The organism is Paenibacillus sp. JMULE4 (genome assembly GCF_013337105.1).
Taxonomy (GTDB): Bacteria; Bacillota; Bacilli; order Paenibacillales; family NBRC-103111; genus Paenibacillus_G; species Paenibacillus_G naphthalenovorans.
Genome location: NZ_SGWF01000014.1, coordinates 230,686 through 288,356, shown reverse-complemented (window position 1 = coordinate 288,356; position 57,671 = coordinate 230,686). Strand labels below are relative to the sequence as shown.

The following is a 57,671-nucleotide window of genomic DNA, read 5'->3' as shown; positions in this document are numbered from 1 at the left end:
CGGGACAGCGTCTGCATGCTGAAAAGCGGGTAAGGGCCTTTGCCGTATTCGATCAAACGGTATGTATCCTGTCCGGAGGCTTGAACGACCAGATAGCCGGCTTCCTGCCCGTCCACCGTAATCATGACAATCCATCCGTGTGTTCCCGGTCCGAGCGGATAGGTTGTCCAAGCGCCTTGTTTCCATTGCTCGAACCCTTGTTGGGACGCCAGCTCCCGGATGATACGGTCCACCGCGTTCTGAAGGGATGGGGCTGAAAGATCACGCTGTATGGCCGGCTGCACCTGCAGCGTCTGAACGGCCGGCTCCTGCGGCGCTGCCTGCACGGCGTCAGCGGGCCATGAATCCAATGTTGCCGCAGCAAGCAGGCTTGTACTAAGGAGCAGTGACGTCAGATAGTAAAGAAGCTTATTCATCTTATCCATACACCTGCTTCACTTGAGAGTCGGTTCATTGGGCACTATGCGCTCGCTTGGCGAATATGCCTTATACTTTAAAGCATATGCGCTGAAAAGTTTGTTAGAACCTGTAGCCTTGGCCTGAAAAAGTTTCCCGTAAATTTGTTTTAGTTCGGGGAAGTTCGTCACCGGTTTGGTTCCTGCATGGAAAGAAAATGAAACAAACCGCAATTTATGGCGGATATTTGAATGCGCGGTCGGTACTGCCACTCCACTTCCTGAAGGCGGGCGGTAAACCGCGCTTCAATTTCGGCCTTGTCGTCCTGTCCGGCATCCTGAAGCAGAGGCTCGTAATAAGCACGTACCCGGTTCATTTCATCCTTGAGCCGAAGCTGCGCTTCCTGCGCCCATCGGTGATCGTATTCAGCCATCTTCTTTTCCAAGTAATCCTCGAGATAGATCACCGCCCGGGGGAGTGTGATCCGGTCCGGTGTGACATAGACATGGGCAGGCAGTCGCGGAGTCAGCTTTTTGCCGGCTAAACGGTCATGGAACTGCTCGATAATATCACCGGTCTGCAGCTGAATGCCCAACGAATGGATTTCACTGCGCTTCATGTCGCAGGCGAATTCCACTTTGTAGTTGACGCCAAGCCATGTTTCGTAAGGGATCGTCGCTGCTTGCTTGGGCTGCTCCGGCGCGTACTGCTCGAACAGCCTCACGAACCGGCCTTTACCGCGGACGGCGGAGAAGATCTGTTCGAGCCGGCGGCTGCCGTAGGTCAACTCGTCGCGAGGAACGCGGGCAGTGAAGACCGTGGGCACGAAGCCGAAGTAGCGGCCCAGAATACTGTCGCCTTGAGGCTGCGGCGTACCGGGTTGAGCTGCAGGCTGTACCGCAGGAGCGGCCGGCACATTTTGCGATCCCTGCTGCGGATGAAGCTCCCGATAGGCTTCGGGATCGAAAATGAACGTGCAGGTCATGGTTTCCGGTACGGCCCCGGTCCGTTCCACAAAGCTCCAATAATACGGCCGCTGCGTTAAAGCTTTGTCGGCGGAAGGGGACAGCTTGACGGTGATGTAGGCGGGATGCTTTTCGAGAATGTCACACTGCTCGGCCTCCAAATAGCGCAAAACGTAGAACTGGATTTCCTGCGCATTCATGCTTATGGCTGCACCTCCCCGCTGCCGTATTGCTGGACTCTAACCGTGTGCAGGGAGGAATTCACCGGATTCGAAAGCCCTGCCGATTCGTTTAATTCTTGCTCCACCTGGGATTTCACCACCGTGAACGACCGCCCCAGATCATCGAGCTGCCGGCGGATTTCGTCCTTGCTGTTGGAGGTGAGGATCATTTTGGCCAGATGCGACTCTAAGGATGTTTTTTGCTCAAACCGTTCCAAAATCGTATCCAGCTGACCGATCACCAGCTCAAACATGTTAATTTTCTCATGCAGCAGGGAGAGAATATGCTCTTCGATCGTCCCGAGCGTCGACAAATTGTAGATTTTGACGTCTTCCTTCTGTCCGAGCCGGTGCACACGGCCGATCCGCTGCTCGACCCGCATGGGATTCCACGGCAAATCGAAATTGATCATGTGATGGCAAAATTGAAGGTTGATTCCTTCTCCCCCGGCCTCCGTGGCAATAAGCACTTGGGCGCGTCCCCGGAACAAGTCCATCATCCAATCCTTTTTGCCGCGGTTCATCCCCCCGCGGTAGGGAACGGCCGGAATTTTATGTTCCTTCAAATACTGCAGCAAATATTCCTGGGATGCGCGGTACTCTGTGAAAATAATCGTTTTATCGTTAATGGACTCGATGAGCTCCAATACCTTTTCGGCTTTCGTATTGGCTTTGACGCCGCGGATTTTCTCCACAAGCTCCCAAATCCGCTGCCGGAGGGGTGAGTTTTCATCGGTTTTTTTGAACATGTTGACCAGCGTAATAAAGACGGCATCCCGGCTGGAGCATACTTCACGCTGCAGCGTGACCAGGGAGAGCATGCTGCCGATATCGCCCCCGGACTCCTGATAGCGTGTTTTGACGAAATCGGTTACTCCATCGTACAGCGCCTGCTCCTCGTCCGATAACTGGAGCGGAATATTGCGCACAATCCGTTTGGTGAAGCTTACGTTGCCGTCGCTTCGGCGGTTGCGGATCATGACCTTGCTCAGCTCCTGCTGGAGCTGGTCCTCGTTCTTGGGGATGCGTTTGCCGACGACATAATTGGACTGGAAGCTGCCTTGTCCGCCAAGCTGACCCGGCTTTAGCAGCGTAATCAGGTTGTACAGCTCCTTGAGATCGTTCTGAACCGGCGTTGCCGTCAGCAGAAGGCAGTATTTTTTACGCAGCTCGTTGATAAAACGGTAGTTGGTTGTTTTTTTGTTTTTCAGCTTGTGCGCTTCGTCGACGATCAGCATATCGTATTCAATGCCAAGCACGATGTCCCGGTGCGGATCGCGCTTAGCGGTATCCATCGAGGCGACGACAATATCGTTTTGCACCCACATATATTCTTTCTTTTGCGCCACTGCGGGGATCCCGAACTTTTGATTCAGCTCCCGGACCCATTGCAGCACCAAAGAAGCGGGAACGAGAATGAGCACTTTTTGAACCAGGCCCCGGATCATGTACTCCTTGAGGATGAGTCCCGCCTCAATGGTTTTGCCAAGCCCTACTTCATCGGCAAGAATGGCCCGTCCCCGCATTTCGGTCAGCACTTTTTTGGCGGTTTCGATTTGATGCTCCATCGGAACGAGGCTCGGCAGATGGGTCAGGCATTGAAGCTCGTCGAAGCTGCGGATGAGTCCGGCCTGCTCGGCCTCGAGGGCGAGCCTGAACATGACGGGGTCATCCCAGGGGCCGTTGTGCAGCGCCCTCTCATGCAACTGCTCAAACCATTCTCTGTCGTAATGGAGCTCTACATGTTCATTCAGCTGCCGCACGTGCTCTTTTCGCTCGGTTGGTTGCATTCTCACGCGCTCCTTTTTTGGTGATTCAGAAAGTATAGACAAGGCCTAAAGTTAATTTTTAGTATGTACAAATTAGGGGCTTTCAAACCGTACGGTAATGTTTTATGATGGGGTAACAGCGTAATTGCGAGGCGATTTCTGCGCGTATGGCATTAAGACACGCTGTGAACATGGCGGGCTGACGTACAGTAAAGGAATGGTGATATAGATGAACAGAGAATGGCGGTTTATCCGTTCGGGCTTTGGCGCGCCGGATTACAATATGGCTGTGGATGAAGCGATTCTGACGGCACATAGCGAAGGCCTGGTTGCTCCAACCGTCAGGTTTTATGGATGGGATCCCGCAACGCTGTCGGTCGGTTTTTTTCAGAAAGCTTTAAGCGAGGTGAATTTCGACGCGCTGGAGCAGGAAGGCATCGGCTTTGTCCGGAGGGCGACCGGAGGGCGCGCCGTGCTTCACGATAAGGAGCTGACGTACAGCATGATCGTGTCGGAAAGCTATCCCGGCATTCCGCGGAGCGTCACCGAGGCGTACCGTGTGCTCAGCGAAGGGCTGCTGCTCGGGTTTCGCAAGCTTGGGTTGTCGGCGGAGATGGTCCAGCTGGAGAATGAAGAAGACAAGGAGAAGTACGCATCCATGGGTTCGGCTGCCTGCTTCGATTCTCCGTCCTGGTACGAGCTTGTCGTAGAGGGAAGGAAGGTGGCCGGGAGCGCGCAAACCCGGCAGAAAGGCGTTGTGCTTCAGCACGGCTCGATTCTTCTGGATCTCGATGCGGATCAGTTGTTCAGATTGCTGCGCTTCTCCAGCGAGCGCGTGATGGAGCGGATGAAGCAGCAGTTTTTAAAGAAGGCGGTTGCGATTAATGAAGTGCGCGGCGGAGCGGGTCTGCCGAGGGTGACATTGACCGAGGTGGAAGAGGCTTTCCTGGCAGGCATTGAAGAAGGGCTGGGGATTCGGCTGGTCCCGTCAGAACTGACGGCCTATGAACAGGAGCTCGTCGAACGGTTAAGGGTTGAGAAGTACGGCAATTCAGAGTGGAATCTCCGGAAATAGCGGTCTCCGGTTTTTTCGTTTTGGCCACAAAGCTGTGACAGACCATGATCACAAGACCAACATGCCGGCAGCATCAGGATTTGACGGTTCTCAGATTTAATACAATCACTCCCGCAATAATAAGCAAGACTCCAACCACTGTGTTTAAGCTCAATTTTTCTTTCCAAACCAGAAAGCCGATGAGCGCAGTGGCGGCCGTACCGACTCCGGACCAAATAGCATAAGCGATGCCCAAGGGGATTTGCTGCAGGGATAAAGAAAGTAAATAGAAGGCCGCCGAAAAACCGATGATGACGCCAATACTGGGAAGTAATTTGGTAAACCCCCCGGATGCTTTCAGCATGGAAGTGCCGAACAGTTCAAATCCAATCGCCAAGGCCAAGAATAAATAAGCTTTCAATGCCGTTCCTCCTTCGTTAAGCCTGCTGCGCCGCCAAATCTGATCCGGCTCCTGAAGCTTCTCTAGGAGCGTCTCCGGATGTAGAGTGACACCTGCAAGCAGACCGGAGCATCGTCCATAAAAAACACTGTACCGTCTGGACGGTTTATCTGTCAATCCCGCATTTTCGGCTGATCCGCCGGCCAACGGTCAAAAGCCGCACGGCAGGTACTGTGCGGCGGCGTAAGGCACTTTGGTATAGGGGATACTGTAATGTGATGGACTAGAACGAAATCGTCTTCTCAAACTCGTTTTGCAGCCTGCGGGTGATCTCTCCCGGACGGCCGTCGGCTACGGGGACGCCGTCGACGGAGATGACAGGAGTGACTTCCACGGTCGTACCCGTGATGAAAACTTCATCTGCGGCGCGAAGCTCTTTCAATGTAAATGGCGTTTCCCGAACGGAGAGGCCGAGTCCTTGAGCCAGCCGGAGCACAACCGCGCGGGTGATGCCGTGCAGGATCAGATGGTTGGCAGGATGCGTAATAACGGCGCCGTCTTTGACGATCATGATATTGGATGCGCTGCATTCCGTTACGGTGCCGTTGCGATGCAGAATGACATCGCCGGCTCCCTGATCCACCGCATGCTGCTTGGCCAGGACATTGGGCAGCAGATTTAATGTCTTCAAATCGCAGCGGAGCCAGCGGATGTCTTCCATCGTCACGGCCGAGATGCCTTCTTTCATGGTGTTCAGCGGACGGCGGGCTTCGGTGGTATACGCCATCAGGATCGGCTTGGTGTCCGCGGGAAACGGATGTGAACGCGGTGCGGCTCCACGGGTCACCTGCATGTACACGGTACCCTCGGACAAGCCGTTGATGCGGATCAGTTCTTCCAGTCGTCCCGTCAGCTCCCTGGAAGGAAGGGGAAGCGGAATTCTCAAAGCAGCTGCGCTTTTCTCCCAGCGCTCAAAATGAGCCGCGGCTTCATACAGCCTTCCATGATATACGCGAAATACTTCATAGACCCCATCGCCAAAATAATAACCGCGGTCTTCGGGAGAAATCTGGAGTTCTTCTTTTGAAACGAACCGGTCCTGATATAAATAAGTTAAGGACATCAAGAAACCCTCCTGTACAATAGAGATACGAACATATGTTTGCATAAATTCAGCGAACATGATACACTATTTCTAGACTAGCAATCCGCCGATCGATTGTCAAAACCGCCTGCGGATTGCCGCCCTGTCGGATTTCAATCGAATTTGTAACAGGGGCTTAAGACCCTTTTTTATGAAGAAAAATTGAATATTTTGTCGAAAATGGTGAAAATTTTAGAGATGAAAAAGAGAGCTATAGAGAGAAAAAGGAAGCTTTCCGCCAGCGTGCTTGGACTAAATCGCCAATTTCGTTTTTTTTGTATTAGAAACACTATATATTGTATTGTATAATGGATCCTACATACCATATATTGTGATTCATCTTTTGAATATATTCCGGGAGGTTATTGTTTTGAAGACCATGCAGGAGACCAAATTGGAAGGCTTAAGCGAGAAAATTTTTCTGGATCGCTACGCGATGAAGAATGCGGATACCAGTCAAACGAAGGTTGGAGATACAGTATTGGTGCTGACAAAGGACGACCCTAAATTTCCTGCCAAGGAAGTCGGCGAAGTCATCGAGCGTAACGGGAGACAGGTCAAAGTCAAGCTGCGCAGCGGTGAGGTTGTCGATTCCTCTGTAGAGAAGCTTACATTAACCTTGGAAAAAACGCCTCAGCAAATGTGGGACCGTTTGGCCGCTGCTATGGCTTCTGTGGAAGCGACTCCGGAGAAACAAGCCGAATGGACCGAAAAGTTCCGGTACATTCTGGACGACTGGAAGCTTGTACCCGGCGGACGGATTGCCGCAGGCGCCGATGCTAGCGATGAGCTGACGCTTTTCAATTGTTATGTAATTCCTTCTCCGCATGACAGCCGTGGAGGAATTATGGCCACGCTGTCCGAGATGACCGAAATTATGGCCCGGGGCGGCGGTGTAGGGATTAATTTATCCTCTCTCCGTCCGCGCCGTTCCATTGTCAGGGGAGTCAACGGGTCTTCAAGCGGCGCCGTTTCCTGGGGCGGACTGTTCAGCTATACAACGGGCTTGATCGAGCAGGGTGGCAGCCGCCGCGGCGCGCTGATGCTGATGATGAATGATTGGCACCCTGACGTATTGGATTTTATTACCGTCAAACAAACGATGGGGCAAATTACGAATGCCAATTTGTCCGTATGCGTCAGCAACGGCTTCATGAAAGCCGTGAAGGAAGATTTGGATTGGGAATTGGTGTACCCGGACACGACGGACCCTGAATATAACGAGATTTGGGACGGGGATCTGGAGAAGTGGAGAAAAGCGGGTAAGAACATTATTCATTACCGTACGGTGAAGGCCCGCGACGTGTGGCATACGATTATCGAATCCGCCTGGAAATCCGCGGAACCGGGCGTCGTATTCATGGAATACTACAACCAGATGTCCAACAGCTGGTATTTCAATCCGATCATATGTACAAATCCTTGCGGGGAGCAGGGGCTTCCGGCTTGGGGAGTCTGCAACCTGTCGGCAATCAACCTGTCCAAGTTTTACGACGAAGAAAAACATGATGTGGCTTGGGACGAGCTGGCGACGGTGGTCCGTTATTCGACACGGTTCTTGGATAATGTCATTGACAAAACGCCTTACCATTTTGAAGAGAATCGGATCAACCAACAGGGAGAACGCCGCATAGGCCTTGGCTCCATGGGTCTCGCCGAGCTGATGATCAAGCTGAACATCCGTTACGGCAGCACGGAATCGCTGATGTTTCTTGATAAGCTATATGGCTTTATTGCGAAGGAAGCATATCTCGCATCCGCAGATATTGCGGAAGAAAAGGGCTCCTTCAAGCATTTTGACACAGAACTGTTCCTGCAAAGCGGTTTTATGAAGACGATGACCTCTGTTTATCCGGAAGTCGGCGCAGCCATCAAGAAGAAGGGGATGCGTAATGTCACGGTCATTACGCAGGCGCCTACCGGAAGCACGGGTACGATGGTCGGCACATCGACCGGGATCGAGCCTTACTTTGCGTTTGAATATTACCGTCAAAGCCGTCTGGGCTTCGACAAGCAATATGTGCCGATTGCGCAGCAGTGGAAGGATCAGCACCCGAACGAGGAGCTGCCGGATTATTTCGTCACTGCGATGGACTTGTCCGCAGAAGATCATATTCGTGTACAAGCCGCCATTCAAAAATGGGTGGATAGCTCTATCTCCAAAACGGCCAACTGCCCTGCCGACTTTACGGTGGAAGAAACGAAGCGTCTGTACGAGCTCGCCTTTGATTTGGGTTGTAAAGGCGTAACCATCTACCGTGACGGAAGCCGCGACGTACAGGTGCTCAGCACAGACAAGAAGGACGATAAGGCTGAGGAAGCAAAGGGAACGGAAACGCAAGCAGCTCCTGCTGCAGATGCAGTCAATGCGAAGGAACAATCCTCCTTGACCGGCCTCACCCAATCGTTGGCTGTGAATATCGACGCGAAGACGGAGCAGGTGTTCGACAAGCAGTACAAACGCCGTCCGCAAGCTCTCCGCGGCGCAACCTACAAGTTCAATACGCCTTTCGGCATGGCTTATATCACGATTAACGATATGGATGGAAGCCCGAGCGAGATTTTCCTGAACGTAGGCAAGGCCGGTTCCGATGTATTCGCGATGTCCGAAGCGCTCGGCCGCGTCTGCTCATTGTTCCTTCGCTACGGCGACCACGGCAACAAGGTGCAGCTTTTAATCAAGCACCTGAAGGGCATCGGCGGCTCCGGCGCGATCGGGTTCGGCGCCAACCGCGTCGAATCGATTGCCGACGCCGTCGCCCAAGCGCTTGAAATGCACGTCAATTACTCCGACAGCGCGGAAAACTACGTTACCGCCACCCAGGAAGTCGTCCAGGAGACAACAGCTCAATATGCAGTAACCCGCAGCGCAGCCACATCCCTTGACTTGTGCCCGTCCTGCGGCTCCGCCTCACTGATCAACAGCGAGGGCTGCAAAAATTGCAGCAACTGCGGCTACAGCAAGTGTTAAACCGGGTATGAGTAATAACTGAAACTAATGAGCCCCTTTTTCTTGATATGACAATACAGGCGGCATATACACATGTATATGCCGCCTGTATTTATTTTGGGTGAGGAAAAATGTTGGAGGAAAATGCAGGGGATTGTTGATAATGCAGAATAATAATATATACACGTATATATACTGAAAGTCACTCCATTGACTCCGCCGCTTCCCTTATTTTCATTTATATTGTGTTATATTATATTACATATAATCCAGTTAAACCTCAATAATGTCATATAATATAACTCATTTTAACGTAACTTTCTTGATGGATATGCAAATTGTACAATGGAAAACGGAATATTTAACCATTTTGTATAGTGATTTCATTTATTTAATGTAATATATATAACATATAATAGTGGAAATTACTTGGGGGTGAAATGAAACATGACGACATCATCCGATATCGAAGCACTTTATTGGGATTTAGCCGCACTGTCGGACTCCATTAGGAATCAATACAATACCGCAAAGTTTTATTGTCACCAACTTAGGATCATGCGAGGTGAGTCTGATGTCAACCACTGAATACCAAGTTGCTATAAATCGTTCGAGGATTGAAAAGAGGATTACGGAGCTGGGACAGATTGGCCGGATAGGCGATACAGGAGTATGCCGTTTGGCTCTATCCCAAGAGTACCGCGAAGGAGTGGAATTAGTCAAAGCATGGATGGAAGAGGCGGGGATGGTCTCGCGAATCGATCATTTCGGCAATGTAATCGGACGTCTGGAGGGAAAGAATCCGCATGCTCCCATACTCATGATGGGGTCGCATATTGACTCTCAGCCCTATGGCGGCAGATTTGACGGAGTGGTCGGCGTATTAGGTGCGATTGAGGCGGTCCAGACGATGATGGAAAACGGGATTGTACCGGAAGTGCCCATTGAAGTCGCGGCTTTTTGCGATGAGGAGGGCTGCCGCTTTAATAACGGTTTTTTTGGTTCGAGAGGTATTTTGGGGCGATTGGAACCTGGAGAATTGGATAGGACAGATAAAAACGGGATCACAAGGAGGCAGGCTTTGATCGAATTTGGCGGCGATCCGGCTAAATTTGCAGAATCGGAATATGCCGCCGAGAACATCGGCGCCTATTTGGAATTGCACATTGAGCAAGGGCCCGTGTTGGAATCGCTGGATCGTCCTGTGGGGATTGTTACGGGAATTGCCGGTCTGCTGTGGTTGACGGTGGAAATGACGGGAACCGCCGGACACGCCGGATCGGTACCGATGCCGCTGAGAAAGGATGCTTTGGTAGGTGCGGCAAAAGTGATTGCTGCGCTGAACGATATTGTGAAGCCGAGCCCTGATTCTAAAGCCGTTGGGACGGTAGGGAATATACAGGTCTTTCCGGACTCGAGAAATATTATACCTGAAAAAGTCAAATTCACGATTGATTTGCGGGATATCGATCAGGGCAAGCGGGATGAGAACGAGAAGCGACTGAGAGAAAAGATCGAAGCCATTGCCCAAGAACACGGATTGACCTATTCGATCACCGAAGATAATAATAGCGAGCCAAGGTATTGTGCAGAGTGGATCAAATCGATCATAAATGAAGAAGGGAAACGAATGGGGCTGGATTGTCCCGAACTGATGAGCGGACCTGCTCACGATGCGTTGATCATGTCCTATGTCACCGATTACGCTATGATATTTGTCCGCTGTAAAGAAGGGATTAGCCATAATCCGAAAGAGTTCTCAAGCATAGAAGACATTTCATTGGGAACCGAACTCTTATATAGAACTGCTGTAAGGATAGCTACGGAAGCTTTCACAAAAAGGGGGGATTTGAGATGAAAAAATATTCGCGGTCCGTTCTGATTACGCTATTCATTTGTATGTTTGCTGTTACTGCCTGTACCGATTCACCGTCGTCCTCAAGTCCATCCGATGGTGCGCAGCAAGCCGGCGGCGGGACTTTGATCATCGGAACGGAATCGGAATACGACCAACTCGATCCGCATCGGGGTCAAGGCTGGGTAACGATGCGGGTCAATCATCAAATATATGAGTCCTTAGTCGAGGAAGATTTGTCTAAAGATTCGCAAGCGGCGCCTGTTCCGGCATTAAAACCGGCCCTGGCGACCAAGTGGGAAGTATCGCCGGACGGCAAAACCTACACGTTCACCTTGCGGGAAAATGTCAAATTCCATGACGGAACACCTTTTGATGCGGCTGCGGTCGAATTTAACGTCAGGCGTCTGACGGACGAAAGCTTCCAATACTATGATAAAATCGCCGCCAGTAAAACGTTTAGAACTTGGCGCTTTTACGATTCCGTGAAAGTGATCGATCCCCAAACGATCGACATTACGTTGAAGGAACCCTTTTCCACTTTCCCCCGAATGCTGGCCCAAATTAACTCTTTCCAGATTATCAGCCCGGAGGCCGTTAAAAAGTATGGCAATGATGGATTGGGTGAACATCCAAGCGGGACAGGGCCTTTCAAATTTTCCACTCGGGTACGCGGTGAAAAAGTCGAATTGGTTCGAAATGAGGAGTATTGGGGAGAAAAAGCAAAGTTGGACAAAGTTATTTTCCGCCCGCTGCCTGATCCGGCAGCAAGGGTAACAGCTTTGCAAAATGGAGAGGTTGACGTCATCGCCGTACCGCCCCCCGATTCTCTCGAAGGGCTGAAGAAGCAAGGATTTCAGGTGGTCTCCGGTCTGCCTCCGCATGTATGGTACATTGTCTTTAACTTTACCAACCCGATCATGCAGAAGAAAGAAGTCAGACAAGCGATTAACTATGCGATTAACAGGGAAGGCATTGCCAATGAACTGTTGAAGGGAACGGCAAAACCGGCTTACACAATACAGTCCCGAGGTCATGAAGCTTTTGATCCGAATAAAAAATGGTATGAATACGATCCGGAAAAAGCAAAACAATTGTTGGCGCAGGCCGGTTTGCCGGACGGTTTTGAAACGACCTTTATGACTTCCATCGATGGATCGGGACAATTGCTGCCTCTTCCGATGGCGGAATGGATTCAAAGAGATTTGGCTAAAGTGGGAATCAAACTGAAGATCCAGACTTCGGAATGGATTCAATATGTCAACAATTTCACGAACGGCATGCCTCCAGAGGTGGGGATGAATCAATTTTCGTCAGGCCGGACAGCGCCTTACTTCCTGGCCATGGTGGCGCACTCTGCGTTTAAAGCGCCCGGAGGTTTCAACTCCGGACAATATGTAAATAAAGAAGCCGATCAATTGATGGATATGGCCACACACGCCATCAATCCGGATGAAGCGATCAAATATTGGAAGCAGGCGGAGGAGATGATTATGGAGGATGCGGCTTTTGCCCCGATTGTAAATGATACCGCGCCTTATGTCGTTTCCCCGAATGTTAAAGGATTTATTTCCCCATCGGAAGAATGGTATGATCTGGTGCAAGTATCCATCCATAATTAAGTGATTAAGGGGACTCCGGGCTTGGAGCCCCCTTCCACGTAGAAAGGCGGAGAGAGGATGCTGCGTTATTTGGTTTTGCGAACCTTCATGACGATACCGATCCTTTTTGGAGTATCCATCGTTGTTTTTATTCTGATTCAACTGATTCCGGGCGATCCCGTAAGAACGATGCTGGGGACGGAAGCCACGCAGGAAGCTGTAGAGCAGCTCCGAAAAGACATGGGATTCGATCAGCCGCTTTATGTGCAGTATGTTCATTGGCTTCTTAAAGTGCTGCAAGGCGATTTCGGCAAGTCCATCGCTCTGCACGTACCGGTCGCCGACTTGTTACTGCCGAAGCTGGGCAACACGATCATACTAACCATCGGAAGTATGCTGGTGTGTACTTTGATCGGCGGCATGACAGGGATCATTGCCGGGCTGAAGAAGGATTCCTGGTTTGACCGTATCAGTTCGGGATGGGCATTAATCGGAGCAAGCATGCCCGTTTTTTGGCTGGCGCTGATGTTGATGTGGTTTTTCTCGATTTATTTAGGTATTTTGCCGGTAAGCGGAATGTACAATTTGCGCAACCCGGGCGGGATTCCGGATCTTCTGCTTCATCTGATCCTTCCGTCCGTGGCTACGGCCACCGTTTCTACGGCCGTCATTGCCCGGATCACGCGAAGTGTAATCATCGAGATTCAGCAAAAAGAATACGTGCGCTTTTTTCAATCCTTTGGATTATCCTCCTTTACCAATACGACACGGCATGTATTGCGCAACGCCTTCTCGCCCATTTTGAATATTACCGGGCTGCAGATCGGTTATATCATGGGAGGAGCATTATTCAGCGAAGTGGTATTTGCCTGGCCGGGTCTTGGCCAGCGGATCTATATCGCCATCACCGCCAAAGATTATCCCGTGATTCAGGCAGGCATTCTGATGATTGCAGTCGCCTTTGTGCTCGTTAATTTAATGATCGACATCATCAACATGGCGATAAATCCGAAGCTGCGGGATTCGATTTAACAACTATTCGCTTATCCAAGAAAGGAGCGATTTTATGCAAGTAATCCGTAAGGAGCGTCGATCGACATGGCACTTGGTTCTTACCCTGTTTTACCGGAATAAAGTGGCCATGACGGCCGCTGCGGTGATTTTGCTCATTACCGTTGCTTCCTTGCTGGCTCCCTGGATTGCTCCCTATCCCCCCAATGATGGAGATGGCAGCCTTCGGTTAGCTCCGCCGGGTACTCCGGGACACCTCTTGGGGCTGGATGATCAAGGGAGAGATATCCTGAGCAGGCTGCTTTGGGGTGGCCGGTTGTCCTTGATTTCGGCTGTCGTTCCCGTCGTTATTTCGGCTGTGATCAGTTTGCTGTTGGGGATAGTAGCGGGATATTATCGCGGTTTTATCGGAGAAACCATTATGCGGGTGCTGGATATCTTTTTTGCCTTTCCGGCTGTGCTTTTGTCTATTGCCATCACTGCGATTCTGGGGACGGGGTTGTTTAATGTCATGCTGGCCATGGTGATTGTGCGAATTCCTTATATGACGCGAGTGGTATATACCGATACGGTCATCGAGTGCCAAAAAGAGTATATCGAATCTGCGATAGCTCTGGGTGCCGGCGGTATGCACGTTCTTTTCCGCCAATTGCTGCCCAATGTCCTGACTTCTCTTGTTGTGTATGCCACAACGTTAACAGGGGTGACGATCATTACTATCGCAGGTCTGAGTTTTTTTGGTTTGGGCGTACAGCCCCCTGATGCAGACTGGGGTCGAATGACCAGTGACGGAAGGACGGTTCTTATGCAGGGGGCGCCCCATGTCACGTTATTTCCGGGATTGATGATTCTGATTGTATCTTTGGCATTCAGCCTGCTTGGAGATGGTCTTCGTGATGCCCTGGATCCTCAGCGCATTACGGCTGCGAGCGGCAAGAAACGGCGCATGGTGTCGACCGTGGAATAAATACGAGAGGAGGGTGCTGCATGGCCATTTCAAACATCTTGGAAGATCGGAAAAAGAACCGGCTTTTGGACGTTCAAAATTTATCTGCATATCTGACGACTGGGGACGGCACGGTGAAGGCGGTGGATCGCGTTTCATTTACGATCGACCAGGGAGAAATTATGGCTGTTGTCGGCGAATCCGGTTCGGGAAAGACGATGATGATTTCTTCCATAATGAATATGATCCCTTCTCACTTGCTGCAAAAATTGGAAGGCAGTGTCATGTTCCAGGGGGAAAAACTGTTTACGTTATCCGAAAAAAAATGAGAGAGATCCGAGGAAATGGTATGGCCATGGTTTTTCAAAACGCAATGACGGCCTTGGACCCTTCCTATACCATCGGATCGCAGTTGATGGAATTGCTTCGCGAGAAAAAAGGGCTGTCATCGCAAGCGGCGAAAAAGCGAAGCCTCGAATTATTGTCTCAGGTGGGAATGCCTGCTCCCGAAAAAATGTTTTCCTCGTATGCCCACCGTTTAAGCGGAGGATTGCGCCAAAGAGCGGTCATTGCCATGGCGCTGTCCTGCGAACCATCCCTTATCATTGCCGATGAACCGACAACAGCGCTTGATCCCACCGTGCAGCTGCAAATTATTGAACTGTTTGAAAAGATCAATAAGGAGACGGGGACTGCGATTTTATTGATCACGCATGATTTTGGCGTGGTGGCCAGATTGGCCCAAAAAGTGGCTGTCATGTATGCGGGACAGATTGTGGAGCAAGGTTCGCTTGAGGAATTGTTACAGTCTCCTGCCCATCCGTATACAAGAAGCTTGTTGGCTTGTATTCCCAGTACCCAGTGGATTTTTTCAGGTAAAGAAAAACAAAAGCTGGTTCAAATTGAGGGGGCGCCTCCTTCCTTGGCGCATTTGCCGCCAGGGTGCCATTTTGCCGATCGGTGTCCGGAAGTCGAAGCCATTTGCCGGAAAGAAAAGCCCGAAATGGTGAAGATCAGTCATACTGCAGAAGTGCGATGCTGGAAAAGGGGGTAACGTCATGCAGAATGTTCAGCAGTTGAGATATTTGCCCGTTCATGAAAAACCGCTTATCGAGGTGCAGGAGCTTTCCAAAACCTATTTCCAAGGAATGCTGAAGAAAAAAGCAACAAAGGCAGTGGATGGCGTCAGTTTCTCGATTCGCCGGGGAACTTCGTTCGGATTGATCGGAGAATCCGGGTCAGGCAAAAGTACAGTAGGACGAATGCTTCTGCGGCTTATCAAGCCTACCTCAGGCAAAATAGTTTATGACGGAATAGATTTAGTCGGCCTGTCCGGCAAAGAACTGACTCGTTTCCGGCAGAAAATACAAATCGTCTTTCAGGATTCGGCTTCGGCCTTTAATCCCCGGCAGATGATCGGTGAACAGTTGGCGATCCCCTTATGGCGTTTTAAAAAGGTGACAAGCCAACAACAATTGAACAGCCGAATCGGGGAATTGCTGGAATTGGTAGGTTTAAGCGCCAGTTATGCAAACCGGTTTCCCCATGAATTATCGGGTGGACAAAGACAACGGGCAGGAATCGCCAGAGCGTTGTCGGTAGAACCGGAATTTCTGGTGCTTGACGAACCGGTATCCGCCCTCGATGTTTCCGTAAAATCACAAATCATCAACTTGCTTAAGCATTTGCAGGAGCAGTTGGGACTAACTTACTTATTTATTACCCACAACCTGGATATCGTCTCTTATCTTTGCGATGACGTGGCTGTGCTTTATCAAGGAAGGATTGTGGAGATGGGGGATACGAAAACGTTATTTCGGAACCCCTGCCATCCGTTTACGAGAGAGCTCTTGGGATCGATTCTTACCTTGCAAGGGCCATTGGCCGATTACTACGGGTTCCCCAAAAAATCGGACGGAAGCGATCTGCTGGAAAGTGTGCTTGGCTGGTCGGGCGCATGTCCCTATATGGCCAAATGCCCGTACCATACAACGACATGCCGGACGGGAGTTCCGGAATTGACGATGGCTGGCGACAACCATTACGTTCGCTGCTTTCAGATGGATCAGATTGGAAGCGAAAAGGAAGAAGAGAGGCCATTGTTGATGAATACAAACGGATGAACTTCATCCGTTTCTCAGCGTACACAAAAAGGAGCGGACTCGAAACGTGAACTGCACCCCAATTGTTAGACACACATCTAACAATTGGAGGTGCTTTTCTTTTGGCTAAATTTACAGCAGCAGAAAAAATAAAAGCGGTCAAACGATATTTAGAAGGACATACAGGTTATCAAACAATCGCACAGGAAATCGGTGTACATGTTAGTAAACTACAATATTGGGTGAAAAAATATCAATATCATGGAGAAGGGGCCTTTATAAAAACCTATACAAAATACACTGCCCAATATAAACTAGACGTAATTAACTATATGAACGAACACGGGACGTCCATTATTGAAACGGCAGCGAGATTTAACTTGTCTTCCGAATCGATTCTTTGGAATTGGCAAAATACCTTAGACACACTAGGCTGGGCGGCCCTGGAATCAAAGAAAAAGGGGCGTCCAACGATGAAAAAAGATGGTCAGAAACCAACAAACAAAACTGCACCAGCAGAAGGTTCAGCAGAGGCTTTGCAAGCAGAATTAGAGCGTTTACGTATGGAGAATGCTTATTTAAAAAAGTTGAATGCCTTAGTTCAAAGCAAGGAAAAATCACCAAACAAGACAAAGCGCAAGTAGTCTTTGAATTAAGGCATGAATTTCCGGTGAAATCAGTACTCAAGCTAGCAGGGATTCCACGTAGTACATATTATTACTGGGTGAAAAACTTTGGGAAATCGGATCAAGATGTCGAGTTAAAAAAACAGATCCAATCCATCTTTGACGAACATGAAGGGCGTTATGGTTATCGTCGTATTCGGGATGAATTGGTGAACCGTGGTTATATAGTGAATCATAAAAAAGTACAGCGAATCATGAAAGAATTGAGCTTGAAGTGCGTTGTCCGCATGAAAAAATATCGTTCTTACAAAGGGACAATAGGTAAGATTGCCCCCAATCTCTTAGACCGTCAATTTACAGCGGAAAAACCAAATAAGAAGTGGGTAACGGACATCACAGAGTTCAAATTATTTGGCGAAAAACTTTACCTGTCACCTGTTTTAGACTTATTTAACGGAGAAATTATTGCGTATACAATCGCTTCAAGACCAACCTATTCCCTCGTCTCGAAGATGCTGGAGAAGGCATTTGAACGACTGTCAGAGAACGATGTACTCCTCCTGCATTCCGATCAAGGCTGGCATTATCAGATGAAGCAATACCGTCAAGCCTTACAAGAAAGGGAGATCACGCAAAGTATGTCCCGTAAAGGCAATTGTTACGACAATGCGGTAATTGAGAATTTCTTTGGTATATTGAAATCCGAATTCCTCTATCTAAAGGAATTTGAAAGTGTGGAACACTTTAAACAAGAATTAGCGAAATATATCGATTACTATAACCACAAACGAATGAAGGCAAAATTAAAAGGCATGAGTCCAGTTCAATACCGTACGCATGCCTTACAAGCTGCCTAATAACATAACCTTGTCTAACTTTTTGGGGTCACTTCAACGGAGCTGCTCCTTTTTTTAGAATGGATAGCAATGAAAGTGGCGCTTACGGATTCAAGCCTCAAGCACTTATCATTTTCTCGACTTCCGAAAACGGGTAACCAAGCGCTTCGGCGACGCCTTTGAACGTAATTTTGCCATCCAGCGTATTCACTCCACGGGCGATCGCTTTATTTTTGGCAATCGCCCCTTTAAAGCCGTCGTTGGCGATTTGCAGCGCATAGGGAGTCGTTGCGTTGGCCAGCGCCAATGTGGATGTGCGGGCAACAGCTCCAGGCATATTCGACACGGCGTAATGGATGACGCCATGCTTGGTATAAGTTGGCTCATCATGCGTGGTAGCGCGGTCAATCGTTTCAATCGATCCTCCCTGATCAATCGCAACATCGACGATGACCGAACCCGGTTCCATTTGCTTCACCATCTCTTCGGTTACGAGCCGGGGTGATCGCGCCCCCGGAATCAGAACGGCTCCGATCACTAGATCCGAATCTTTTACGGCTTGGGCGATGTTATAAGGATGGGACATCAATAACCGGATTCGGCCGTTAAAGATTTCGTCCAGATACCGGAGGCGGCTTGGGTTGATGTCGAGCAACGTGACCTGCGCGCCCATGCCTGCTGCTATTTTCGCGGCGTTGATCCCGACGATGCCGCCGCCGATAATCGTTACCCGGCCAGGAAGTACGCCCGGTACTCCGCCAAGGAGCACCCCTTTTCCCCCTGAAGCTTTTTCGAGATAATGCGCGCCGACCTGAACGGCCATGCGTCCGGCCACCTCGCTCATCGGCTGCAGCAGCGGCAGTTCTCCGTTATCCAGCTGAATGGTTTCATAAGCAATGCCGGTAACTGCGTTATCCAGCAGCGCTTTTGTCAAATCCGGCAGCGGGGCAAGATGCAGGTAGGTGAATAAAATCAAATGTTGGCGAAAATAACGGTATTCTTCCGGAAGCGGTTCTTTTACTTTCATAACCATGTCCGCTTCCCAAGCGTCTTCCGCCGTTTGTACGATCTTCGCTCCCGCTGCGGCATAATCTTCATCGGCAAATCCGCTTCCAATGCCGGCCCGTGTTTCGATTTTGACCTGATGCCCGGCTTGGACAAGCGTCGAAACCCCTGCAGGCGTAATCGCTACGCGGTTTTCGTTATTCTTTATTTCTCTCGGCACGCTGATAATCATACGGACTCCCCTTTGACAATCAATCTGTATTTGTCTTCCATCGGACGGATAACGGCTGACACATCAGAGGCGCCATACCCCGATTGCTGGGCGGCTGCAATAGCTTCCCGGGCCGTTTCCGCCACGCGCAGCACCATCCCTTCATTACGGGCAACCTCACAGGCGATGCGCATATCTTTCAGCAATAGATCAATGCTGAAGCGTGGAGCAAATTCACGGTTGACGATTAACGGAAAAACCCAGTTAAGAGCCGCGCTGTTCCCTGTGCTCGATTGGAGCACCGAGAACATTTTTTCTTTATGAATCCCCGTTTTTTCTGCAAGCACCAGAGCTTCGGCAAGAACGGATGTATGCGCCCCGAAAAGCATATTATTAATCAGTTTCGTAATGCTGCCGCTGCCGCTGTCCCCCATATGCATGATCTTTTGGCCCATCGCTTGAAACACGGGAAGGGCCCGGTTCAAGGCTTCCTGATCTCCGCCGCACATGATGGTCAGGGTGCCGGCCTCTGCGCCCGACGGACCTCCGCTTACAGGCGCGTCGATGAAGGAAACGGCTTTTTTCCTTGCTTCCGCATCGATTTTTCGGCTCAAATCCGGACCTACCGTGCTGTGATCGGCCAGGATCATCCCCGGTCGGATACCGGCCATGATGCCGTTTTCTCCGAAGTATACCTGTTCCACCGTATCCGGCATAGGCAAGCAGGTAAGCACGATATCGGTTTTCGCCGCCAAATCTGCCGGATTCAAGGCCTCCATAGCTCCGCGGGATACGGCCGTTTCGATCGGTCCGCGGCTGCGGCTGTATACATAGACTTCAAACCCCCTTTTTAACAGATTCGTCGTCATCCTTAACCCCATAGTACCCAGGCCGATAAATCCTACCTTCATCCGATCTGTCCCCCTATATTCACTTTATCCGCTGCGGCTAAACGTTCCAATGCTTGATCCAGCGTGTCCACGATAAAATCAATTTCTTTTTCGGAGGTGACAAACGGCGGAGACAATGTGATGATGTTGTTGAATCCCGGAACGGTATCGCTGTTTTTGCCTGCCAGCAGTCCTTGTTTTTGGCATTCCGACAGCACCTTCAACATGATATCGGTAGAGGCTGGCTCTTTGCTTTCTTTATCTTCCACCAATTCAATCCCGGCCAGAAAACCAAATACCCGGATATCCCCAACATGCGGATGAACGGTCAATCGGGCGAGTTTTTCCTCCAATAACTTGCCCATTTTGGCTGCTTGACCGACCAGATTTTCTTTTTCAAGAATTTCAATATTTTTTAAGGCGATGGCACAGGAAACCGGATTGCCTCCGAATGTATTAATGTGTCGGAAATGAGCGTCGGCCTCCGGTTGCTTGAACGCTTGATATATTTCGGCCCGGACCGCTGTTGCGGAAAGCGGCGAATAGGCGCTTGTGATGCCTTTGGCCATGGTGACGATGTCCGGCTTCACCGCAAAATTGAAGTGTCCGAATTTTGCTCCGGAACGCCCAAATCCGCAGATGACTTCATCGACAATCATCAATACACCATATTTGTCGCAAATTTTCCTAACCTCTTGCAAATACTCGGGAGGCGGCACAATAACCCCTCCGCCGGTAATGACAGGTTCAAGTATGACGCCGGCGACCGTTTCCGCGCCTTCCCAGTTCATGACCTCATCATAAATTTGCGCGCATTCCAGCTGGCAGCTTCCTTTCTCCTTGCCAAACGGGCAGCGGTAGCAATAGGGCGGCGGAACATGCAGGAAACCCGGCGTCAGCGGTTCATATTTGATTTTTCGGTGTGCTTGACCGGTCGCTGCTAATGCTCCCATCGAGTTGCCATGATACGCCCGATGCCTGGAGATAAATTTATGACGCGTAGGCTCGCCGTTTTGGTGATGATATTGGCGGGCAATTTTGAATGCTACTTCGTTGGCGTCCGAACCCGAATTCGAATAAAAAATCCGGTAATTTCCTTCCAGCCATTCGTTGATTTTCGCCGCCAGTTCAATGGCAGGCACATGACTTTGCACAAGGGACGCATAAGCAATCGTCTTGATCTGTTCTTTTGCCACTTCGGCGATTTCTTCACGCCCATGACCAATGTTTACGCACCACAGGCCGGACATCCCATCGAAAAACCGCTCTCCGTCAATGGTCGTAATCCAGCTTCCCTCTCCCGATACAACAATCATCGGATTTTCATTGTGCGGGGAAATTTGATGCCATAGATATTTGCTGTCTTTTTCCAACAGTTCCTGTTTGTTTAACATGGTTTTTTTCTCCCTCATTGACTTTAATGTAATATTAGCTTACATTAAAATTAACATCTTTTTAGCTGACAAAGTGTTTAGTGATCTTGTAAATAATTAGACATATTGTCAATCAAGTCATTAAGGGAGGCACGTCATGGATTATGATGACAAATTAACCGTCGAAGCCATTCTCGAACGTCCTCTTTTCCGCCATGCTCGCATCATTGCCGGTCACGAGGGAATACGCCGTAACGTACGCTGGGTGCATATTGTGGAAACTACCCATCTGAGCCCATTCGTCAATGAAGACGATTTGATCTTGACAACCGGTGTCGCTCTTAAAAGTATAAAAATCCGGCATATTTATATGAATCAATTAATTGAACAAAAAGCAGCCGGACTTTGCATTGAATTGGGAGAACATCTGACGACCATTCCCGGTGACATGATCAAATTGGCCGATAAACACCATTTCCCGCTCATTGCTTTCGAACAACCGGTCCGTTTCGTCGACATTACCCAGGATCTGCATGCATGGATTATTAATAAACACCATCATTTTTTGCAGGAATTGGAACAGTTGTCCCGGGAATTACAAAAATTGACGCTTCAATCTACCGAAATTAAACCGATTCTTCAATTGCTGCATGAACGGACCAAATATCCGGTACTTTTTTATTCTCTCGTCGGCAACTCCTATGCCATTCCTTCCAGCTATCACACGGAACTCGAAACTTATCAGCGGCTTGTAGATGGACGAGCGGATGTCGTCTCTTCCTTATGCGAATTGCCTTTTGACGCTTCCCGGAAAATTTTGATCCAGCCGGTCATTTGTTTTGGAAATACCCTTTCATATATAGCGCTGTTGCTGCCCGACCAGCCCGTATCCGACCATTTGCCGTTTATTCTTGATTATGCGATACAGGCGACAGCTCACGTGCTCCTCCGAAAATTGTTTCTCGAAGAAAAAGCGATGGAAACCCAACAGCAATTCATGGAAGATTTATTAATAGGCAATGTTCATCAGGAAGATGCGATGCGCGCGCGCATTGGTTTGCAGCCGACAGATAAGCAAGATTATTATTTTATGGCGGGAATCATGCAGATTGTTCACGACCTGAAGCATGAAAATGAGGAAGTAATAGAATCGGTCAAACAGGATTTGCTCGTATTATGCCGTACTTTATTGAGAAAGCAAGGATTTCACTGCTTGCTGCTGAATAAAAAAAATCAATTATATATCCTTTGTTTTAAGGAATCGTATTCTTTTTCAGCCTTTGATTTTAAAGAAAAGTTAACAAAAACCTTGCATGAGCTCCGGCAAAATCTATCCCATAATTTCCGTGGGAATCTCGATCTGTTCGTAGGGTTCAGCCAGCCGAAGACACGACTGATCGATATGCATTTCAGTTTTGACGAGGCGGACAAAACATTGAACATCGGCATTCTGCTGCCGGGAGCCAGCCCTTTTTATGATGAACTGGGAGTCTATCAAATTTTGACCCATATTTCGGATGCGCGTTTGTTAAAAAAATTTGTTCATGACCATATCGGACCTTTGCTCAAGTTTGAGGACGAAACCGATATTCCGCTTTTGGAAACACTTTCCGTCTATTTTAAAAACATGGGGAATAAACAGGAAACGGCGGAACAGTTGTTTATCCACAGACAAACGCTGTACCACCGTCTGGAAAAATGCAAAGAACTGCTCGGCCCCGATTTTTTAAAACCGCACAAACGAATTTGCCTCGAACTGGCGATCTACGCTTATCATCTTGTAGATCATCCGCTTCATAAGTGAAATCATCCGATTGACGCTGTCTAATTAGAAGCGGCTTGCGAAAGTAGTCGCTTTTACAAGACCTTCGTGAATAATTTCTTCTGCCTTGTCAGGGAATTGATTGTGCCCCTCTACAATGACGGTTGTGATGTCTTTTACTCCCCAAAAGTTTAAAATATTGGTTACATAGTTGACTGCCATCTCGGCAGATTGCGCAGGTCCGCTGGAATAGACGCCGCCCCTTGCATTTAACAAAACAACCTTCTTATTCTGAAGCAGCCCGACGGGGCCTTCTGGAGTATACCGGAAGGTCTTGCCTGCTTGACTCAGATAATCCAAGTACGTATGAAGTACGGAAGGAACAGTGAAGTTCCAGAGCGGGAAGGCGAATACGATCTTATCCATGGCAAGGAATTGGTCCAGATATTGATTTACCGTATGGGCAGCCGCTTGTTCCTCCGGAGTAAGTTCCAATCCTTTGGCTAATTTAAACATCCCGTTAATTTTATCCGCATCATAATACGGTAAATTTTCCTTAAACAGATCCAATTCAATGATCTCATCCTGGGGATGGGATTCTTTGTAGCTTTCGAGGAATGCCTGGTACAGCTTAACACTGACAGCTTGCTCAACCGGGCGGGGATTTGCTTTGACAAAAAGTACCTTAGCCATAATAACCTCCATCGATGCTGTTATTTTGTTGTTATAGCAACTATTAGACGGAGAAAAGCTCCTACTCCATATTGGAACTCATTTTAGTAAGGATTCGTCTTAACTCGGTTAGCTCTTCCTCGGTAATTCCTTTACATACCAAACGATTAAATTCCTCGGCTATGGGAATGACTTGCTCGCCTAATTTTTTTCCTTCATCCGTCAGGAAAACCCTTAGTGAACGCCGATCGTGTTCTCCGACCACTCTGTGAATAAAGCCTTTTTGCTCCAGATTATAGACCATACGGGCAATATTCGTTTTATCTTTTTTCAGCTTCTCGGCAATTTCATTTTGATTAAGGCCGTCTTTTTCCCAAAGAAGCATCATAACCAAATTCTGCTCCGGCGCGAGCTGAAAAGGAGCCAGCTTGGATTTAATATAATTGGTGAGGGTTAAATCGGTCTGATGAATAAAAATGCTGATATATTCTTGTAAAGGAAGCATCAAATCCAGCCCTCTCCTTAAAAAGTTGCTATAACAAATGTGATTATATTCATAAATAGCCCAGGTGTCAATTAGGATGAGGAATCGAACCGTTTTCCTTCAAAAAAGTGGAAGTGGCGCGCATTCATTTGCTCCTTGACATCCACTTACGAAATATTTATGATTAATTTTGCACATAATTGTATTACAAAATTGTTCAATAAAACTTTATCATAGGAGAAAAGATAATGAGTAATCAAACAGAGTATGCCTATAAATATATTCGTGAGCGAATATTGGACGGTACTTTCAAACCAACTCAAAAATTGATTGAAAGTCAGTTGTCGGAAATGATAAGCGTAAGCCGAAACACTGTGAAAAAAGCTTTGTTAAAGCTGGAGCGGGAAAATTTGGTTAGCATTGAAAACAATAAAGGAGCGACCATTAAATCGTTTACCTTGGAAGAAGTGAAAAATTATCTTGAAATAAGGGAAGCCTTGGAGGGGATCATTGCCAGATCGGCGGCACAGCATATAAAGGATACAGAAATTGATGAGCTGGAGCAGCTCTTATTAAGAATGGAACATTGTATGAAGCAAAATCAAATTGATGAATATTCCAAATTAAACAGGTTATTCCATAATATACTTTACAATGCATCCAGAAATATACAAGCGACGGAAATGGTGAGTATGATAAAAACGCAGTTAATGCGGTTCCACTTCAGAACACTGCTCATTCCCGGAAGAAACGAAAGTTCTCTCAATGAACATAAAATGATTTTTGCTTCTTTGAAAAACCATGATGCGGCAATGGCTGAGTTGGCCATTAAGCAGCACATCTCTAACGTCCGAAAAACAATAGAAAATAATTATCAATATTTGTTGTAACAGGCTCCAATTTTTCGACTTTTTTTGCTAAGTTATTGACACGAATTTGCAGATGCGTTATATTTTTTGTTGTAAACATAATTGTTGAACATTATTGTAGTCTATATGTTTCAACTTTCATGTATTTGATTGCTTACTGATAAAGGGAGGTTAGTACATTGAACCAACCGGGTATAGGCTTCATCGGATTCGGTGAAGCAGCATTTCATATGGCGAGCGGTTTAGTGTCCGAGGGAGTTTCATCTATCTTCGCATTCGACGTAATGGCAGCAGAGCCGGTGGCTGGGGCTATCATTAAAGAAAGGGCTGATTTGACTAATGTGACTTTAACTTCGTCTTTGAAGCAATTAATTGAAAGCAGCCGCATTGTTTTTTGTGCAACCAGTGCCAAGTATGCGCTTATGATCGCTCAAGAAGCCGCTGCTTTTTTGCGAAAAGAGCAAATTTATGTGGATATGAATTCGGCATCTCCAAAAGTAAAGCAAGAAATTTCTAAGCTTATGGATCAAGCAGGCGTATGGTTTGTAGATGCGGCAGTCATGGAAGCCGTTCCTCCTCACCGCCATAAAGTTCCGATTTCGGCCAGTGGTACAGGCGCACGTAAGTTTTCGGATGTCATGGGGAGATACGGAATGAACATTACCTATATCAACGAGGAGGCCGGAAGCGCTTCAGCAATGAAAATGATTCGAAGTATTTTATGAAAGGGTTTACAGCCTTGCTTCTGGAAACATTGACTGCAGCTTATAAATCAGGAATTGACCGAGAAATATTGACTTCCATCCGGGGGACCCTATCTAGCCATTCCACTGAGGAATTAGCCAATTTACTTCTTACACGTACTGCTATTCATGCGGAGAGAAGAGTAGCGGAGATGGAAGAAGTCATCGGCACATTGAAGGATCTGGATTTGGATTACTCCGTATCCTTGGCGACCAAGGGAAAGCTGCAGCAGATCGTTGACCTGGATTTAAAATCCCATTTCGATATGAAGGTTCCCGATCATTTTGTGCAGGTTCTTGAAGCATTAATGAATAAATCCGTACCACAATAAATCATTCATTATAGGCGAGAGATTGAAAGCGCTAACCGGGTAAAAATTGAAAGTCTTATAAGCAGGGGTTTGGCACGAGTGAAAACGGATAAAAGTTCATGCGAGAATGAATAAAGGATGTGCTTCATTTGAAAAACTTAGGCGTTTACATGGCTGTTTTCTTTCTCCTCTATAGCGGAATCATGTTTTGGGAATCATTATCGATGGATTATTACAGCGAATACGGCCCGGGTCCCGGGATGCTGCCACGGTGGGTGAGCGGACTCACTTTCGTTTTTTCCATAATCTATCTGGTCATTTCGCTAAAAAAAGATATCACATGACCTATGCAGTTCGTGGTAAGACCTGGTAAAGTTCTGGTCTGGGTGTAACCCAAAGAAGCATTAAATAATGCTCTGGCCAAAACAATTCAATTAGTCTTGCAAATTGCCGCACTTGTATGTCACAATCAATAGAGATTCGCTGAATGCCCTTGTGGTTTTTCACGCGAACCTGACAACGAGTGTGGAAGAGGCCACGAACCATTTCGCCGTGGGTGTAGCCTTCATCACTCGTTTTTTCTTTGTTCAGTTCGAAAAGCGCAACGGCTAATAATGTCTCAGCGGCGAACAATAGCTCGAAATGAGCATGGTGATGCGCTTCGGATTGGGCATGGCACTTTTCAAAAGCCAGTTCCTGCTTGGCTGCACGAAAGAACACTTCGATCCGCCAGCGTTTTACGTAGGTCTGCAATGCTTGCTCCGGCGCATCAAAGCGGTTACTGATGAGCAAGTACGCGCCTCTGTAAGTGGCAGGGGACTCTTCCTCTTCTGTCTGGACGGGATTCGAATCGGGTTGTTCATCTTCCTTTAATCGCATGGCGACAACAGCGGCGATCGGTACAAATCGTTGTTTGGTCACTTGCTTTCCTTTTCGATTTATAGTGGTGTAAGGGCGCTTCATGTAAATACCCGGAATGGAAATGGAACTCAATCCGGATGTCGCTTGACGAGTCAAATCCTTGAACACTTCGCGGATGAGCATGACCGGAGTCAGCGGCACGAAGCGTTCTCGACGGGTACCGGGTTCAATGACTTTACGGAATAAAGCGGTGTTGCGCTTGGCCTTGGTTACCCAATCAAAGTTGTTTTCTTCTAGGAATACGAAAAATTTCTTGCACAGATACCACCGGTCCATCGCCACCCACAGTCGGCATGTGACGGATTCACGCAGCATCAAAAGCATCTGTCTGGCCAGATCCAGCTTCGTAAGACCCTCACCCTTCGTTTCCGGCTTATGCCACACGCGGTAAAACAACGGATATTCCAATCCGCTTTTTAGGACAGCTTGCAGGACCACAAGATTCATCGCCCATGCATATGTTTTTGTGGAATGGTCGTAGAGCCAGCTGAGAAACGGAAGTTGTTTGGCGTAGGGATGCGCACTATGCGTATCATCGAGATTGACCACATCCCCATCGGAGAGTCGGGTCAGGGTATCTTGCTGCAATCGCTCGACACGCTTTTTTCCAAAGGTCATCCAGGCAAAGCTAGTCGTGAAGAAGCGGCTCAACGTATACTGAGTGAGCTTCCAGGGCTGGAACATGACTTTCAGCAAGGCATCCTTGTCGGCTAACTGTGCCATTTGAACAACGGATGAACAATTGGAAACGAGACCGACGACATAAAGGAAGCAAAGGAGCCAAGACGGTGTTCCACTACGCTTCATCATGCCGGATTGGGAGAGCAGCAGAGAGAAGTCAAAACGATCCCACAAACTTTTTAGGACGGGGGCTCCCGCGCATTCACTATGATTGAGCTCAGTAAATCTCAGTTTTTGTAACGCTGACATTGGCAAACCACCTATAATCTAGAAGATATACCCTGCAAATAGAGGTATCCTTCGCGATTATGGGGGTGTTTCCAAAATGTCAAGTGGTTTTTCGTCCTAATTTCGAGAAATTAGTGACATTTGTGCAGCAAAAACCACCGTTTACCAGTTAATGACACGAACTGCATAGATCATAGATATCATTCTTTTCTCCCGGATTTTGCCTAAAGGTGAAGGGCTTATCAATGTTTTGGTATGCGCGGGTTCTTTCATCCTATTTATCATTATCGCACCTTTATTGGGTTTTTTAATTGGCAGTACGATAACCTTATTTCTCTTGTTTATGCGGGGCTATAAATGGTATTGGAGTTTAGGGCTCTCCGCTTCGATATCTTTCATCGTATTTTGGGTTTTCGGAATCCTTTTACAGGTGCCGTTACCTGTAAATGACTTGGGATGGTAGGAGGGGAAATCGTGGAATCGTTAGGTTACTTACTGCTTGGATTCGAGACAGCGCTTACGTGGCAAAACCTGTTGTATTGTCTGTTGGGCGTTACATTCGGCATGTTCATCGGTGTTCTTCCCGGATTGGGTCCTACAGCAGGAACGGCGCTCCTTTTGCCTTTGACTTTTGCACTTGAGCCGGTATCTGCGATTATCATGCTGTCTGGCATTTACTATGGAAGCATGTACGGAGGGACCATCACATCCGTATTGATTAATACCCCAGGGGAGGCCTCCTCGTTAATTACATGTCTGGACGGCCACCCGTTAGCCAAGCAGGGTCGAGCGGGGGCAGCGCTTGGGATCGCGGGTATCGGTTCGTTCATCGGAGGCATTGTTTCCATTGTCGGGTTAGTTTTAATCGGCCCCTTTCTGGCGAAGCAGGCGCTTAATTTTGGTCCTCCTGAATTTTTTGCTTTGGTGATTTTAGGGCTCTCTTTGCTGCTTGGATTAATGGGAAAATCTTTATTAAAGGGGGTTATCGGAGCGCTTTTCGGTTTATCTATAGCGTTTATTGGCCAGGATCAAAGCTCCGGCATCATTCGATTTGCTTTCGGTCAAACGGAATTGATGAAAGGTATAGACTTTATAGCCATTGCGATGGGGATGTTCGGGCTTTCCGAACTATTTATCAATGCCGAAGAAAACTTGAAAGGGAAAGCTGCAGTACCTTCTAAGGTGAACGGTCTGCTTCCTAAAAAGGAGGAATGGGGACCTTCTATGAAAGCGATCGGCAGGGGAAGCATATTGGGCTTCCTGATCGGATTAATTCCGGGAACCAACTCGGTCATTCCTACGATTCTTAGCTATTCTATGGAAAAGAAGCTGTCTAAACATCCTTCCCGCTTTGGAAAAGGGGCTTTGGAAGGGGTGGCCGGGCCGGAAACGGCTAACAATTCCTACAGCGGTGGCGCATTAATTCCGCTGTTCACACTGGGGATTCCGAGCTCTCCTACCGTCGCGGTATTGTTAGGCGCTTTTATTATGCATGGTCTTACTCCGGGACCGACGCTGTTCCAGAAAAACCCGGACCTGGTATGGGGAATTATAGCGAGTATGTTTATCGGAAACGCCATTCTGTTAGTCATGAACCTGCCGATGGCCAATGTGTGGGCGAAAATTACGATGATTCCCTTTAAACTTCTCTTGCCGATCATTATCATGATCACAATTGTTGGAACGTACAGCCTGAATAACAGCATGTTTGATGTAGGGGCAATGCTGGTCTTTGGAATTCTAGGCTATTTATTTAAAAAGGCTGAAATTCCACTGGCTCCCATTATTTTAACTTATGTGTTGGGCGTTCTTTTAGAGAAAACGTTATTGCAGTCTTTAACTATTTTTCAGGGGGATGTTCTCGGGTTCTTCACGAGACCGCTTTCCGGGACGATCTTATCGATCGCCATTCTTACCATGCTCATCAGCATCGTTGCCTCGATAAAAAATAAACGGCCCGTTACAGAAGATGTGGAAATGTAAGATTTGGTGTCCATATGAGAATAGACGTTCGGATAAAATTTATATAAAAAAATGATAAAGGGTGGCTTGCTATGAAAAAAACGTTTGTTGCTTTAGCCATTATTGTATTAATCCTTGGAGCGCTTATTGGATGTACCCCGCGGTCCTCTAATGATTCTACGGATGCAGCCGGTAAGGGGGCGGCCGGCGCTCAGCAAATCGATTGGCCCAATAAGCCGATTAAGCTCATTGTACCCTTTGCCGCAAGCGGGGGAACTGACCTGGGTGCGCGTCTTTTAGCCTCTTATTTAGAGAAGGATTTGGGAGTTCCGGTCGTGGTTGAAAATAAGGTGGGGGCTGCAGGTTGGGTAGCTTACGCCGATTTAGTGAATGCCAAACCTGATGGCTACACCCTTGGTGTCATCGTCAATCCGGCGTTAATTACTGGATATATCAACCCTTCCGCCAATAGAAAAGAGAACTTGGACAGCTTTGAACATATTATTAATCACGGGGTTGATGAAGGACTCATTGCCGTACGTCCTGACGATAAACGTTTTGCAACTATTAATGATCTTATTGAGTATGCAAAAATAACGAGATATCCGTAACCAGCAATGGTATAGGTTCAAGCAATCATTTGATTGCATTGTCAATGAACAAAGAACTGGGAACGAAATTTAGATTCGTTCAATTTGGCGGTACGGGGGAAGCCATAGCAAGTGTACTCGGCGGTCATGTCGATGTACTGATTGGGGAAATCGGGGGAGCGATTGACCAGGTTCATAGCGGTCAGTTAAAGGCTCTAAGTGTTTTTGGGCCGGAACGCAATCCTAAGCTTCCGGATGTGCCTACGATGAAAGAAAAAGTGGGTTTCGAGAATTCGATCACCTATGCATCCAGAGGTATAGCAGGGCCTAAAGGCATTGATCCGCAAATCATTGCAAAGCTCCAGAGTGCTATTGAGAAAGCAGAAACCAATCCGGAATTTATTAATAAAGCGAGCGAATTGGGCATGAAGGTTGATCTGACGAAAGGAGATGCTTATATACAGCTGTTAAAGAAGCAGGAAGCAGCCATAATGGAGCTTAAGACGATGCTTGGTTGGTGATGTCATGTTTCAATGATGCAATTGACATAAATCAAACAGCGGATTATAATCATTATTGCGCAATATTGTTTAACAATATTGAAAACTTTAATGAAACTCAATTAATTGACCTTACTCTTAAGAAAGCGAGGAAATCATGTGTATCCAGAATTGCTTGAAGGGGCCTATGACCTGCATGTTCACACGGGACCGGATGTCATGTCCAGAAAGCTTGATGATCTTGAAATGGCGGAACGCATCCGAAAAGTTGGGATGAAAGGATATGGAATAAAATCACACTATTTTTGTACGGCAGAACGGGCGAAATTAGTCCATAAAGTTTATCCCGACGTAAACTTGATTGGAGCGATCAGCTTAAATAATTCAGTGGGTGGACTCAACCCTCTGGCCGTAGAAATGGCAGCCCGCGATGGAGCGAAAATTGTTTGGATGCCTACATTTGACGCTACGAACGAGCAAGAGTTTTTTAGAAAAGGATCCCATACCAAATTACCTTTTTGGGCCAAATTGCAGATGGAATTAATTGAACAAGGAAAAACCCAATCCAGTATATCCATTTTGGAGGAATCCAAACTTAAAAAAGAAGTTTACGATATTTTGGATATCATCTCGCATTATAACCTTATCCTCGCTACCGGGCATTTAGGGAAGGCGGAGACATTCGCTTTAGTGAAAGCAGCCGTTGATTTAAAAGTCAAGAAAATCGTAGTTACGCATCCGAATTTTCCTTCTATCGATTTTACAAAGGAGGAACAAAAAGAACTGGCTCAACAAGGGGCATTTATGGAACACTGTTTTACCACGCCTCATTCCAATAAGACAACCTGGGAAGCGGTATACGAGCAGATTCGTTTCGTAGGGCCTCAAAACTGTATTTTATCAACGGACTTAGGTCAACCAAACGGTCCGTACCCCGATGAAGGGTTGGCGATGTTTGCTGCCAATTTATTAAATAATGGTTTTACTAAAGAAGAACTGAAAAACATGATGGTGGAAAATACTTCATTTTTAGTAGAAGAATAAATTAAGGGAGATGAAAGCATGATTGATCAGAACACGAATTTATTGGTTGTCAGTGCCCATGCAGCGGATTTTGTGTGGAGAGGCGGAGGTACGATTGCCAAATACATCAAGCACGGGGCTAACGTCTCGTTAGTCATATTAAGCTACGGCGTTAGAGGGGAATCGAATGACCTTTGGAATATCGAAGGGCAAACCGTCGAAAACGTCAAAAAAATCCGGCGTCAGGAAATCGAACAAGCCGCGGAGCATCTTGGCATCCGTCAAATGGAAATTTGGGATTATGAAGATTACCATATGAAAATAACTGACGAACGGATGGAGCGGATGGTTTGTAAAATCCGTGAAACGGCTCCGCATCATATTTTGACACATGGCTTTAAAGACGCATTTAATCCGGATCATGAGACCGTTGGGAAGTTCGTATTTGATGCAAGTGTTCTTTCGACCTCGAACGGTGTGCGAATCGACGGGTATCCGACGGCCAAGCAGGCGCGCCTATTCGGCTTTGAGCCCCATCAATCCGAAATCAGCGACTTCAAGCCCGACGTGATCATAGATATTACCGAAACCTACGAGCAGAAGGAAGCTGCGATGAACTGCTTTAAAGCCCAGAAGCATTTAATTGAATATTACGGGGCAAAGGCCAAGCTTCGGGGCAATCACGCCCGCAGGGTTTCCGGCAACAATCAATACCAATATGCCGAAGCCTTCAGCCGCTGCTTCCCTTATGTTGGAGGCGAGTTCAACTGATGGAAAGGTACATTGTAAGAAACATTGACCGGCCTGATCAAACGATCATCGAACAATTTTCCAAGCTTGATGTCTCTACCGTATATGAGGCCCAGGGAAAAATCGGCCTTGTAAGTCATGAATTGCAGACGGTCAAACCGGGAAATAAGATTTGCGGTCCAGCGGTCACCGTCACCTGTTATGCGGGAGATAATTTAATGATTCATGCCGCCATCGAAATTTGCAAGCCGGGTGATGTTCTGGTCATTACGACAATCGGGGAAAGCCGCACGGGCATGATAGGGGAGCTCATCGTCAATGCACTTATGAAACGCGGAGTTCAAGGTGTCGTTACCGAAGCGGGAATCCGCGATGTAGCCAAAATCAGAGAATGCGGATTTCCGGTTTGGTCCAAAGCCATTCACTCGCAAGGCTCGACGAAATCACGCGGTGGCTGGGTGAATGCACCGGCGGTGTGCGGCGGAGCCTCTGTTAACCCCGGAGATTTGGTGATGGCTGATGATGACGGAATTGTTTTTGTGAAAAAAGAAGACCTCAAGCTTGCACTGGAGAGCTCTAACCAAAGAATGGCCAAGGAGGAAAATACCAAGGCCAGAATCGAAAGAGGAGAGCTAAGCCTTGATTTTTATAATTTGAGAGGGATTTTGGAAAAAGAAAATGTAGTGTATTACGAGAGCGAGGAAGCAAGAACGGCAAGGAAATCGTGTTGACAATGTTGACGATGAAGAATCTCAGTACGTTCTTATGAGCAATCCTGGGTAATGCGGGTAGTTACAAGGAAATGACGGGCGGGTTTGCGTGCGGCGCAAAACCCGTTTTTTCTTATTGTATTGACATTTTCATAAAAAAAATATATTGTATGATAGTATTGTTCAACTTTTTTGTATATCTAAATTAAGCACATGGTAAGAAATGGGGTAAGGATATGGGCGGTCAAACGGACATTGCTTTTCAATATATTAAGGAAAAAATTTTGACCGGTGTTTACAAACCATCGCAAAAATTAACGGAAAACCAGCTTGCAGAGGCCATAGGTGTCAGCAGAAATACCATTAAAAAGGCGCTTATGATGCTGGAACGGGAAAACTTGGTTGAAGTGGAGAACAACAAAGGAGCCACCATCAAATCTTTTACGCTTGAGGAAGTCATCAATTATATGGAAATACGCGAGGTTCTTGAGGGGTTAGTGGCCAAAAGTGCTGCTAAGAACATCAGTGAAGCCGACATCAAACGGCTTGAAAACATTCTCGAGACCATGAATTCACATATTAAAGAGAACAGATTTGACGAATATTCCTTATTGAATCGTGAATTTCACAATGTCATATACAATGCATCGAAGAATGTTCAAGCTATTTCATTAATCAACACCATTAAAACGCAATTAAATCGCATTCACTTCAAAACCATATTAGTCCCGGGGAGAAATCAGCAGTCTTTTATAGAGCATGAGAGAATACTTCAGGCCCTCAAATCGCACAATGAAAAGGAAGCAGAAGAAGCGATTAAGAACCATGTGGCTAATGTGCGTCAAACCATTGCACAGAACTATCAATATTTGCTTTAGGCATATTTTAAAACGTCCAGTGGCAGGGCGTTTTTTTTGTGCGCAGCGCAGGATAAATTTAACATTTGCATTGACATACGAATATGAAAAAACTATACTTGAATTGCGATCAATATTGTAGATCAATATAGAATTCATTTTTGAATTATTTTAATGAAACGATGAAGGAGGAGAAAGCATGGCAGGGAACAGGGCGGTTGTGTATAAGGGATCAGGGAACGTAGCGGTTGAAGATATTCAATATCCCGAATTAATTCTCAGGGATGGCCCGGGAGTGAACCCCAAAAATGTCGGACGCAAGTGTGATCATGGCGTTATCCTTAAGGTTGTAACAACGAATATTTGCGGCAGCGATCAGCATATGGTACGCGGCCGTACAACAGCCCCCGCCGGTCTGGTGTTGGGACATGAAATCACGGGTGAAGTGATTGAGGTTGGCCGGGATGTAGAGTTTATCCAAAAAGGTGACTTGGTGTCGGTTCCTTTTAATATTGCATGCGGCCGCTGCCGCGCTTGTAAAGAACAGCATACACACGTCTGTTTGAATGTAAATCCGGATCGTCCTGGTTCTGCGTACGGTTACGTGGATATGGGAGGCTGGGTAGGAGGTCAATCAGAGTACGTCATGGTCCCTTATGCAGACTTCCAGCTGTTAAAGTTTCCCGATAAAGACCAGGCCATGGAGAAAATTCGCGATTTGACGATGCTTTCGGATATTTTTCCAACGGGCTATCATGGAGCGGTATCCGCAGGAGTAAGACCCGGCTCCACCGTTTACGTGGCAGGCGCGGGCCCTGTAGGGTTAGCTGCTGCGCATTCGGCACAGTTGCTGGGGGCCGCGGTAGTTATAGTTGGAGACTTGAACCCGGAGCGATTGGAGCAAGCCAGAAGCTTTGGATGTGAGACGGTCGACCTAAGCAAGCATGACAATTTGGGGGAACAAATCGAACAGATTCTTGGTGTGCCGGAAGTCGATTGTGCGGTTGATTGTGTAGGATTCGAAGCTCATGGACACGGACCTCAACATTCGGAGGCGCCGGCAACGGTCTTAAACTCGATCATGCAGGTGACGCGGGCAGGAGGCAAATTGGGGATTCCGGGCTTGTATGTGACGGGAGATCCCGGTGCTCTAGATGAAGACGCCAAGATAGGAACCCTGAAGATCAGATTCGGATTGGGTTGGGCGAAAGCGCATACATTTGTGACAGGGCAAACTCCCGTTATGAAATATCATTATGAATTGATGATGTCGATCCTTCGCGGCAGGGCGCAAATCGCAAAGGCAGTGAATGCGACGGTCATATCGCTGGATGAAGCCCCTCAAGCCTATGCGGCTTTCGATAAGGGAGCCGCCAGGAAATATGTCATTGATCCTCATGGCATTCTGAAGAAATAAAAATGATATTTCAGAGGTGAATGAGGATGGATTCGTATCATGAGCCGATCAGAGATATTGCGCATCTGGGTCATGTGGAGCTTTTGACACCCAAACCGGATGAAAGCCTCCGGTTTTTTAAGGATATTCTCGGTATGGAAGAAGCGGGGCGTGCCGGACAGTCGGTGTATCTCCGCGGATGGGGACAATACGAAAGGTATTGTATGAAATTAACGGAATCGAAACAGCCGGGCATTGGTCATACGGCATTGCGGACTTATTCTCCGCAAGCTTTGGAACGCCGATATGCCGCGATTGAAAAAAGCGGATATGGCATAGGCTGGACGGATGGCGATATCGGTCATGCTATTTGGGGCTTGGCGTTCAACCGCCCGATCCCAGCTGGGGCAGGATGCTCAACGAGTCCCAAAGCTATTTGGGCAAAGCTCCATGGTATACGTTGGCGCCCGGCATTTTCATTACATTGTCGGTATTGGGCTTTAATTTGCTGAGCGACGGGATCCGGGACATACGGGATAAAAGGGGGTAGAAGGCGTTGAACGACGGGGTCAAGACGGGAAAACAACAACCATTGCTTGAAATACGCAATTTGCGGGTGGAGCTAAACCAAGCCCGCGGCAAAGGGAGGTTATCCGTACTCGACGGCGTCTCTCTTTCCGTGTCAAAAGGGGAAATTGTAGGGATCGTTGGTGAATCGGGCTGCGGGAAAAGCGTATTGTCGCTTTCCGTGCTGGGTCTTCTGCCGAATGCCATGCAAATGACCGAAGGCGAAATCTGGTATAAAGGAAAGCACCCGCTTCATCAATTACGAGATAAGGAGCTTCGGGGATTCCGGGGAAAAGAGCTATCCATGGTGTTCCAGGATCCCATGAGCTCCTTAAATGACGGCTTAACCGTGGGGACGCAAGTCATAGAGACGCTCCGGCTTCATTTGGGCTGTTCGCGCAAGGAAGCGGTCGAACGTACGGTCCGACTGTTTCGTAAAGTGGGTCTTTCACGGCCGGAAGCGCTGTTATCCGAATATCCGCATCAGCTCTCCGGAGGCATGCGCCAACGGATCATGATTGCGATGGCTGTTTCCTGCAATCCCGGGCTGCTGATCGCGGATGAGCCGACGACAGCTTTGGACGTCACGATCCAAGCTCAAATCCTGGACCTCATGAAGAAAATCCGGGAAGAGGATGGAACGTCCATCATTCTCATATCGCATGATTTGGGCCTCGTTGCCGATATGTGCGACCGCATTGCCGTCATGTATGCGGGAAATATCGTGGAAGAAGGGACGGTCGACGATATTTTCGAGCGGCCAAGGCATCCTTATACGATAGGGCTTCTTCATTCGATTCCGACACCCGCCAAGAAACAAAAGGCGCTTTACTCGATACCGGGAACCGTTCCCGCTTTGCAGGATCGGGGGACAGGCTGCCGCTTCGCTCCCAGGTGCGCGTATGCGACGGAACGCTGTACGGCGGAAGCGCCTGCTTTCTTGAGTATCGATGAAGCCCACAGGGCAAGGTGCATTTTGGCTGCCGGGGAAGGAGTGAAGGCCGATGCCGTCAGCTGATCGACTGATCGAGTTAAGGCATATTCAAAAGCATTATTTGCGGAAATCATGGCCGTGGAAAGCTCAAACTCTTCGCGCGGTAGACGGTGTATCCCTCTCCTTCGGGAAGGGAGAAACGTTAGGGCTTGTGGGCGAAAGCGGCTGCGGGAAGTCGACCGTCGGCCAAATCGCGGCCAGATTATTGGAGCCAAGCGGCGGAAAACTCATCTATGACGGCACAGAGCTTGACGGCAGTCATTCCATGCACCCGCGGAAGATTCGCCAACGCATCCAGTACGTTTTTCAAGATCCTTATTCGTCGTTAAATCCCAGATTTACTATAGGCCGGTTATTAGAGGAACCCCTGGCGATCCATCGGCTGGGGGACAAAAAGGAGCGGAGACGCCGGGTTGACGAGATGCTTGAAACCATTGGATTAGACTCCTCCTTTGGGAGCCGTTATCCGCATGAATTAAGCGGCGGACAGCGCCAGCGAATCGGCATTGCAAGAGCGCTGATGCTCCGGCCGGAATTTGTCGTGCTCGATGAACCGGTATCGGCCCTGGATGTTTCGGTTCAGGCGCAGATCCTGAATTTGCTGCGATCCCTGCAGCGGGAGCTGTCGCTGACCTATTTGTTTATTTCACACGATCTGAATGTTGTTCATTATATGAGCGACCGGGTGGCCGTCATGTATTTGGGGAAAGTGGTGGAGATCGCGGCGGTGGAGGAATTGTATGATCATCCTCTCCACCCCTATACGGAAGCTTTGGTATCTTCCATTCCAACGGATGCCCGGCATGCGAAACGGGAAAAAATAATATTAAAGGGCGACTTGCCCAATCCGTTGGAAGTATCGTCGGGTTGTCCGTTTCAGTCACGTTGCCGGTATGCGTTCTCGCGCTGCGAGGCAGAAGCTCCGGTGCTAGCGCAGTGGAAGGAAGGGCATGCGGTAAGCTGCCACTTGTATATGAAGTAAATATGGCATAAGCCGATAAACGCAAAGAGCCCGGAGCATTCCGGGCGTTTATGATTTGACGGGTGCAAAATACATTCAGGCTTCAAGCGGATAATCGGCTCTTTTAATTTCAATCCTGTAGCCTTTGACCAAGGTGCTTCCGTTATGCGTATCGGTCTCATAGGCGCGTTGGAAGCCCAACCGTTCGTACAGTTTTATGGCAGCAGCCATCATGTCCGATGTGTGTAAATGCAGAGAGTCGGCTCCAAGCGATCTGGCGCGTTCAATGATTTCCTTGACCAGCAGTGCGGCAATGCCTTTTCCTCTGACGCGTGGCGACACGGCTAACAGGCGCATAACGGGTGAAGGAATGACGATATCGGGGTTACCGTAAGCAGAATCCGCCGAGTCATAGAGCAGGGCGCTGCCGATAATTTGTCCGTCGATCTCGGCTACAATTCGTGCGAGAGCGCCATCCTGATAGACGGAATCGTATATATTTTGCCGGTAGGCTTCCCACTTATCAGGAATAACGTCTGCGTATTGCCGGTAGGCCTCGAGTAAAACCGCCCACAGCTGTTCTTTCTCCGAATCCTTCGCATCGCGTATGACAACCTTGGGTTGAAGTGTCATATCCCTGCCTATCCTTTCTGTTTGGAATGTGTTCATTTCACGCCAAATGATGTCTGGTTGATGTCTGGTAACAAATTCATTATAAACGCAAAATATTACTATTCATATCGGGTTTATTAGAGAAATATTCTATTTTGATATAAAAGTTTTCAATATCACATGATTCCAGGAAGGACACACCTTCACCCGGAGACATTTGCCTGTCTGAACGGACAAACTAAAAATCTTCCTGATATAAAAGCAGAAGCGGGGAATGAACGTTAGATCCCCTATTTGTGCTGAAAGAACTAGATTGGAATCGTGAAGTATACCGCATTCATGCCAATTTGGGAAAAACTGAGATTTCCATTGACATACCTATTCATCCATCATATACTTCATACAAAACCCAGTATGTGCATCGGAAATATCGTAGAAATGATCTGATACATTCGAAGCATTCAACGATGGGTTACAGGAGGGATCAAGTATGGCAAAGCAATTCAATGTCAACGAACTGTGGAACGAGCGTATCGCTCAAAGCTTAAATGGTTTGGAATACGGATCCGTTCAAATTGTTGTTCATGACGGTCGTATTGTGCAGATTGAAAGAACGGAGCGCAAGCGTTTTGAAGCCGATTCAGACCGCAGCAGCGCGGTCATCCGGCACAGCAAGCCCATACAGGGCGTCGGCAGATAGATGCATTTCATATAAACTAAAGTGCAATTACATATCGACCGGATGACCGGAGACGAAGCCTTGTGTGCTATCGTCTTCTTTTTTTATGCTAAAGCATTCCTGTCCGCGGAGCAGCCGACGACGTTTGCCGGCATTCGGCGGCTGCGCCTTCTCGCTCCTGCTGCTTGCAGGCGCAGCGTCGGGAACCGTTCACTCTATTGTCTGCATTGGCTGCTGTAACCGAACGCATCGGACGGTTTTAATGTGATGCCCCCATATTTTCCCGGCGCATTGGAAGATTTCGTGGATAAGGTTGTGCCCGAGCTGCAGCGCAGAGGGTTATTCCGTACGGAATACGAGGGAACGACCTTACGGGAGCATTTCGGTTTGGCCAGGCCGTCAGGGCGAGGACAATACGTCAAAGCGGTTAACCGGTAGGAGGCTTATGAAGAGCGGCAGCCATCGTCGGCCGCAGCAGCGGCCGGGAAGCCGGATGAGGTTACATTGAAGCCGTGAGGAGGCGGGCTGATGAACAAAAGTGTAGAAGACGGCAAACAGATCGCGGACGTTTTGGTTATCGGCGGGGGGCCGGCCGGTGCATGGGCGGCATGGAGCGCGGCTGCTCAAGGGGCGAGCGTTATCCTGGCGGATAAAGGCTATTTGGGCACAAGCGGCGCGACGGCACCGGGCGGGACGAATTTATTATACCTGCCGCCGGACCGCGAGCTTAGGGAGCAGGCTGTGCAGCAGAGGATGAAGGGGGGCGGCTTCTTATCCGAACCGGACTGGATTCATCGTGTACTGGACCTGGTGTATCAAAGGCTGGAACTGGTCGAGTCCTGGGGATATCCGTTTCCCCGCGATGAGCACGGCACCCCGATGCGGGATCATCTGCAAGGTCCCGAATATATGCGGCTGATGCGCCGTGCGGTCAGCCGGGCGGGTGTTCGCATTCTCGATCAATCGCCGGCGCTGCAGCTGCTGGTCGATGAGCATGGCGTCGGTGGCGCCAGAGGCATCTCCAGGCTGGATGGCCGTACATGGGAGGTGCGGGCAAACGCCGTGGTCATCGCGACCGGCGGTTGCGCCTTTTTGAGCAAAGGGCTTGGCTGCAACGTCTTGACCGGCGACGGACTGCTGATGGCCGCCGAGCTCGGCGCCGAGCTTTCCGGCATGGAGTTCAGCAGGCAGTATGCGCCAAGCGCCGCCTTTGCCACCAATACGCGCGGACGGCTGTTAAACTGGGCTACCTTCAGCGCGGAGGACGGAACGATACTGCACACTCCGGGAACCCGGCGTCCTCATGATTTTTTGCCGAAGATGCTGAGCAAGGGTCCGGTATATGCCGTGCTCGACCAGGCAGATACTGAAGAGAAACGGAACATGTTGCGAAGCTCGCACGCCATTTTCTTTCTTCCGCTCCTTCGCGCCGGCATCGATCCGTTCACGCAGCGGTTCCCGCTCACGCTTCGCTTTGAAGGTACGGTACGCGGAACGGGCGGGATCCGGATCGTCGGCGACGATTGCTCGACAACGGTGAACGGCTTGTATGCGGCAGGCGATGCGGCCACAAGGGAGCGGGTGACCGGGGGACAATCCGGCGGCGGAGCGTTCAACGCATCGTGGGCGATCTGCTCGGGCAGTTGGGCAGGGGAAGGCGCAGCGAGGCATGCGCTCACGCAAGGCAAGTCAGCGGCTGCGCGCCATCTGAAACCGGCGGGACGATCAGGGATTGAGCCCGACAGCGATCCGATCCGTCCGGAAGCGGATACGTCCAATTTGGTGGAGGCGGTGCAGCGCGAAGTGTTTCCGCTCGAAATCAATTATTTCCGCAGCGTTCCCGTATTGCGAGAATCGCTGCAAAGGCTCCATAGGCTGTGGCGGCAGACGTATGCGCAAGCTCCGCAATCGATACAGGCGAAGGTGCGGGCGAGAGAAGCGTCGGCGATGATCGCCACCGCCCGCTGGATGTATACCGCAGCGCTGACCCGTACGGAAACCAGAGGAATGCACACGCTTGCGGAGTATCCCTTCGCTGATCCCCATCAGCAGCGCCGGTTGATTGTGTCGGGGCTGGATGAAATTCAGACCCGGTTTGACCAGGTGCCCGGGTCATATGCCCAGCCGGCTGCGGACAGCGGTCTGTTCGGAGCGGCAAGGGAGGTGCAGATCCGATGATTGAATGGGTCAGTGCCGACCGCTGCGTGCAGTGCGGTATATGCGTCAAAGTCTGCCCGACCCATGTGTTTGACCTGGGCCCGGACGATACCCCCGTTATTGCCCGGCAGGAGGACTGCCAGACGTGCTATATTTGTGAAGCGTATTGCCCGGCCGATGCGCTGTACGTTGCCCCTTATGCCGATGAGAAGGTGACGGTGGAGGAGCAGGAACTGATCGCTTCCGGCATATTGGGAAGCTGGAGAAAGACGATCGGCTGGGGGCCCGGACGAACGAAGCTGGCCGCCATGGACCAAACGCCGTTTATCGACCGAATACTTCCGGCAAATTTTAATGACAAACCGTAAGAGAGGAGAAAACAGAAGATGAGCATCCCGCTGCTGAGCATTTCGAAGCTGAATAAAACATTTCAGACGAATAAAGGCCCCGTCCATGCGCTTCATCAAATCGACCTGAACATTAAAGAGGGCGAATTGATCACCGTCATCGGGCCGAGCGGCTGCGGCAAGAGCACGCTGCTCAAAATTATCGCCGGCCTTGATCTTCAATACGACGGAGAGGTCGCGCTGGATGGAGAGCCGATTAGCAGGCCGGGTATTGATAAAGGCTTTATATTCCAGGAGCCCCGCTTGTTCCCTTGGCTGACGGTCGAAAAAAATATCGCCGCTGACCTGTCGTTAAAAAATCCGGAAGTGCGCCGCAAGGTAGATGAACTCATTGAACTGGTCCGGCTGACAGGCTTTGAAAAGTCGTATCCGCGGGAGCTGTCCGGAGGGATGGCCCAACGGGTTGCTATTGCCAGAGCGCTGCTGCGCAAGCCGAAAGTATTGCTGCTCGATGAGCCCTTCGGGGCGCTCGACGCGTTCACCCGGGCTCACATGCAAGAGGTGCTGCTCGACATCTGGCAAAAGAACAGGACGACGATGATTTTTGTTACGCACGATATCGACGAAGCGGTTTTTCTTGCGAATCGGATCGTTATTTTAAAGCCGAGGCCGGGTTCGATCCGCAGCGTCGTTACGGTGGATCTGCCGTTTCCGCGTAAGAAATCGAGCATCTCGTTTCAGGAAATCCGTTTCAAAGTAATGAATGAGTTTGAACAGATCGAGGAGCTTGAACTGATCGACAGCTCCGGCATTTAAAACAGGTAAAGGAGTCAGGCTATGAGTCGCACGACCGAAGTATTACCGTCAAAAACAGGCTGGTGGCGCAATAAAATACGGCTTGGACATAGCGGCAGAAGCAGGCTGCTGGTCGGCGCGCTGCTCCCCGTGCTGGTGCTTGTGATTTGGCAGCTGCTCGGACAGATTGGACTCATTTCCCGGCTGCTGTTTCCAACCCCGCTGACGATTGCGGATTCATTCATTGCACTGATCGCTTCCGGCGCGCTGTGGGAGCATCTGCGCATCAGCATGATCCGGGCCGCGGCCGGCTTCGCCTTGGGCGGCAGCCTCGGGCTGCTGTTCGGTATCGCGGTAGGTCTGATGCGCAGCGTGGAAAAAACCTTGGACCCGACTGTACAGATGATTCGGATGATTCCTCATCTGGCTGTCGCTCCGTTATTCGTCCTCTGGTTCGGTCTCGGAGAAACATCCAAAATACTCATTATCGCCAAGGGCGCGTTTTTTCCGATTTACATTAATGCTTTTCTAGGTATCCGCAATGTGGACAATAAGCTGTTTGAAGTGGCGAAGGTGCTCTCATTCAGCAAATTGAAGCAAATCATCCGTCTCGTCATTCCGGCAGCGATGCCGAATCTGCTGCTTGGCGTTCGTCTTTCGCTCGGTGTCGCCTGGCTTGGTCTGGTGGTGGCGGAACTGATGGGCTCTACGTCCGGCATCGGCTACTTGATGTCGGATGCACGACAATTTTCACGAACGTCGGTCGTTTTTGTGTGTATCATTATTTTTGCTCTGGTCGGTTATTTGGCGGATGCACTGGTACGTTTTTTGGAGAGGCGATTGCTGCAGTGGCGCGACAGTTTTCAAGGCAAATAACGTATTGCATTTTTTAGTCAGGAGGTTGCTGGTATGAGTCATCAGGCGGAGGCGCTTTCCAAGCCGATCAGCGGCGTCGGCAAGACCGACAGAGGGCTGATCCACGCCAAATGGAAAGAACGATGGAACCGGATGATCATCGGAGCGATTCTGCCCGTAACGATCGTGGTGGCTTGGCAACTGCTCGGGGATTTAGGTCTGATCTCGACGTTTTTTTTGCCGACGCCGCTTATGATTGCCGAGGCATTTAGAACATTGGCTGTTACGGGGGAATTAACCGAGCATTTGGCCATCAGTCTGGGGAGGGCGGCGACGGGCTTTGCGATTGGAGGAAGCATCGGCTTGCTGCTTGGCATCATAACCGGGCTGTCGAGGAATGCGGAGAACGTGCTGGATCCATCGATGCAAATGTTCCGAATGATTCCTCATCTGGCGATTGCTCCGCTGGTTATTTTGTGGTTCGGCTTCGGGGAGACATCGAAAATATTGATTATTGCCAAGGGGGCGCTGTTTCCGCTCTATGTAAACACCCTTCTCGGCATCCGCAGTGTGGATAATAAAATGTTTGACGTAGCGCATGTATTGGAATTTAGCCGGTTCAAACAAATTGTCCGGCTGATCCTGCCGGCATCGCTGCCGCATATTTTGCTGGGTCTTCGGCTGTCTTTGGCCATTTCCTGGCTCAGTCTCGTCGTGGCCGAGCTGATCGGATCGCAGTCGGGTGTCGGATTCCTGATCAACTTTGGCAAGCAAACGTCGAGTACAGAGCTCATTTTTGTCGGCATCATCATTTTTGCGATCGTCGGCAAGCTCGTGGATTCATTTGTGCGGTTATTGGAACGGTCGCTGCTGCAGTGGCGCGACAGCTTTCAGGGCTGACCGGCTTGAAGGCCGGACAAGACGGCAAACAACGTAGACGGATGCTTCATGGCAATCATTTTTCAATTCTATTTTCGGGGAGGGCAACACATTGAGCGAAGCATGGAAAAGCACGGATTTGCAATTGGAGACGGATGTGCTGGTGATCGGCGGAGGTCCCTCCGGAACGTGGGCGGCACTGACCGCAGCGGTATCCGGCTCAAAGGTGATCCTGGCGGATAAAGGGTACTGCGGCACGAGCGGGGCGACGGCACCGTCCGGAACAGGTGTATGGTATGTCAGTCCTGACGCCAAGCTGAGGGAAGAGGCGAAACAGAGCCGTTATGGCTTGGGCGGGCAACTGGCGGAATCCGATTGGATGGACCGGGTGCTGGATCAAACCTACGAAAATATGAACAAGCTTTCCGAATGGGGCTATCCGTTTCCGACCGACGATGAAGGCAACCCTTACCGCAGAGGCTTGCAGGGGCCGGAATACATGAAGCTGATGCGCAAGCTCGTCAAGAAGGCCGGCGTGCGCATTCTGGATCATAGCCCGGCGCTGGAGCTGCTGGCCGATGAGCACGGCGTCGGCGGCGCGGTCGGAGTAAGAACGCAAACCGGGGAATCGTGGAGCGTCAGGGCAGGAGCCGTCATCATAGCGACAGGAGGCTGTGCTTTCCTGAGCAAGGCGCTGGGCTGCAACGTACTGACCGGCGACGGTTACTTGATGGCTGCCGAGGCGGGGGCCGAACTGTCCGGCATGGAATTCTCCAATGCATATGCGATTGCCCCGACCTTCTCATCGGTGACCAAGACAGCGTATTACCGGTATGCCACCTTTTATTATGAGGACGGTACGGTAGTGGAGGGGGCCGGTTCGACACGCGGTCGCTCGGTGATTGCCCGCAATTTGCTGCAAAATCGTCAAGTGTACGCGCGTCTCGATCAGGCGCCGGAGGATGTTAAGCCGCTGCTGCGCGTGGGACAGACGAACTTCTTCCTGCCGTTTGACCGGAGGGGCATCGACCCGTTCACTGAACGGTTTCCCGTCACACTGCGGCTGGAAGGAACCGTACGGGGAACAGGAGGCATCGAAATCGTCGATGAATATTGCGCCACGAAAGCGCCGGGCTTGTATGCAGCGGGTGACGCGGCAACGCGCCAGCTCATTTGCGGAGGGTTTACCGGCGGAGGCAGCCACAATGCGGCATGGGCCATGTCATCAGGCACATTCGCCGGCAAGGGAGCGGCAGACTATGTACGGCGCACGGGTACGCATGCGCATCGCCGCAATTTGAAGGGGTTGTCCTCTTCGCCGTTATCGGCACACGGCCATGCGGCGAAACCATCGGAGACGGCCGGGCATATTCGCGCCGTGCAGGAGGAGGTGACTCCGTACGACCGCAATTTGTTCCGTACGGATGCGGGGCTGGGCGATTCCCTTGGACGTCTTGATCAATTGTGGAAAGAAATCAACAAGGATAGCCTTGCTTTGAACATCGATGCAGTCAAAGCCCGCGAAGCTGCGGCTATGACGGCTACTGCCCGGTGGATGTACGAGTCGGCCAGGGTCCGCACCGAAACGCGGGGGATGCATAAGCGCGAGGATTTCCCGGAGCTGGACAGCAATCAGCGCTACCGGCTCGTCAGCGGAGGACTGGATCAGGTGTGGGTAAGAACGTCGCCGGTGAATAAGGAGGCTGTATTGCATTGATTGAAATAATCAGCGAATCCCGGTGCATTGAATGCAATCAGTGCGTATCGGTGTGCCCGACCAACGTATTTGACCGCGTGGAGGGCGGCATCCCGGTCATTGCCCGACAGGACGATTGCCAAACTTGCTTTATGTGCGAACTGTACTGCCCGGCCGATGCCATCTATGTCGATCCCGAGTTTGATAAGCCGGTCAACGCGAGCGAGGAGGCATTGGAGCAGGACGGTATACTGGGAAACTATCGCGAGAAGGTGGGCTGGGGGCCGGGCCGCAAACCGGTGTCAGCGCACGAGTATATGTATCAATTGGCGAAAAGGGCGATACCTTAACGCACATTGAAGAAGGATGGCGGAGAGGGCCATGATTCGTTTAGTGGGTCGGGCGATTACACCATCTATAAGGATAGGATATAAAAAGGGGGAGCTTCAATGATACGCGCCAGGAAAATCAAAACAGGCCGCAAAATGCGGCATTCCGGTCTATTGTTCATGATCGTCGCTTCCTTGATCTGGCTGCAAGCTTGCGGTACGGTCAGTGACGACAGCGCCTCGGGCGAGCCGGGGGCATCCGGGATTCCGGCCACATTAAATTATGGCTATATCGGCAGCAACAAGCTCAATTTGCCGGGCGGCGCCGAAGGCTGGGGCTTCTATACGGGCATTATTCAGGAAGAGTTGAAGAAGCATGGCATTACCGAAGTGACCTTTACCGGCTTTCCGAATGGGCCTGACCAGACGGAATCGTTAATTAGCGGCCGCTTGGATTTCGGCAGCTTGGGCGATACGCCCGCGATTATCGCCCGTTCGACAGATGCTCCGACAAGGCTGATCTCTCAAGGAACCGTCGGCAGCATTGGTTACTTGATTGCCAAAAAGGGCGGTCCTGCCAAGCTGGAGGATTTGAAAGGCAAGACAGTGGCTACGCAAAAAGGGTCATTCCATCACCGTTTTTTGGCCGGTTTGTTGAAAAAGCATAACATTACCGATGTCAATATCGTTCATTTGCTCCGTCCGGACGGTGAAGCGGCATTAGCCCGGGGTGAGATTGATGCGATGACCAATACTGGGGTGTATGCATTAAAACAGATCGAACAAGGCTACCCGCTGCTTGACGATGCGGTGAAAAATCCCGAGCTTCTTGGAACAAGTGCTACGGTTGTGGCGGAGAAGTATCTGCAAAAGTTCCCCGAATTCCCTAAAGTCTGGAATGAAGCCCGTCAGAAAGCGTATGAGGACTTGCTGGCGAATGAAGAAAAATACTATGAATTTGTCGCTCAAGTGTACAACAGCACCGTTGAATTGGTAAAGCAGGTACATCCGATCAGCCAAATTCAAGCCGAGGCCTTTACGGAAGAAGGCTTAAAGCTGATGGAAGGGACGAAGCAGTTTTTGGTCGAGGAGCAATTGGCGGCCCGGGACTTTGATTTAAACGACTGGATCATTAAATGAATAAGGGGATGGATGACGATGAGCATAAAAGCGGATTGGAAGAACAACGAGCTGTTGGAGGAAGTGAAGGCAAACCGAACGGCGGATTATCCCGTTCACCCGTTATTTTTAAACCGTTGGTCGGCCCGCTCCTATTTGAGTAAACCGGTTTCCGATGAAACCCTGTATACGGTGCTGGAAGCGGCCCGGTGGGCACCGTCGTCCAGCAATTTGCAGCCATGGAGATTTATTGTGGCTAATACGGAGGAGAAGCTGGAGCAAATTCGATCGTTTCTTTTTCCGAATAACCGGCTTTGGGCCGACCAGGCTCCTGTGCTTATTGTCATTGCTTCCACCAGGGTGAAAGAAAACGGGGATCCGCAACCGATTCATTCGTTCGATACAGGGGCGGCTTGGGCAGCTCTCTCGCTGCAAGCGTCCCTGCTCGGTTTATCGACCCGCGCTATGGGCGGCTTCGACAAGGAGGCGGCCCGCAGGGAACTGCAGGTTCCCGACACCTTCGAGCTGCATGCGGTCATTGCGCTGGGATATCCGGGAGGAAAAGAGACGCTTCACGAAAGCTTCCGCGACCGGGAGCTGCCTAATGGACGCCGGCCTTTAAGCGAGAGCATCGTGGGCGACACCTGGAGTTAATGCGCTATTAAACCGGAAAGGAACATCATTTATGAAACCATCGCCGATCGAAGCGTTGCAAACAGATAAGCTGCGGCTGCTGCCTTTGTCGGATCAAGAGCATCTGCCGCTCGTTGGTCTGTTTCAGCCCGAAAAGTCAGGTCATTTGTCCAAGCGTCCGATAAAGATTCGCGCCAGCTTTTAGACGATGACACGCCGGCAGCTACTGTTAATTTCCGCCGTTGCCCTTGGCACACTTCTTAACCCATTGAATACAACGATGATTTCCGTCGCGCTCAGCCGGATTCAGGCTGATTTCGATTTAACCTTTTCCGAGCTGTCCTGGTTAATCTCTACCTATTATATAGCAAGCGCAGTCGGTCAGCCGGTGATGGGGAAATTAAGCGATATGTACGGGCGCAAACGTATATTTATGCTTGGATTGTTCATGGTGACGGCAGCTTCTTTGCTGGCGCTTTTCTCCCCCAGTTATGGCTGGCTGCTCGGCTTTCGGATCATTCAAGCTTGGGGAAGCGCCTCTCTTCATCCGGCCGGCATGGGCTTGATCCGTAACGAAATTACCGGCAATCAGGCCAGGGCGCTCAGCGTGCTGTCCATCTTTGCAACGACATCGGCCGCAATTGGCCCCACCCTTAGCGGGTATTTGCTTCATTATGGGGACTGGAATTTGATCTTTTTTGTCAATTTTCCGGTGATCGTTGTATCGTTCCTGCTGGCTCTTCGATATATGCCGGGCGATCCTCCCAACAAAAGGGAGGCGCTGCGACTGGATGGCTGGGGAATCGCCCTTTTTTCTTCGCTGATTCTCGTCTTGCTGTTGTTTTTACTGTCTTTGCCGGAGCGCATTGGCTGGCATTGGCTGGTGTTGTGGACGCTTGGATCGGTCTTTTTTTACCGGTTTGAAGCACGGCATCAGCAGCCGTTCATCGATGTCAAATTTTTGCGGAGTCATCCGGCTGTATGCCAGATATATATTCACTTTATTTTGGTCAATGCGATTTACTATGCGATCATGTTTGGCTTTCCTTCCTATTTACAGCAGGTCAGGCATTTCGACAGTCAGCAAGTCGGCACGATCATGCTCGGGCTGGCTGCCTTCGGCATTCTCGTCAATCCGCTGGCGGCGCGATGGATTGATCGAAGCGGTTCCCGCTCTCCCTTGATCTTTGGCGCTATTTTGGTCATTGCGGCGACCTTATTCATGCAGACGGTGGGTGATGAAGCCGATTCGGGGTGGATTTTTTTCGTACTGTCGCTTTTCGGCATGAGCGGCAGCTTCCATAATCTCGGCCTGCAGACGGCGCTTTATTTATATATAGACCGTGCGAATACGGGGATTGCTTCCGGGCTGTTCATGACTTCCCGGTTTATCGGTACGATCTTGTCATCGAGCATACTGGCGGCCTTCCTCGGCATCCGGATGGCTACGGATTCGTTGCATGCAATGGCCTGGGTGTGTTCGGCACTTGCCGTGATCATGCTGCTTTTGTCCGTAAAAACGGAGAAAAGGGAGAGGCATCAGGACGGGCACAGCAGGCATTCGGAGGTGAAGGGCGCGATGGAGAAGCAGTCGTGAGGCGGCTTTAAGGCTGATTTTCACACTTTACCGTTAGCGTCCTATGCGCCGGTTCTACTATTTGACGATCGGTACAACCCGATAGACCGTTTTCCCTTTTTCTTTTTTGCGTTGGACCACCGTGGGCAAACGATCGACTCTGGAGAGATCCGTTACTCCTCTGTTATTTTTCGTTAAAGTCATGGTCAGGATCACTCCCCGGGTTGTATTCGCATTGTTTTTCAATCGGGTTGAGATGAAATTGCCTAATGACGATGCGGCGACCCGCTTTCTGACACGACCGTCGATATCTTTTACTTTGTAAATCACTATAGGATGCTGCACATGGGGATGCGCCCCTAAAACCGCATTCGCACCTTGTTTAAATAAGGCATGCATCAATTGTTTTTGATTTTTATTGGGGGAAGGCCGGTACTCCTGCCCGAAATGAAGGTATACAATAAGAAAGTCGGTTTTATTTTTCAATTTGCGGATATCCGTAATGATCTTCTTTAAGGCGATTCGGTTGAAAGCCACGGTTTCGGTACGGTGATGGAGTTTGTCCCTTTGGCATAGTTCAAAATTCCAATTTTTACGCCCTTCACCCGTAAAATCAGATGCCGTCTGGATTCTGCGGGGGAACGGAAAGTTCCGGTATGCTTTAAACCATGTTTGTCGAGGACGTTTAATGTTCTTTTTAAACCAGCTGTTCCCCCGTCCATACAATGATTGTTTGCGGTGGTCAACACTTGAAAGCCGATGTTTTTAAGGGTCGATGCCAGTTCGTCAGGACAGTTGAATAGGGGAAAGCCCGTTCTCGGATTCCTTCGCTCTTGTGGGGCACGGCCCTTCGGCTGTTTTCCGCCAGCTCCCGGGCGCCTATTCCCTGAAAACGTCGTTTCCAGATTCCCAATCGTAATGTCGGGCTTTGTTAAATAAGGTTTAACGTGTTTAAAGATAGGATCGAACGCATAGCCGCCAGCTTGTTTGGCCGAGGCAATGATTCTGCTTTTCATTAACAGATCTCCTACTGCGGCAATGGTGATTTGAATCAACGCACTCACTCCTTCATGAGTACACTTTATTCAAGAGAACGGGTTAGTGCTTGCAAAATGGGCGAGGTCCCAAAACAGAAAAAGGAGTGCATCTCTTAATGAGTGCCTCCATTTTCCGGAACATTATGATTTTCCCGGCCTGTTCAGATCAATGATCATCACAATGAGCAAGAGCAATTGGATAAGCTCTGAAAGACTCATACCAATCTCCTCCATCTTTAAATAGATGGCTCTTCCGTCCGGGTACTCCTCTCCCAAGGAGAATCATTACGCTCTATACAACGTATGCCATGGGAGATCATATAATGACAAAGCATGAGGGCAGGGATGCATAAACACCCCTGCTTTTTTTATTGATTCGCATCGTGTGTCCGTATGGGTCAGGCGTTTTTCTTGGCTGTGCCGAACCGCTGCGTGCGAAGCATGAACGCAAGCGGCAGCCCAATAAACGAAAATGCGGCCGCGAACAAAAATGCATCATCAATGCTCATCGTATAGGCGGTCAGATGTATCCATCTGCTGCTTTCGTCGGCAGCCGTATGCTGCAAAACATGCGTATGGGTATTCATCCGGGCATAGAAGATGGAGGTGAACAGTCCCAGCGCCAACGCCCCGAAAATTTGTCTTAACCAATTGATCAATGCCGAAGCATGGCCGTACAGCTCCGGCGGCACGGCTTGCATTCCGGCGTTCATCGCAGGGGTCAGCGAAAGGCCGATGCCTATGTAACGGACGGCCATCCAAACCGCAACGTACGTGTAGCTGGTATCGAGCTGCAGAAAACTAAACATCCACGAGGCGAACACCACCAGGAAACCGCCTGCGAGCACCAGTCGAAGCGGTCCGACCCGATCATACCAGCGTCCGGCCGCAATGGTTGCGACACCGAGAGTCAGCGCCGGCAGCAGAAGCAGCAGACCCACATGGGAAGGACTCATCTGATGAATTTCCTGAAGATATAACGGAATAAAATAAATTCCCGAGTACAAGCCCACGATGAGCACGGCGGAAACGGTGATGCTTGCCGTGAAGATCCGGTTGCGGAACAGCCGCAGCTGCAGCAGAGGCTCCTTCGTTCTCAGTTCAAGAATAACAAACAAAAGTATCGCCGATAAGCCAATACTCAGAAACAATACGGAAGCTCCGGAGGTGAAGCCCCAGTTGTACACATTCGTGAAGAATGTCAGCAGCGCAAGACTCCCTGCCACAGCATAAGCCAACCCCCATCGGCTGCGGACCGCGTCGGTATCGTGGTCCGTGATTCCGGGGGCAGCATCGGAGCCCCAGCAAGCTGAGGCGAAAGGAATTTCCGTTGTGCAGTATAAGGCGGAGAGCACAGCAGCGATCTCTCATTTTATGCTAACTAAGGCGATTGATTATTTTGTGAAAAATACCGTTATGGGGCCGATTGGGTGACCTTGTTTGTCTCTATTCCGAGCGCGGGGAAAGAGGGAGGGCGCATTTCGCTTGTGCCGGATTCCTGTTCGTTGTAGGCCTGCTCTCCGTGGAAGCTCAGATCGAGCCCCAAGCTTTCTTCCTCGAAGCTAACCCGAAGCGGTGTGAAAAGAGCAATGATCTTCAGGACGACGAAGGTGCCGGCCGCGGCCCAGCCTACGGCGATGGCGACCTCCAATACCTGTGCAAGCAATTGATTGGGATTGCCGTGCAGCAATCCGTTGTTTCCGGCAGGGTTGATACGGATGTCTGCGAAAATACCGGCGAGCAAAGCTCCCCAGATTCCCCCGATCCCATGCAGGCCGAACACATCGAGGGTATCGTCATATTTGAATTTCGTTTTTAGGATGTTGACTCCCCAATAACAGACGAAGCTGGCGCTTCCTCCAATAAGAATTGAAGACAGGACGGATACGTAGCCTGCGGCTGGTGTAATGGCGATCAGTCCGGCTATGATGCCTGTAACGGTTCCGACCAGGGTCGGTTTTTTGTGAATGAGCCATTCTATGGCAGCCCAAGCGATCGCTCCCGAGCAGGCGGCTGCGTGGGTTGTGGCAAATACCAAGCCTGTCAGCCCCCCGGCTGCCAATACGCTTCCTCCGTTGAAGCCCATCCACCCGAACCAGAGGGACATGGCTCCAATAAAAAAGAAGACAAGATTATGCGGGGGAGGGTTCGCCCTGGAAATCCTTTTCTCGGACCGAGGACGATGACGGCCGTGAGGGCTCCGACGCCGGCGAGGATGTGAACTACGGTGCCTCCCGCAAAATCGAGGCCGCCCAATTTGGACAGCCAGCCTCCACCCCAAACCCAGTGGGCCATAGGCGCGTACACGAAGGTTGCCCAGGCGGCGGAAAACAAGATCCAGACGGAGAAACGGATTCTTTCGGCGACAGCGCCCGCAATCAGAGCAACAGTAATGGCTGCAAACAAGGCCTGGAAAACAGCGAAAAGTACATGGGGAATCGTGAGTGTTCCGAGCGGCTCCTGGCCTATGCCGGCAAAGCCCAAGTAATCCATACCGCCAATGATCCCAAAAAGATCCGTTCCGAAGGTAAGGGTGTGACCCCAAAGGACCCAAACGATGCTGACCACGACCAGGCTGCTCATATTAAGCATAAGGATGGAAAGAATGTTCTTCCGGCTGACCATTCCTCCATAGAACAAGGCGAGACCGGGGACGAACATAAACAAAACGATAGCCGTCGAGACCAAAAGCCAGGCGGTGTCGCCGGTGTCAATTTGTGGCGCAGCGGTGTCTGCGGCGAAGGCGCCGAGAGGGAATACGAGACACAGCATGGACACCAGGCTGAAACAGAACAAAACGAATCGCGATTTCAATAGCATGGACGAGCCTCCTAATGTTAAATAATTTAACGCTATATTCACATAAGATGAAGAGGAGTTCATAGACAATTATCCCGCATGGTGATAAAACGAAAAAAAATAAATGCCGCAAGGAAGAGAAGAAGCGGGAATATATAACGAATGACAGCGATTCAAGCGACACTTCAAGCTTTTTAACCTCTTTCCCGAATGGTGGGAAACTGTATTTCAAAGCTGTAGTTTATATGGTATGATCACGTCATATAATATAACAAATGTTCGACTTGGAGGTGCAATCGATGTCTGGAGTTATTTCAAAGGCTATTCTTCACTCCTTATCCGAACACGGATTTGTATCGCAAGATAAAAAGTCGAAAAAGTACAAACTGGGATTATCGGTCATGAAATATGGCTTTCTGATGTGGGACAGTCTTATGTTGAGATCCTTGGCTCGTCCGATCATGGCGGAGCTTTCGCAAAAAACGAAGGAAACCGTTTATCTGGCAACCAGGGAAAACCGGGAAGGGGTTTATATTGATGCCATAGACTCCCCGCAGATTCTCAAAATTTCCGAACCGATCGGATTAAGACTTCCGCTTTATATAGGGGCTTCCAATCGTGCCATACTTGCCTATCTGCCGCAAAAAGTGCAGGAGGCCATCCTGACAAACGTAAATTGGGATTCCATTCCGTCCTTAATTCCACTCACAAAGGAATACATACAAAAAGATATTGAAATCATTCGCTCCAGAGGATATGCGGTGACGTCAGGGGAGGCGACAGATGGCACTACCGGCATCGGTGCCCCTATTTTTTCGTTTGACAACACTGTTATCGGCTCCCTTAACGTCGCCGGCCCCTCTATTCGTTTTACCCCCGAAAAAATAGAAATCTTCAGCCAGCAAGCCAAGAAGTATACAAATATGATCTCGAAGGAGTTGGGATACAGAAACCGAATGAAACGGAGTCAATAATACGGAATGCAGATACTGGACACCTTTTCACCCATTCGGGCGATTGTCAATTATAAACAGATTATCCGGCAAAATTGTTAATATAAATTCATATTACAAGGATGGTGGGATTCATGTCTGTGATATCCAAAGCGATCAGTATCTTAAACATTCTTGTGCCGCAGGGAAATGAAAAGGAGGTAAGTGTGACCGAAATCAGCAGAGAACTGGAAATGCCGGTTCAAAGCGTTCATCGGATTTTAGGCTGTTTGTCGCAGCACGGCTTTGTCTCGCAGAACAGCAAGACGAGAAAATATAAATTGGGCTTTACCATCATGAAGTACAGCTTTCTGATGTGGGATAGTTTAATGCTCCGGTCAGTCGCCAGATCCTATATGGAGGAGCTTTCAAGGCAAACGAAAGAAACGGTATATCTGACCATGAGAGAAAATATGGAAGGTGTTTACATCGATAGGATTGATTCTTCACAGATCCTCAACATTTCCGAACCGATCGGATTAAGGCTGCCCCTATATATCGGTGCCTCAAACCGCGCCATGCTCGCTTACCTATCGCAAAAAACAAGGGATAACATGTTGAAAAATGTGGACTGGTCTTCCGTTCCGTCTTTGAGACGGTTGACTCAAGAATCCGTAGAATACGAACTTGAGAAGATTCGTGAAAAAGGCTTTGCGGTGTCAGTTGGAGAAGTTACGGACGGAACAACAGGCATTGGAGCTCCGATTTTCTCCCGTGAGAATACGGTGATCGGCTCGCTGAATTGCGCCGGACCGTCAACCCGCTTTACACCTCAACATATCGAGAAGTACAGTTCTTATACCAAAAAATATGCTTATTACATCTCCAGGGAGCTCGGTTTCCGTAATCTTTATCGATTTAAATAAAGGTTTGTTTCCCAAAAGAACCAAAAGTTCTTTCTTAGCATCTCATTATTCGGTAATCATCGCTTTAAGAAAATAAAATTGCGTCATATGATTGTGATATAACGTAACACGGTTTGGTGAATACAAAACCAACCGGCAAAGATGCAGTACAATAACCTTACAGAGAGGAAGATCGGAATGGCCGAAAATACCGTACAAGTTGAGAATCATCCGTTGGAGCCGTTGAGCAAGGAGGAGATCGGGATCGCCGTCACCATCCTGAAAGGACAAAAAGGACTTGGAGCATACCACCGATTCGTGTCGGTTCAATTGAAGGAACCGAAAAAAGAACTGGTGCAGGCTTATGACGGAAGCAATCCGATAGAGAGGGAAGCATTGATCATTATTCTTAACAATTTGGACAATGCCTGCTACGAGGCGGTAGTATCCTTGACGAAGCAGCAAGTAACCTCCTGGAAACTTATCCCGGGCGTACATCCGATGATCATGCTGGATGAACACCTGGAGTGCGAGAAGGTGGTGCAAAGAAGCCCGTTATTCCAAGAGGCGCTGAAGCGTCTTGGGATTGATGACCCGAGTCTGGTTATGGTGGATTTGTGGTCGGCGGGACATTTCGGGGCGGAGGAGGATTCCTTGGTACGCCTGGCGCGTCCGCTCTGCTTCCTGCGCAGTGATGAGAAGGATAACGGATATGCCCGGCCGCTTCCTTTGATTCCGATCGTAGATCTCAATAAGATGGAAATTCTCCGGGTAGAAGAATACGAATATACGAAGATCCCGGCTCAAGAAGCGAATTACACGCCTGATCGGGTGGGGCCGCTTCGTACAGGGATCAAGCCGATAGAGATTATCCAGCCTGAAGGACCGAGTTTTACAGTAAATGGCCATGAAGTCGAATGGCAAAATTGGAATTTCCGCATCGGCTTTAACCCGCGAGAAGGGCTGACGCTTCACACAGTGACATACGAGGATGGGGGGCGTAAGCGTCCGATCCTGTACCGTGCCGCATTGTCGGAGATGGTGGTTCCATATGGCGATCCGGGAGCGATTCAGAATCGCAAGAACGCGTTCGACAGCGGGGAATACGGAATCGGGCAGTTGGCGAATTCTCTGGAGCTTGGCTGCGACTGCGTGGGCTATATCAAGTACTTTGATGCTCCGATGACGAACAGCAAGGGCGAATTGGTCGTTATTAAGAATGCGATTTGTATGCATGAGGAAGACTACGGCATTCTTTGGAAGCATACGGATTGGCGGACCAATGACGTGGAAGTAAGACGCTCCCGCCGACTTGTGATATCCTCGATATCAACGGTTGCCAACTATGAGTATGGTTTCTTCTGGTACTTCTATCAGGATGGCAACATTCAGTTCGAAGTGAAACTGACCGGCATTCTATCTACAGCCGGCCTGCATCCGGGCGATACGCCGAAATACGGTACGATGATAGGCCCTGATTTGTATGCTCCGAACCATCAGCACTTCTTCAACGTAAGGATGGATATGCAGATTGACGGAAATGAGAACTCCGTATATGAAGTCAATGTGGTGGCCGAGGAACCGGGAGAGCATAACCCGAGAGAGAACGCCTTCTATGCGAAGTCTACGCTGCTTGCGACGGAACTTGAGGCCAGAAGAAATATTTGCCTGGAGACGGCGAGATACTGGAAAATCGTGAACGACAATGTGAAAAACGAGTACGGGCAGTCCGTAGGCTATAAGATGGTAACTGGAGAAAACTGCTTCCCGTTCGCCTCGGAAAACTCCAGCCTGATGAAGCGCGCAGGTTTCATCAAACAGCACTTGTGGGTGACGCCTTATCATGAGGATGAAATCTATGCGTCCGGAAATTATCCGAACCAGCACGCCGGCGGAGACGGCCTTGAATTTTGGACGAGTCAGAACCGGGAGATCAGCAATAAAGATATCGTCGTATGGTACACGATGGGGCATACGCATGTGCC

General features: G+C 49.4%; 52 protein-coding genes and 6 pseudogenes (2 of these 58 only partly in view). 43 read left to right on the top strand and 15 right to left on the bottom strand.

All coding sequences use genetic code 11. The features are described from left to right. From EXW96_RS14240 to EXW96_RS14230, 3 genes are all read right to left on the bottom strand, one after another. Positions 1-416 carry the start of a hypothetical protein gene (locus tag EXW96_RS14240; RefSeq protein WP_174350813.1) on the bottom strand. 520 nt of this gene lie to the left of the window's left edge, so the window shows 416 of its 936 coding nt (coding positions 1-416); the start codon lies at positions 414-416; its stop codon lies off the left edge, out of view. 167 nt (positions 417-583) lie between these two features. Then, on the bottom strand, positions 584-1,561 hold the full coding sequence (locus tag EXW96_RS14235) for a YqhG family protein (RefSeq protein WP_054818004.1): 978 nt from the start codon (positions 1,559-1,561) through the stop codon (positions 584-586). 2 nt (positions 1,562-1,563) lie between these two features. Further along, positions 1,564-3,372 carry a DEAD/DEAH box helicase gene (locus tag EXW96_RS14230; RefSeq protein ID WP_062407262.1) on the bottom strand — a complete coding sequence of 603 codons (1,809 nt, stop codon included), beginning with the start codon at positions 3,370-3,372 and terminating at the stop codon, positions 1,564-1,566. A 208-nt stretch (positions 3,373-3,580) separates the two neighbouring features. Here EXW96_RS14230 and EXW96_RS14225 point away from each other — a divergent pair, with 208 nt between their 5' ends. Beyond that, entirely contained in the window at positions 3,581-4,426 is an 846-nt protein-coding gene (locus EXW96_RS14225) for a lipoate--protein ligase family protein (RefSeq protein WP_174350812.1), read from the top strand. A 73-nt stretch (positions 4,427-4,499) separates the two neighbouring features. Here the strand turns inward: EXW96_RS14225 and EXW96_RS14220 are convergent, their stop codons facing one another. Together EXW96_RS14220 and dat are read right to left on the bottom strand one after the other, a co-directional pair. After that, the gene (locus tag EXW96_RS14220) at positions 4,500-4,826 is read right to left on the bottom strand and encodes a DMT family transporter (protein ID WP_054818015.1); all 327 of its coding nucleotides are present in this window, start codon (positions 4,824-4,826) and stop codon (positions 4,500-4,502) included. Positions 4,827-5,088: 262 nt separating this feature from the next. Next, entirely contained in the window at positions 5,089-5,928 is an 840-nt protein-coding gene (dat, locus tag EXW96_RS14215) for a D-amino-acid transaminase (RefSeq protein ID WP_174350811.1), read from the bottom strand. Positions 5,929-6,319: 391 nt separating this feature from the next. On the opposite strand from dat, the gene EXW96_RS14210 reads away from it, so the two are divergent. The 9 genes from EXW96_RS14210 (at position 6,320) to EXW96_RS14170 (ending at position 17,897) form a co-directional block, all read left to right on the top strand. Then, positions 6,320-8,920, top strand: a complete 2,601-nt coding sequence (locus EXW96_RS14210; protein ID WP_174350810.1) for an adenosylcobalamin-dependent ribonucleoside-diphosphate reductase — start codon at positions 6,320-6,322, stop codon at positions 8,918-8,920. 553 nt (positions 8,921-9,473) lie between these two features. After that, entirely contained in the window at positions 9,474-10,757 is a 1,284-nt protein-coding gene (locus EXW96_RS14205; RefSeq protein WP_174350809.1) for a M20 family metallo-hydrolase, read from the top strand. Beyond that, positions 10,754-12,376, top strand: a complete 1,623-nt coding sequence (locus tag EXW96_RS14200) for an ABC transporter substrate-binding protein (protein ID WP_174350808.1) — start codon at positions 10,754-10,756, stop codon at positions 12,374-12,376. Before EXW96_RS14205 ends, EXW96_RS14200 begins: the two co-directional genes overlap by 4 nt. A gap of 57 nt (positions 12,377-12,433) precedes the next feature. Further along, positions 12,434-13,387 carry an ABC transporter permease gene (locus tag EXW96_RS14195; RefSeq protein ID WP_054817994.1) on the top strand — a complete coding sequence of 318 codons (954 nt, stop codon included), beginning with the start codon at positions 12,434-12,436 and terminating at the stop codon, positions 13,385-13,387. A 34-nt stretch (positions 13,388-13,421) separates the two neighbouring features. Continuing rightward, entirely contained in the window at positions 13,422-14,333 is a 912-nt protein-coding gene (locus EXW96_RS14190) for an ABC transporter permease (protein ID WP_174350807.1), read from the top strand. 20 nt (positions 14,334-14,353) lie between these two features. Continuing rightward, entirely contained in the window at positions 14,354-14,641 is a 288-nt protein-coding gene (locus EXW96_RS14185; RefSeq protein WP_174350806.1) for an ATP-binding cassette domain-containing protein, read from the top strand. Between the two features lie 26 nt (positions 14,642-14,667). Further along, on the top strand, positions 14,668-15,366 hold the full coding sequence (locus tag EXW96_RS14180) for an ABC transporter ATP-binding protein (protein WP_174350805.1): 699 nt from the start codon (positions 14,668-14,670) through the stop codon (positions 15,364-15,366). 4 nt (positions 15,367-15,370) lie between these two features. Then, positions 15,371-16,435, top strand: a complete 1,065-nt coding sequence (locus EXW96_RS14175) for an oligopeptide/dipeptide ABC transporter ATP-binding protein (protein ID WP_062407277.1) — start codon at positions 15,371-15,373, stop codon at positions 16,433-16,435. 101 nt (positions 16,436-16,536) lie between these two features. Further along, positions 16,537-17,897, top strand: a protein-coding gene (locus EXW96_RS14170; protein WP_137670821.1) for an IS3 family transposase whose coding sequence is annotated in 2 segments (ribosomal slippage) — positions 16,537-16,993 and positions 16,993-17,897 — 1,362 coding nt in all. Because the reading frame shifts where the segments join, the coding sequence is not laid out codon by codon here. 97 nt (positions 17,898-17,994) lie between these two features. Here EXW96_RS14170 and ald read toward each other — a convergent pair. From ald to EXW96_RS14155, 3 genes are read right to left on the bottom strand one after another with little or no spacing between them, the layout of a single operon-like run. Then, a complete protein-coding gene (gene ald, locus EXW96_RS14165) occupies positions 17,995-19,113 on the bottom strand; it encodes an alanine dehydrogenase (protein ID WP_054817989.1) in 1,119 nt (372 codons plus the stop codon). Continuing rightward, positions 19,110-20,003, bottom strand: a complete 894-nt coding sequence (locus EXW96_RS14160; protein ID WP_174350804.1) for an NAD(P)-dependent oxidoreductase — start codon at positions 20,001-20,003, stop codon at positions 19,110-19,112. Before EXW96_RS14160 ends, ald begins: the two co-directional genes overlap by 4 nt. Then, entirely contained in the window at positions 20,000-21,376 is a 1,377-nt protein-coding gene (locus EXW96_RS14155) for an aspartate aminotransferase family protein (RefSeq protein ID WP_217437365.1), read from the bottom strand. Before EXW96_RS14155 ends, EXW96_RS14160 begins: the two co-directional genes overlap by 4 nt. Positions 21,377-21,512: 136 nt before the next feature. On the opposite strand from EXW96_RS14155, the gene EXW96_RS14150 reads away from it, so the two are divergent. Continuing rightward, positions 21,513-23,159: a PucR family transcriptional regulator gene (locus tag EXW96_RS14150; RefSeq protein WP_174350802.1), complete on the top strand. Its 1,647-nt coding sequence runs from the start codon at positions 21,513-21,515 to the stop codon at positions 23,157-23,159. Between the two features lie 24 nt (positions 23,160-23,183). Here the strand turns inward: EXW96_RS14150 and EXW96_RS14145 are convergent, their stop codons facing one another. Further along, positions 23,184-23,810, bottom strand: a complete 627-nt coding sequence (locus EXW96_RS14145; protein ID WP_054817982.1) for an FMN-dependent NADH-azoreductase — start codon at positions 23,808-23,810, stop codon at positions 23,184-23,186. A gap of 61 nt (positions 23,811-23,871) precedes the next feature. After that, the gene (locus EXW96_RS14140) at positions 23,872-24,294 is read right to left on the bottom strand and encodes a MarR family winged helix-turn-helix transcriptional regulator (RefSeq protein WP_054818014.1); all 423 of its coding nucleotides are present in this window, start codon (positions 24,292-24,294) and stop codon (positions 23,872-23,874) included. A 227-nt stretch (positions 24,295-24,521) separates the two neighbouring features. Here EXW96_RS14140 and EXW96_RS14135 point away from each other — a divergent pair, with 227 nt between their 5' ends. The 3 genes from EXW96_RS14135 to EXW96_RS14125 all read left to right on the top strand — a co-directional run bounded on the left by EXW96_RS14135 (position 24,522) and on the right by EXW96_RS14125 (position 26,217). After that, on the top strand, positions 24,522-25,163 hold the full coding sequence (locus tag EXW96_RS14135; protein ID WP_062407292.1) for a GntR family transcriptional regulator: 642 nt from the start codon (positions 24,522-24,524) through the stop codon (positions 25,161-25,163). Between the two features lie 158 nt (positions 25,164-25,321). Continuing rightward, entirely contained in the window at positions 25,322-25,867 is a 546-nt protein-coding gene (locus tag EXW96_RS14130; RefSeq protein WP_174350801.1) for an NAD(P)-binding domain-containing protein, read from the top strand. After that, a complete protein-coding gene (locus EXW96_RS14125; RefSeq protein ID WP_254611384.1) occupies positions 25,864-26,217 on the top strand; it encodes a DUF1932 domain-containing protein in 354 nt (117 codons plus the stop codon). Before EXW96_RS14130 ends, EXW96_RS14125 begins: the two co-directional genes overlap by 4 nt. Before the next feature lie 324 nt (positions 26,218-26,541). Here the strand turns inward: EXW96_RS14125 and EXW96_RS27530 are convergent, their stop codons facing one another. Continuing rightward, entirely contained in the window at positions 26,542-28,047 is a 1,506-nt protein-coding gene (locus EXW96_RS27530) for a transposase (protein WP_254611197.1), read from the bottom strand. A 199-nt stretch (positions 28,048-28,246) separates the two neighbouring features. Between EXW96_RS27530 and EXW96_RS28550 the strand changes: the two genes are divergently transcribed. The 12 genes and pseudogenes from EXW96_RS28550 (at position 28,247) to EXW96_RS14060 (ending at position 38,357) form a co-directional block, all read left to right on the top strand. Continuing rightward, positions 28,247-28,489: a tripartite tricarboxylate transporter TctB family protein gene (locus tag EXW96_RS28550; RefSeq protein ID WP_174350799.1), complete on the top strand. Its 243-nt coding sequence runs from the start codon at positions 28,247-28,249 to the stop codon at positions 28,487-28,489. Between the two features lie 11 nt (positions 28,490-28,500). Further along, complete coding sequence (locus tag EXW96_RS14110) at positions 28,501-30,009, top strand: tripartite tricarboxylate transporter permease (RefSeq protein WP_235594247.1); 1,509 nt, start codon at positions 28,501-28,503, stop codon at positions 30,007-30,009. A gap of 71 nt (positions 30,010-30,080) precedes the next feature. Beyond that, positions 30,081-31,099: pseudogene (locus EXW96_RS28545) on the top strand (tripartite tricarboxylate transporter substrate binding protein). 138 nt (positions 31,100-31,237) lie between these two features. Next, positions 31,238-32,122: a DUF6282 family protein gene (locus EXW96_RS14095; protein ID WP_062407302.1), complete on the top strand. Its 885-nt coding sequence runs from the start codon at positions 31,238-31,240 to the stop codon at positions 32,120-32,122. A gap of 18 nt (positions 32,123-32,140) precedes the next feature. Next, positions 32,141-32,872 (top strand): PIG-L deacetylase family protein, encoded by a 732-nt coding sequence (locus EXW96_RS14090; RefSeq protein ID WP_171005846.1) that lies wholly within the window; start codon positions 32,141-32,143, stop codon positions 32,870-32,872. Continuing rightward, a complete protein-coding gene (locus tag EXW96_RS14085) occupies positions 32,872-33,582 on the top strand; it encodes a 4-carboxy-4-hydroxy-2-oxoadipate aldolase/oxaloacetate decarboxylase (RefSeq protein ID WP_174350797.1) in 711 nt (236 codons plus the stop codon). The genes EXW96_RS14090 and EXW96_RS14085 overlap by 1 nt, the downstream gene beginning before the upstream one ends. Positions 33,583-33,797: 215 nt before the next feature. Then, the gene (locus tag EXW96_RS14080) at positions 33,798-34,439 is read left to right on the top strand and encodes a GntR family transcriptional regulator (RefSeq protein WP_062407306.1); all 642 of its coding nucleotides are present in this window, start codon (positions 33,798-33,800) and stop codon (positions 34,437-34,439) included. 178 nt (positions 34,440-34,617) lie between these two features. Further along, positions 34,618-35,835 carry a formaldehyde dehydrogenase, glutathione-independent gene (gene fdhA / locus EXW96_RS14075; RefSeq protein ID WP_062407308.1) on the top strand — a complete coding sequence of 406 codons (1,218 nt, stop codon included), beginning with the start codon at positions 34,618-34,620 and terminating at the stop codon, positions 35,833-35,835. A 20-nt stretch (positions 35,836-35,855) separates the two neighbouring features. After that, a pseudogene (locus EXW96_RS28540) lies at positions 35,856-36,134 on the top strand (VOC family protein); the annotation flags it as partial. 47 nt (positions 36,135-36,181) lie between these two features. Continuing rightward, positions 36,182-36,364: pseudogene (locus EXW96_RS27525) on the top strand (ABC transporter permease); the annotation flags it as partial. 6 nt (positions 36,365-36,370) lie between these two features. Then, the gene (locus tag EXW96_RS14065) at positions 36,371-37,399 is read left to right on the top strand and encodes an ABC transporter ATP-binding protein (RefSeq protein WP_174350795.1); all 1,029 of its coding nucleotides are present in this window, start codon (positions 36,371-36,373) and stop codon (positions 37,397-37,399) included. Next, positions 37,386-38,357 (top strand): ABC transporter ATP-binding protein, encoded by a 972-nt coding sequence (locus tag EXW96_RS14060; RefSeq protein ID WP_174350794.1) that lies wholly within the window; start codon positions 37,386-37,388, stop codon positions 38,355-38,357. Before EXW96_RS14065 ends, EXW96_RS14060 begins: the two co-directional genes overlap by 14 nt. A gap of 75 nt (positions 38,358-38,432) precedes the next feature. On the opposite strand, the gene EXW96_RS14055 is transcribed toward EXW96_RS14060, so the two are convergent. After that, positions 38,433-38,969, bottom strand: coding sequence for a GNAT family N-acetyltransferase (locus EXW96_RS14055; protein WP_054817972.1), 537 nt, complete (start codon positions 38,967-38,969; stop codon positions 38,433-38,435). 469 nt (positions 38,970-39,438) lie between these two features. On the opposite strand from EXW96_RS14055, the gene EXW96_RS14050 reads away from it, so the two are divergent. From EXW96_RS14050 to EXW96_RS13985, 14 genes and pseudogenes are all read left to right on the top strand, one after another. Continuing rightward, entirely contained in the window at positions 39,439-39,648 is a 210-nt protein-coding gene (locus EXW96_RS14050) for a YezD family protein (RefSeq protein ID WP_054817971.1), read from the top strand. A gap of 60 nt (positions 39,649-39,708) precedes the next feature. Next, on the top strand, positions 39,709-39,867 hold the full coding sequence (locus EXW96_RS14045) for a hypothetical protein (protein WP_174350793.1): 159 nt from the start codon (positions 39,709-39,711) through the stop codon (positions 39,865-39,867). Positions 39,868-39,873: 6 nt separating this feature from the next. Further along, positions 39,874-40,065, top strand: a pseudogene (locus EXW96_RS14040) (LLM class flavin-dependent oxidoreductase); the annotation flags it as partial. A 90-nt stretch (positions 40,066-40,155) separates the two neighbouring features. Continuing rightward, positions 40,156-41,805, top strand: a complete 1,650-nt coding sequence (locus tag EXW96_RS14035; RefSeq protein WP_174350792.1) for an FAD-dependent oxidoreductase — start codon at positions 40,156-40,158, stop codon at positions 41,803-41,805. After that, on the top strand, positions 41,802-42,152 hold the full coding sequence (locus tag EXW96_RS14030) for a 4Fe-4S binding protein (protein WP_174350791.1): 351 nt from the start codon (positions 41,802-41,804) through the stop codon (positions 42,150-42,152). Before EXW96_RS14035 ends, EXW96_RS14030 begins: the two co-directional genes overlap by 4 nt. A gap of 18 nt (positions 42,153-42,170) precedes the next feature. Next, a complete protein-coding gene (locus tag EXW96_RS14025) occupies positions 42,171-42,947 on the top strand; it encodes an ABC transporter ATP-binding protein (protein ID WP_174350790.1) in 777 nt (258 codons plus the stop codon). Between the two features lie 21 nt (positions 42,948-42,968). Beyond that, on the top strand, positions 42,969-43,802 hold the full coding sequence (locus EXW96_RS14020) for an ABC transporter permease (protein ID WP_174350789.1): 834 nt from the start codon (positions 42,969-42,971) through the stop codon (positions 43,800-43,802). A 33-nt stretch (positions 43,803-43,835) separates the two neighbouring features. After that, positions 43,836-44,681, top strand: coding sequence for an ABC transporter permease (locus tag EXW96_RS14015; protein ID WP_174350788.1), 846 nt, complete (start codon positions 43,836-43,838; stop codon positions 44,679-44,681). Between the two features lie 91 nt (positions 44,682-44,772). Beyond that, entirely contained in the window at positions 44,773-46,377 is a 1,605-nt protein-coding gene (locus EXW96_RS14010; protein ID WP_174350787.1) for an FAD-binding protein, read from the top strand. Further along, on the top strand, positions 46,374-46,706 hold the full coding sequence (locus EXW96_RS14005; protein ID WP_174350786.1) for a 4Fe-4S binding protein: 333 nt from the start codon (positions 46,374-46,376) through the stop codon (positions 46,704-46,706). The genes EXW96_RS14010 and EXW96_RS14005 overlap by 4 nt, the downstream gene beginning before the upstream one ends. Positions 46,707-46,805: 99 nt before the next feature. Further along, positions 46,806-47,825: an ABC transporter substrate-binding protein gene (locus EXW96_RS14000; RefSeq protein WP_174350785.1), complete on the top strand. Its 1,020-nt coding sequence runs from the start codon at positions 46,806-46,808 to the stop codon at positions 47,823-47,825. An 18-nt stretch (positions 47,826-47,843) separates the two neighbouring features. Next, positions 47,844-48,458 (top strand): nitroreductase family protein, encoded by a 615-nt coding sequence (locus tag EXW96_RS13995; protein ID WP_074727032.1) that lies wholly within the window; start codon positions 47,844-47,846, stop codon positions 48,456-48,458. A gap of 31 nt (positions 48,459-48,489) precedes the next feature. Further along, positions 48,490-48,642, top strand: a complete 153-nt coding sequence (locus EXW96_RS13990) for a hypothetical protein (protein WP_174350784.1) — start codon at positions 48,490-48,492, stop codon at positions 48,640-48,642. Positions 48,643-48,645: 3 nt separating this feature from the next. Next, positions 48,646-50,034, top strand: a complete 1,389-nt coding sequence (locus EXW96_RS13985; protein WP_174350783.1) for an MFS transporter — start codon at positions 48,646-48,648, stop codon at positions 50,032-50,034. 57 nt (positions 50,035-50,091) lie between these two features. Here EXW96_RS13985 and EXW96_RS13980 read toward each other — a convergent pair. From EXW96_RS13980 to EXW96_RS13970, 3 genes and pseudogenes are all read right to left on the bottom strand, one after another. After that, positions 50,092-51,029 (bottom strand): annotated as a pseudogene (locus EXW96_RS13980) (CapA family protein). A gap of 419 nt (positions 51,030-51,448) precedes the next feature. Continuing rightward, entirely contained in the window at positions 51,449-52,405 is a 957-nt protein-coding gene (locus EXW96_RS13975; RefSeq protein ID WP_174350782.1) for an MFS transporter, read from the bottom strand. Between the two features lie 59 nt (positions 52,406-52,464). Further along, positions 52,465-53,765 (bottom strand): annotated as a pseudogene (locus EXW96_RS13970) (ammonium transporter). A gap of 383 nt (positions 53,766-54,148) precedes the next feature. Between EXW96_RS13970 and EXW96_RS13965 the strand changes: the two are divergent. The 3 genes from EXW96_RS13965 to EXW96_RS13955 all read left to right on the top strand — a co-directional run. Beyond that, positions 54,149-54,823: an IclR family transcriptional regulator gene (locus EXW96_RS13965; protein ID WP_254611383.1), complete on the top strand. Its 675-nt coding sequence runs from the start codon at positions 54,149-54,151 to the stop codon at positions 54,821-54,823. A 113-nt stretch (positions 54,824-54,936) separates the two neighbouring features. After that, positions 54,937-55,707, top strand: coding sequence for an IclR family transcriptional regulator (locus tag EXW96_RS13960; protein WP_054818757.1), 771 nt, complete (start codon positions 54,937-54,939; stop codon positions 55,705-55,707). A gap of 177 nt (positions 55,708-55,884) precedes the next feature. Continuing rightward, positions 55,885-57,671, top strand: the 5' portion of a protein-coding gene (locus tag EXW96_RS13955; RefSeq protein ID WP_174350780.1) for a primary-amine oxidase. 157 nt of this gene lie beyond the right edge of the window; the window shows 1,787 of its 1,944 coding nt (coding positions 1-1,787); its start codon is at positions 55,885-55,887; its stop codon lies beyond the right edge, outside the window.

What these genes read in the sequence shown, in the direction of transcription:
- dat (WP_174350811.1), bottom strand. Translation starts at nt 5,928, where the DNA reads ATGTCCTTAACTTATTTATATCAGGACCGGTTCGTTTCAAAAGAAGAA.
- EXW96_RS14020 (WP_174350789.1), top strand. Translation starts at nt 42,969, where the DNA reads ATGAGTCGCACGACCGAAGTATTACCGTCAAAAACAGGCTGGTGGCGC.
- EXW96_RS14145 (WP_054817982.1), bottom strand. Translation starts at nt 23,810, where the DNA reads ATGGCTAAGGTACTTTTTGTCAAAGCAAATCCCCGCCCGGTTGAGCAA.
- fdhA (WP_062407308.1), top strand. Translation starts at nt 34,618, where the DNA reads ATGGCAGGGAACAGGGCGGTTGTGTATAAGGGATCAGGGAACGTAGCG.
- EXW96_RS13995 (WP_074727032.1), top strand. Translation starts at nt 47,844, where the DNA reads ATGAGCATAAAAGCGGATTGGAAGAACAACGAGCTGTTGGAGGAAGTG.
- EXW96_RS27530 (WP_254611197.1), bottom strand. Translation starts at nt 28,047, where the DNA reads ATGTCAGCGTTACAAAAACTGAGATTTACTGAGCTCAATCATAGTGAA.
- EXW96_RS14175 (WP_062407277.1), top strand. Translation starts at nt 15,371, where the DNA reads ATGCAGAATGTTCAGCAGTTGAGATATTTGCCCGTTCATGAAAAACCG.
- EXW96_RS14090 (WP_171005846.1), top strand. Translation starts at nt 32,141, where the DNA reads ATGATTGATCAGAACACGAATTTATTGGTTGTCAGTGCCCATGCAGCG.
- EXW96_RS13985 (WP_174350783.1), top strand. Translation starts at nt 48,646, where the DNA reads ATGACACGCCGGCAGCTACTGTTAATTTCCGCCGTTGCCCTTGGCACA.
- EXW96_RS14180 (WP_174350805.1), top strand. Translation starts at nt 14,668, where the DNA reads ATGGTTTTTCAAAACGCAATGACGGCCTTGGACCCTTCCTATACCATC.
- EXW96_RS14160 (WP_174350804.1), bottom strand. Translation starts at nt 20,003, where the DNA reads ATGAAGGTAGGATTTATCGGCCTGGGTACTATGGGGTTAAGGATGACG.
- EXW96_RS13990 (WP_174350784.1), top strand. Translation starts at nt 48,490, where the DNA reads ATGAAACCATCGCCGATCGAAGCGTTGCAAACAGATAAGCTGCGGCTG.
- EXW96_RS14225 (WP_174350812.1), top strand. Translation starts at nt 3,581, where the DNA reads ATGAACAGAGAATGGCGGTTTATCCGTTCGGGCTTTGGCGCGCCGGAT.
- EXW96_RS14080 (WP_062407306.1), top strand. Translation starts at nt 33,798, where the DNA reads ATGGGCGGTCAAACGGACATTGCTTTTCAATATATTAAGGAAAAAATT.
- EXW96_RS14125 (WP_254611384.1), top strand. Translation starts at nt 25,864, where the DNA reads ATGAAAGGGTTTACAGCCTTGCTTCTGGAAACATTGACTGCAGCTTAT.
- EXW96_RS14035 (WP_174350792.1), top strand. Translation starts at nt 40,156, where the DNA reads ATGAACAAAAGTGTAGAAGACGGCAAACAGATCGCGGACGTTTTGGTT.
- EXW96_RS14230 (WP_062407262.1), bottom strand. Translation starts at nt 3,372, where the DNA reads ATGCAACCAACCGAGCGAAAAGAGCACGTGCGGCAGCTGAATGAACAT.
- EXW96_RS13960 (WP_054818757.1), top strand. Translation starts at nt 54,937, where the DNA reads ATGTCTGTGATATCCAAAGCGATCAGTATCTTAAACATTCTTGTGCCG.
- EXW96_RS13965 (WP_254611383.1), top strand. Translation starts at nt 54,149, where the DNA reads ATGTCTGGAGTTATTTCAAAGGCTATTCTTCACTCCTTATCCGAACAC.
- EXW96_RS14030 (WP_174350791.1), top strand. Translation starts at nt 41,802, where the DNA reads ATGATTGAATGGGTCAGTGCCGACCGCTGCGTGCAGTGCGGTATATGC.
- EXW96_RS14055 (WP_054817972.1), bottom strand. Translation starts at nt 38,969, where the DNA reads ATGACACTTCAACCCAAGGTTGTCATACGCGATGCGAAGGATTCGGAG.
- EXW96_RS14185 (WP_174350806.1), top strand. Translation starts at nt 14,354, where the DNA reads ATGGCCATTTCAAACATCTTGGAAGATCGGAAAAAGAACCGGCTTTTG.
- EXW96_RS14050 (WP_054817971.1), top strand. Translation starts at nt 39,439, where the DNA reads ATGGCAAAGCAATTCAATGTCAACGAACTGTGGAACGAGCGTATCGCT.
- EXW96_RS14025 (WP_174350790.1), top strand. Translation starts at nt 42,171, where the DNA reads ATGAGCATCCCGCTGCTGAGCATTTCGAAGCTGAATAAAACATTTCAG.
- EXW96_RS14060 (WP_174350794.1), top strand. Translation starts at nt 37,386, where the DNA reads ATGCCGTCAGCTGATCGACTGATCGAGTTAAGGCATATTCAAAAGCAT.
- EXW96_RS14140 (WP_054818014.1), bottom strand. Translation starts at nt 24,294, where the DNA reads ATGCTTCCTTTACAAGAATATATCAGCATTTTTATTCATCAGACCGAT.
- EXW96_RS14200 (WP_174350808.1), top strand. Translation starts at nt 10,754, where the DNA reads ATGAAAAAATATTCGCGGTCCGTTCTGATTACGCTATTCATTTGTATG.
- EXW96_RS14235 (WP_054818004.1), bottom strand. Translation starts at nt 1,561, where the DNA reads ATGAATGCGCAGGAAATCCAGTTCTACGTTTTGCGCTATTTGGAGGCC.
- ald (WP_054817989.1), bottom strand. Translation starts at nt 19,113, where the DNA reads ATGATTATCAGCGTGCCGAGAGAAATAAAGAATAACGAAAACCGCGTA.
- EXW96_RS14015 (WP_174350788.1), top strand. Translation starts at nt 43,836, where the DNA reads ATGAGTCATCAGGCGGAGGCGCTTTCCAAGCCGATCAGCGGCGTCGGC.
- EXW96_RS14150 (WP_174350802.1), top strand. Translation starts at nt 21,513, where the DNA reads ATGGATTATGATGACAAATTAACCGTCGAAGCCATTCTCGAACGTCCT.
- EXW96_RS14135 (WP_062407292.1), top strand. Translation starts at nt 24,522, where the DNA reads ATGAGTAATCAAACAGAGTATGCCTATAAATATATTCGTGAGCGAATA.
- EXW96_RS14000 (WP_174350785.1), top strand. Translation starts at nt 46,806, where the DNA reads ATGATACGCGCCAGGAAAATCAAAACAGGCCGCAAAATGCGGCATTCC.
- EXW96_RS14085 (WP_174350797.1), top strand. Translation starts at nt 32,872, where the DNA reads ATGGAAAGGTACATTGTAAGAAACATTGACCGGCCTGATCAAACGATC.
- EXW96_RS14205 (WP_174350809.1), top strand. Translation starts at nt 9,474, where the DNA reads ATGTCAACCACTGAATACCAAGTTGCTATAAATCGTTCGAGGATTGAA.
- EXW96_RS14190 (WP_174350807.1), top strand. Translation starts at nt 13,422, where the DNA reads ATGCAAGTAATCCGTAAGGAGCGTCGATCGACATGGCACTTGGTTCTT.
- EXW96_RS14155 (WP_217437365.1), bottom strand. Translation starts at nt 21,376, where the DNA reads ATGTTAAACAAACAGGAACTGTTGGAAAAAGACAGCAAATATCTATGG.
- EXW96_RS14195 (WP_054817994.1), top strand. Translation starts at nt 12,434, where the DNA reads ATGCTGCGTTATTTGGTTTTGCGAACCTTCATGACGATACCGATCCTT.